Origin of the sequence: Halioglobus sp. HI00S01, assembly GCF_001635445.1 — a bacterium.
GTDB classification, from domain to species: domain Bacteria; phylum Pseudomonadota; class Gammaproteobacteria; order Pseudomonadales; family Halieaceae; genus Halioglobus; species Halioglobus japonicus.
Map to the genome: position 1 here is coordinate 1 of NZ_LWEE01000002.1, position 57,406 is coordinate 57,406.

General features: G+C 60.0%; 53 protein-coding genes. 22 read left to right on the forward strand and 31 right to left on the reverse strand.

Annotated features, from left to right (window positions below; all coding sequences use genetic code 11):
• Both A3709_RS23525 and A3709_RS22955 read left to right on the forward strand, forming a co-directional pair.
• A partial coding sequence (locus A3709_RS23525; RefSeq protein ID WP_197484022.1) for a hypothetical protein occupies positions 1-188 on the forward strand: 188 nt, incomplete at its 5' end.
• Positions 179-352, forward strand: coding sequence for a hypothetical protein (locus A3709_RS22955; protein ID WP_156507515.1), 174 nt, complete (start codon positions 179-181; stop codon positions 350-352). The genes A3709_RS23525 and A3709_RS22955, both read left to right, overlap by 10 nt.
• Here the strand turns inward: A3709_RS22955 and A3709_RS01190 are convergent.
• The 4 genes from A3709_RS01190 to A3709_RS01205 form a co-directional block, all read right to left on the reverse strand.
• Entirely contained in the window at positions 349-1,929 is a 1,581-nt protein-coding gene (locus A3709_RS01190; protein ID WP_066048859.1) for a transporter substrate-binding domain-containing protein, read from the reverse strand. The genes A3709_RS22955 and A3709_RS01190 overlap by 4 nt on opposite strands.
• A gap of 63 nt (positions 1,930-1,992) precedes the next feature.
• Complete coding sequence (locus A3709_RS01195) at positions 1,993-2,742, reverse strand: SDR family NAD(P)-dependent oxidoreductase (RefSeq protein WP_066048861.1); 750 nt, start codon at positions 2,740-2,742, stop codon at positions 1,993-1,995.
• A gap of 9 nt (positions 2,743-2,751) precedes the next feature.
• Positions 2,752-3,735 (reverse strand): NAD(P)H-quinone oxidoreductase, encoded by a 984-nt coding sequence (locus A3709_RS01200; protein ID WP_066048864.1) that lies wholly within the window; start codon positions 3,733-3,735, stop codon positions 2,752-2,754.
• A gap of 168 nt (positions 3,736-3,903) precedes the next feature.
• On the reverse strand, positions 3,904-4,899 hold the full coding sequence (locus A3709_RS01205) for a branched-chain amino acid aminotransferase (protein WP_066048866.1): 996 nt from the start codon (positions 4,897-4,899) through the stop codon (positions 3,904-3,906).
• A gap of 193 nt (positions 4,900-5,092) precedes the next feature.
• Between A3709_RS01205 and A3709_RS01210 the strand changes: the two genes are divergently transcribed.
• Both A3709_RS01210 and A3709_RS01215 read left to right on the forward strand, forming a co-directional pair.
• Positions 5,093-5,653 carry a hypothetical protein gene (locus tag A3709_RS01210; protein WP_156507516.1) on the forward strand — a complete coding sequence of 187 codons (561 nt, stop codon included), beginning with the start codon at positions 5,093-5,095 and terminating at the stop codon, positions 5,651-5,653.
• The gene (locus tag A3709_RS01215; RefSeq protein ID WP_066048871.1) at positions 5,632-6,381 is read left to right on the forward strand and encodes a hypothetical protein; all 750 of its coding nucleotides are present in this window, start codon (positions 5,632-5,634) and stop codon (positions 6,379-6,381) included. Before A3709_RS01210 ends, A3709_RS01215 begins: the two co-directional genes overlap by 22 nt.
• Here the strand turns inward: A3709_RS01215 and A3709_RS01220 are convergent, their stop codons facing one another.
• The 4 genes from A3709_RS01220 to A3709_RS01235 all read right to left on the reverse strand — a co-directional run bounded on the left by A3709_RS01220 (position 6,382) and on the right by A3709_RS01235 (position 9,928).
• A complete protein-coding gene (locus tag A3709_RS01220; RefSeq protein ID WP_066048874.1) occupies positions 6,382-7,578 on the reverse strand; it encodes a cytochrome P450 in 1,197 nt (398 codons plus the stop codon).
• 13 nt (positions 7,579-7,591) lie between these two features.
• Positions 7,592-8,038: a 2,4'-dihydroxyacetophenone dioxygenase family protein gene (locus A3709_RS01225; protein WP_066048877.1), complete on the reverse strand. Its 447-nt coding sequence runs from the start codon at positions 8,036-8,038 to the stop codon at positions 7,592-7,594.
• A 13-nt stretch (positions 8,039-8,051) separates the two neighbouring features.
• Positions 8,052-9,206, reverse strand: coding sequence for a CaiB/BaiF CoA-transferase family protein (locus A3709_RS01230; RefSeq protein WP_066048879.1), 1,155 nt, complete (start codon positions 9,204-9,206; stop codon positions 8,052-8,054).
• A gap of 68 nt (positions 9,207-9,274) precedes the next feature.
• Positions 9,275-9,928 carry a TetR/AcrR family transcriptional regulator gene (locus A3709_RS01235; RefSeq protein WP_169843850.1) on the reverse strand — a complete coding sequence of 218 codons (654 nt, stop codon included), beginning with the start codon at positions 9,926-9,928 and terminating at the stop codon, positions 9,275-9,277.
• 97 nt (positions 9,929-10,025) lie between these two features.
• Between A3709_RS01235 and A3709_RS01240 the strand changes: the two genes are divergently transcribed.
• From A3709_RS01240 to A3709_RS01270, 7 genes are all read left to right on the forward strand, one after another.
• The gene (locus tag A3709_RS01240) at positions 10,026-11,240 is read left to right on the forward strand and encodes an amidohydrolase family protein (RefSeq protein ID WP_066048886.1); all 1,215 of its coding nucleotides are present in this window, start codon (positions 10,026-10,028) and stop codon (positions 11,238-11,240) included.
• Between the two features lie 25 nt (positions 11,241-11,265).
• A complete protein-coding gene (locus tag A3709_RS01245) occupies positions 11,266-12,240 on the forward strand; it encodes a Rieske 2Fe-2S domain-containing protein (protein WP_066048889.1) in 975 nt (324 codons plus the stop codon).
• 1 nt (position 12,241) lies between these two features.
• Positions 12,242-13,120, forward strand: a complete 879-nt coding sequence (locus A3709_RS01250) for an SDR family NAD(P)-dependent oxidoreductase (protein WP_066048892.1) — start codon at positions 12,242-12,244, stop codon at positions 13,118-13,120.
• A gap of 17 nt (positions 13,121-13,137) precedes the next feature.
• Entirely contained in the window at positions 13,138-13,917 is a 780-nt protein-coding gene (locus tag A3709_RS01255) for an acetoacetate decarboxylase family protein (protein WP_066048895.1), read from the forward strand.
• Positions 13,918-13,968: 51 nt separating this feature from the next.
• Entirely contained in the window at positions 13,969-15,108 is a 1,140-nt protein-coding gene (locus A3709_RS01260; protein ID WP_066048897.1) for an MFS transporter, read from the forward strand.
• An 85-nt stretch (positions 15,109-15,193) separates the two neighbouring features.
• Entirely contained in the window at positions 15,194-16,051 is an 858-nt protein-coding gene (locus A3709_RS01265) for a sugar phosphate isomerase/epimerase (RefSeq protein WP_066048900.1), read from the forward strand.
• A gap of 73 nt (positions 16,052-16,124) precedes the next feature.
• Positions 16,125-17,330: an iron-containing alcohol dehydrogenase gene (locus tag A3709_RS01270; RefSeq protein WP_066048902.1), complete on the forward strand. Its 1,206-nt coding sequence runs from the start codon at positions 16,125-16,127 to the stop codon at positions 17,328-17,330.
• 8 nt (positions 17,331-17,338) lie between these two features.
• Here the strand turns inward: A3709_RS01270 and edd are convergent, their stop codons facing one another.
• The 4 genes from edd to A3709_RS01290 form a co-directional block, all read right to left on the reverse strand.
• Positions 17,339-19,147 carry a phosphogluconate dehydratase gene (gene edd / locus A3709_RS01275; protein WP_066048905.1) on the reverse strand — a complete coding sequence of 603 codons (1,809 nt, stop codon included), beginning with the start codon at positions 19,145-19,147 and terminating at the stop codon, positions 17,339-17,341.
• Positions 19,147-19,830 (reverse strand): 6-phosphogluconolactonase, encoded by a 684-nt coding sequence (pgl, locus tag A3709_RS01280; protein ID WP_066048907.1) that lies wholly within the window; start codon positions 19,828-19,830, stop codon positions 19,147-19,149. Before pgl ends, edd begins: the two co-directional genes overlap by 1 nt.
• A complete protein-coding gene (gene zwf, locus A3709_RS01285; RefSeq protein WP_066048910.1) occupies positions 19,823-21,277 on the reverse strand; it encodes a glucose-6-phosphate dehydrogenase in 1,455 nt (484 codons plus the stop codon). Before zwf ends, pgl begins: the two co-directional genes overlap by 8 nt.
• 171 nt (positions 21,278-21,448) lie before the next feature.
• Entirely contained in the window at positions 21,449-22,474 is a 1,026-nt protein-coding gene (locus tag A3709_RS01290) for an AraC family transcriptional regulator (RefSeq protein WP_066048913.1), read from the reverse strand.
• A gap of 244 nt (positions 22,475-22,718) precedes the next feature.
• Here A3709_RS01290 and A3709_RS01295 point away from each other — a divergent pair, with 244 nt between their 5' ends.
• The gene (locus A3709_RS01295) at positions 22,719-23,750 is read left to right on the forward strand and encodes a hypothetical protein (protein ID WP_156507518.1); all 1,032 of its coding nucleotides are present in this window, start codon (positions 22,719-22,721) and stop codon (positions 23,748-23,750) included.
• Positions 23,751-23,995: 245 nt separating this feature from the next.
• Entirely contained in the window at positions 23,996-25,459 is a 1,464-nt protein-coding gene (locus tag A3709_RS01300) for an NAD(P)/FAD-dependent oxidoreductase (protein ID WP_066048919.1), read from the forward strand.
• A 32-nt stretch (positions 25,460-25,491) separates the two neighbouring features.
• On the opposite strand, the gene A3709_RS01305 is transcribed toward A3709_RS01300, so the two are convergent.
• Positions 25,492-26,577, reverse strand: coding sequence for an MBL fold metallo-hydrolase (locus A3709_RS01305; protein WP_066048922.1), 1,086 nt, complete (start codon positions 26,575-26,577; stop codon positions 25,492-25,494).
• The gene (locus A3709_RS01310) at positions 26,574-28,151 is read right to left on the reverse strand and encodes an AMP-binding protein (protein WP_066048928.1); all 1,578 of its coding nucleotides are present in this window, start codon (positions 28,149-28,151) and stop codon (positions 26,574-26,576) included. The genes A3709_RS01305 and A3709_RS01310 overlap by 4 nt, the downstream gene beginning before the upstream one ends.
• A 209-nt stretch (positions 28,152-28,360) precedes the next feature.
• On the opposite strand from A3709_RS01310, the gene A3709_RS01315 reads away from it, so the two are divergent.
• Together A3709_RS01315 and ggt are read left to right on the forward strand one after the other, a co-directional pair.
• Positions 28,361-29,374, forward strand: coding sequence for a TIGR03617 family F420-dependent LLM class oxidoreductase (locus A3709_RS01315; protein ID WP_082849804.1), 1,014 nt, complete (start codon positions 28,361-28,363; stop codon positions 29,372-29,374).
• 148 nt (positions 29,375-29,522) lie between these two features.
• On the forward strand, positions 29,523-31,244 hold the full coding sequence (gene ggt / locus A3709_RS01320; protein ID WP_066049020.1) for a gamma-glutamyltransferase: 1,722 nt from the start codon (positions 29,523-29,525) through the stop codon (positions 31,242-31,244).
• Positions 31,245-31,248: 4 nt separating this feature from the next.
• Here ggt and A3709_RS01325 read toward each other — a convergent pair whose 3' ends face one another.
• Together A3709_RS01325 and A3709_RS22960 are read right to left on the reverse strand one after the other, a co-directional pair.
• Entirely contained in the window at positions 31,249-32,052 is an 804-nt protein-coding gene (locus A3709_RS01325; RefSeq protein ID WP_066048933.1) for an inositol monophosphatase family protein, read from the reverse strand.
• A 107-nt stretch (positions 32,053-32,159) separates the two neighbouring features.
• Positions 32,160-32,330, reverse strand: coding sequence for a hypothetical protein (locus A3709_RS22960; protein ID WP_156507519.1), 171 nt, complete (start codon positions 32,328-32,330; stop codon positions 32,160-32,162).
• A gap of 325 nt (positions 32,331-32,655) precedes the next feature.
• On the opposite strand from A3709_RS22960, the gene A3709_RS01330 reads away from it, so the two are divergent.
• A complete protein-coding gene (locus A3709_RS01330; protein WP_066048936.1) occupies positions 32,656-33,351 on the forward strand; it encodes a response regulator in 696 nt (231 codons plus the stop codon).
• On the opposite strand, the gene A3709_RS01335 is transcribed toward A3709_RS01330, so the two are convergent.
• From A3709_RS01335 to A3709_RS01370, 8 genes are all read right to left on the reverse strand, one after another.
• Positions 33,327-33,650: a helix-turn-helix transcriptional regulator gene (locus tag A3709_RS01335; protein WP_066048939.1), complete on the reverse strand. Its 324-nt coding sequence runs from the start codon at positions 33,648-33,650 to the stop codon at positions 33,327-33,329. The two genes, A3709_RS01330 and A3709_RS01335, sit on opposite strands and share 25 nt — an antisense overlap.
• Positions 33,635-34,381, reverse strand: a complete 747-nt coding sequence (locus A3709_RS01340; protein WP_066048943.1) for a bifunctional 2-polyprenyl-6-hydroxyphenol methylase/3-demethylubiquinol 3-O-methyltransferase UbiG — start codon at positions 34,379-34,381, stop codon at positions 33,635-33,637. Before A3709_RS01340 ends, A3709_RS01335 begins: the two co-directional genes overlap by 16 nt.
• Before the next feature lie 4 nt (positions 34,382-34,385).
• Positions 34,386-35,975 (reverse strand): ABC transporter ATP-binding protein, encoded by a 1,590-nt coding sequence (locus A3709_RS01345; protein ID WP_066048945.1) that lies wholly within the window; start codon positions 35,973-35,975, stop codon positions 34,386-34,388.
• Complete coding sequence (locus A3709_RS01350) at positions 35,975-36,862, reverse strand: ABC transporter permease (RefSeq protein WP_066048948.1); 888 nt, start codon at positions 36,860-36,862, stop codon at positions 35,975-35,977. Before A3709_RS01350 ends, A3709_RS01345 begins: the two co-directional genes overlap by 1 nt.
• A 1-nt stretch (position 36,863) precedes the next feature.
• Entirely contained in the window at positions 36,864-37,796 is a 933-nt protein-coding gene (locus A3709_RS01355; RefSeq protein ID WP_066048954.1) for an ABC transporter permease, read from the reverse strand.
• A gap of 1 nt (position 37,797) precedes the next feature.
• Entirely contained in the window at positions 37,798-39,447 is a 1,650-nt protein-coding gene (locus tag A3709_RS01360; RefSeq protein ID WP_066048957.1) for an ABC transporter substrate-binding protein, read from the reverse strand.
• A 120-nt stretch (positions 39,448-39,567) separates the two neighbouring features.
• Positions 39,568-40,626, reverse strand: a complete 1,059-nt coding sequence (locus tag A3709_RS01365; RefSeq protein ID WP_066048960.1) for an MBL fold metallo-hydrolase — start codon at positions 40,624-40,626, stop codon at positions 39,568-39,570.
• 99 nt (positions 40,627-40,725) lie between these two features.
• A complete protein-coding gene (locus A3709_RS01370) occupies positions 40,726-41,286 on the reverse strand; it encodes an outer membrane beta-barrel protein (RefSeq protein ID WP_066048964.1) in 561 nt (186 codons plus the stop codon).
• A 96-nt stretch (positions 41,287-41,382) separates the two neighbouring features.
• Here A3709_RS01370 and A3709_RS01375 point away from each other — a divergent pair, with 96 nt between their 5' ends.
• Positions 41,383-43,272, forward strand: a complete 1,890-nt coding sequence (locus A3709_RS01375) for a hypothetical protein (RefSeq protein ID WP_156507520.1) — start codon at positions 41,383-41,385, stop codon at positions 43,270-43,272.
• Positions 43,273-43,275: 3 nt separating this feature from the next.
• On the opposite strand, the gene A3709_RS01380 is transcribed toward A3709_RS01375, so the two are convergent.
• Positions 43,276-43,728, reverse strand: coding sequence for an Lrp/AsnC family transcriptional regulator (locus tag A3709_RS01380; protein WP_066048967.1), 453 nt, complete (start codon positions 43,726-43,728; stop codon positions 43,276-43,278).
• A gap of 162 nt (positions 43,729-43,890) precedes the next feature.
• Here A3709_RS01380 and A3709_RS01385 point away from each other — a divergent pair, with 162 nt between their 5' ends.
• Positions 43,891-45,555, forward strand: a complete 1,665-nt coding sequence (locus A3709_RS01385; protein WP_066048971.1) for an aminotransferase class V-fold PLP-dependent enzyme — start codon at positions 43,891-43,893, stop codon at positions 45,553-45,555.
• 28 nt (positions 45,556-45,583) lie between these two features.
• Here A3709_RS01385 and A3709_RS24765 read toward each other — a convergent pair whose 3' ends face one another.
• From A3709_RS24765 to A3709_RS01405, 5 genes are all read right to left on the reverse strand, one after another.
• Entirely contained in the window at positions 45,584-45,718 is a 135-nt protein-coding gene (locus A3709_RS24765) for a hypothetical protein (RefSeq protein WP_255359706.1), read from the reverse strand.
• Between the two features lie 159 nt (positions 45,719-45,877).
• Positions 45,878-46,984, reverse strand: coding sequence for an ABC transporter permease (locus A3709_RS01390; protein WP_066048974.1), 1,107 nt, complete (start codon positions 46,982-46,984; stop codon positions 45,878-45,880).
• Positions 46,981-47,913, reverse strand: coding sequence for an ABC transporter ATP-binding protein (locus A3709_RS01395; protein ID WP_066048977.1), 933 nt, complete (start codon positions 47,911-47,913; stop codon positions 46,981-46,983). The genes A3709_RS01390 and A3709_RS01395 overlap by 4 nt, the downstream gene beginning before the upstream one ends.
• Positions 47,906-48,853 carry an HlyD family secretion protein gene (locus tag A3709_RS01400; RefSeq protein WP_066048979.1) on the reverse strand — a complete coding sequence of 316 codons (948 nt, stop codon included), beginning with the start codon at positions 48,851-48,853 and terminating at the stop codon, positions 47,906-47,908. Before A3709_RS01400 ends, A3709_RS01395 begins: the two co-directional genes overlap by 8 nt.
• Before the next feature lie 53 nt (positions 48,854-48,906).
• Positions 48,907-50,040, reverse strand: coding sequence for a citrate/2-methylcitrate synthase (locus A3709_RS01405; protein ID WP_066048982.1), 1,134 nt, complete (start codon positions 50,038-50,040; stop codon positions 48,907-48,909).
• A 94-nt stretch (positions 50,041-50,134) separates the two neighbouring features.
• Between A3709_RS01405 and A3709_RS01410 the strand changes: the two genes are divergently transcribed.
• From A3709_RS01410 to A3709_RS01425, 4 genes are all read left to right on the forward strand, one after another.
• Positions 50,135-51,022: a LysR family transcriptional regulator gene (locus A3709_RS01410; protein WP_066048987.1), complete on the forward strand. Its 888-nt coding sequence runs from the start codon at positions 50,135-50,137 to the stop codon at positions 51,020-51,022.
• Between the two features lie 29 nt (positions 51,023-51,051).
• Positions 51,052-52,662, forward strand: coding sequence for a glycerol-3-phosphate dehydrogenase/oxidase (locus tag A3709_RS01415; RefSeq protein WP_066048990.1), 1,611 nt, complete (start codon positions 51,052-51,054; stop codon positions 52,660-52,662).
• A complete protein-coding gene (locus tag A3709_RS01420) occupies positions 52,659-55,235 on the forward strand; it encodes an AsmA family protein (RefSeq protein ID WP_066048993.1) in 2,577 nt (858 codons plus the stop codon). Before A3709_RS01415 ends, A3709_RS01420 begins: the two co-directional genes overlap by 4 nt.
• A gap of 14 nt (positions 55,236-55,249) precedes the next feature.
• Positions 55,250-56,683: a M48 family metalloprotease gene (locus tag A3709_RS01425; protein WP_066048996.1), complete on the forward strand. Its 1,434-nt coding sequence runs from the start codon at positions 55,250-55,252 to the stop codon at positions 56,681-56,683.
• A gap of 12 nt (positions 56,684-56,695) precedes the next feature.
• Here A3709_RS01425 and A3709_RS01430 read toward each other — a convergent pair whose 3' ends face one another.
• On the reverse strand, positions 56,696-57,259 hold the full coding sequence (locus tag A3709_RS01430) for an NnrU family protein (RefSeq protein ID WP_066048999.1): 564 nt from the start codon (positions 57,257-57,259) through the stop codon (positions 56,696-56,698).
• Positions 57,260-57,406 lie beyond the last annotated feature (147 nt).

Here is a 57,406-nt window from a genome sequence, read left to right on the forward strand (position 1 = left end):
CCGAGCCCCGCGGTCGCGGTGACATTGCTGGCGAGCGCCTGCAGGAAGCCGTGGTCAGCGAGCGGGAAGCGCGCTATGTCGCAGCAGTGCCTGACCCAGCGGAGCCAGTGGCGGGGCAAAGTCAGATTTTGTTCGGCGATTTGCATGTGCATACCACGTTTTCCCCGGATGCCTTCATGTGGTGCTAGCTGCCGAGCCTGCCAATATTGAAGCACTTAACCAGCGCCAACAGGCCCTGGGTGTGCTGCTGGATGCCGCCGAGCACGGCCTGAATAACGACTACGAGATTTACTGGTTACAGGCGCGTATGGCGGATATCGCGGCGCGCCTGGAAAGTCCGGCGGCTAACTAGCCCTCGTTGCTGCTGCGGTAGGGGGTCATGCCCGCGCGCTGACGAGCCTTGGCGTGCCCCGCCTGCTGATCGATAGAAAAGCGGTAGGCGACGTAGTACTTGTAGATATTGGCGACATACTGCACTGGTTCGCGCCCCACCTCCCGCGCAGCAACCAACTCGACATTGTCAAACCACACATTCGGATCGTAGCCCAGTTGCTCTGCCTTGCGGCGCAGGTTGATCATGCGTGAGGGGCCGGCATTGTAGGCGGCCAGTGCAAGCAGTGATTTGTTACGAGTGTCGATGGCCGGATCGTTGAAGTAGCGATCGCGGAGAAAATCGAGGTACTTGATGCCGGCGTGGATATTGGCGTCGGCGGTACTGATGTCGTGAATGCCGACGTTTTTGTCGCTTGCGGTGGTGGGCAGCAGCTGCATGACGCCGACTGCGCCAGCGTGGCTGCGCGCACTCTGGTCCAGCCGTGATTCCTGGTAGCCCTGTGCGGCCGCGAGCAGGTAGTCCACCTCGTACTGTTCGCCATACTTCTGAAAAATATGCTGCAGCTCCAGGAAGCGCTGATAGTCACTATCATCGAGCGCATTTGCCGCCCAGTCAAAGTCACGGATATAGCGATTCTTGAGTACGTTGCCCACGAGCGTGCCCTCACGGTTCTTCTTCAGGAAATCATTGACCACCGCCGCTAGCTGCGGGCTGTCCTTGCGGAATGCCCAGGCGATCTTGCCACCTTCGCGGAACAAGATATCGTCGCGCACAGTGGTATTGGTAAACACGCCTTTCCATAATGTGGGCTTGTACGAGTCCACAATGGCCCAGGGCAGCAGGCCCTTGTCGACCATTTCAATCAAGTCGTCGTCTTCCAGGAATTCCGATACGAGCTCGGTTCTGACCGGCGCCTTACCCTCCGCCAGGAGGCGTTCGTTGAGCGTTTCGATACTCTCGCGGTAGCTGCTCGACTGGCGCACGTACAGGGTTTGTCCCGCGAGGTCGTCGATCGATGCGAGTGCGGGCGCCGTGGGTCCGGTAATCAAGATCTCAGAGACGTCGCGCGAGGCGGGAATGGAGAAATCAAACTGTTGCTGGCGCTCTGGGGTAATCGACAGGCTGGCATTGATGATATCGCCGTGACCCGCGAGGAGGGCAGGTACCAACTGGTTGCGCGCCATGGGAATGATCACCACATGTACCTTGACCGTCTTGCGCTGCAAACGTTTGTTCAAAAACGTTTCAAACATCGAGGAAATTTCTTTGACCAGGCCTTTTTCCTGGCCGTTTTCTTCCAGGTAGTAGCGCCCCGGGCTGTACACGGTCAGTACCCTGACCGTGCGATGTTCCTCCATGGTATCCAGATCACCCGTCCAGGGGTCTTTGAGGCCGTTGAGGGCATGCTGTGCCTGTTCTTCGGCGGAAGGCGCGAAGGGCAGAGGCTGTTCTTCAGTCTCGACCGGTTCCGCCGGCAGCGATGGCTCAGTCTGCACTTGTTCCGGTGGGGATTCGGCCGACTCCGGAGCGTTGTCGCCGCAGGCGGCCAGGCTAATCAGGCAGGTAAGGTACAGCAGTCGAGTGAGGTACTTCATTGACAGTCAGCTTAGTGGGTTTGTGCCAACATCTTCCCGTTTGCGGGATAGATTGGCAACTCCTTATCCCGCAGTTTGACCGCCATCGATTGGCAGTTCGATACCGTTGACGAAGCGCGCCTCGTCCGAGGCCAGATAGGCAACCGCACCCGCAATTTCTTCCGGCGTGGATGCTTCGACCAGCGGAAGCAGGCGAGAGAACAGCTCCATGTCTGCGCCCTCGGGCATCTTAAACCCCGCTGATAAAGGCGTCTGGACAAAGCCGGGGCACACGGCATTGACGCGCACTTCCTGTTTGCCGAATTCCATGGCCAGGGCCTTTGAGAACATCAGCACGCCCGCTTTGGTGGCGCAGTAGGCCGAGTTGTAGGCCTGGCCTTCGCGGCCCGCACTGGAAGACATGTTGACGATATTGCCTTTGCTGGCGAGCAGGTGGGGCATGGCGGCGCGACTCATGAAGAACACACCATTGAGATTAATGCCGACCATCAGGTCCCACTGCGCATCGCTGATGTCAGTGAGGTTCTCGGAGAAGGCAATACCGGCGATGTTGCACAGTACATCCAGCTTGTCGAAGCGCTCAATACAGGCCTCCACCGCCGCGTTACAGGCTGCAGGCTGGGTGACGTCGACTTCGGCGATCGCCGAAGCGACGCCCTCTGGCAGGGCTTTGACCGTCTCAGTCAGGCCGTCTTTGTTGATGTCTGTCAGGAAAAGAGCGGCGTCTTCATTTGCCAGGCGAATCGCTGTAGCGCGACCAATGCCGGACGCAGCGCCGGTAATCAGCGCGACCTTGCCAGTGAATCTTTGCATTGTGGTTCCTCAGGTAGAGAGAATGATCTTGCCCATGTGGGCTCCACTTTGCATGTAATCGTGAGCGCTGGCCACATCCGCCAGTTCAAATACCCGGTCGACCACCGGCTTGATGGCGCCGCTGCGCAGATGCGGATAAATATGCTGCATGATTTCCGCGGTCATGACGGTTTTCTGGGCGAAGCTCTGGGCCCGCAGGGTGGAGCCCGTCAGCGAAATCCGCTTCATTAGCAGCAGGGCGAAATTAACCTCAGCCTGGAAGCCGTTCATGAATGCGATGTTCACAATACGCCCTTCCGGCGCCGCGACATTGATGTTTTTCTGAATGTAGTCGCCGCCCACCATGTCCAGAATGACATTCATCTGGTTGTTCACCTCGGCCTCTGCCAGCGCCTGCTCGAAATCCTGCTCGCGGTAATTAATGGCTAGGGTGGCGCCGAGTTCGCGCAAGGCTGCGCACTTTTCCGGGGTGCCCGCCGTGGTATACACCTCGCCGCCCATGGCACTGACCATCTGCACGCCTAGGGTGCCAATGCCGCTGGCGCCACCGTGAATGAGCACCTTGTCACCCGCCTGCATAGCGCCGCGCTGGAAAATGTTGTGCCATACCGTGAGCAGGGCCTCGGGCAATGCCGCCGCTTCGGCCATGCTCAACCCCTCTGGCACTGGAAAGCATTGGCCGACAGGCGCAATAGCTTTGGTGGCGTAACCGCCGCCGTGAGTAAGTGCGCAGATGGTGTCGCCTTCGCGCCACTCGCTCACACCTTCACCGACGCTGATGGCCGTGCCCGCCACTTCCAGGCCCATGATCGGCGAAGCGTCCTCTGGCGGCGGATACAGCCCCGCGCGCTGCAGCAGGTCGGCCCGATTGAGCCCCGCCGCCGCAACGTCAATCAGCACTTCACCCTCGCCGGGCGCCCCGATCTCGTCAGTCGCTATGCTGAGGCTGCGGTCTTCTTCATTTATTGCGACGTAGTGTCGTTCGATGGTCATTCAAGTGTCCCCAGCAAAATGGTTGTGCCGAACAGAGGGTCGGAAGGCTGTTAAACCCTTTCGAAATCGTCGGGAGGCAGGATGCCGCGCGCCGAAACGATTACATGGATGTACTCGAAGTGGTTTCGGAAGGGTTTAACAGCCTTCCGACCCGAAACGTGCAGCAGACTAATTCTCTAAGGCAACCCGCCACCCATGCGGATCCTCAGCTGTGCCACTCTGAATCGCACACAGCTGTTCCCGCAGCTTGCTCGACCACGGGCCCATGTCGCCGTCACCGACCTGAATGGTCTCGCCGTTGTACACGAGCTCGCCAACCGGGGTGAGTACCGCTGCAGTGCCTGTCAGGGCTGCCTCGCCCAGCGGTGCCCGCTCCAGCAGTTCGGCCACATCAAAGTCGCGTTCAGTTACAGTGAGGCCTGCGGCGGCCGCCAGGGTGAGAATACTTTCGCGGGTGACGCCGGGCAGAATAGAGCCGTCCAGCGGTTTGGTGAGCAGCTCGCCGTTTTCGATGAGAACGAAGTTGGCCGCGCCCGTTTCCTGAACAATACCACCCGGGGCGAACAATACCTGGTCTGCGCCCATCTCTTCGCGGGCGCGCACCACCTGGCGCATGGCTGCCGCGTAATTGCCGCCCGTCTTTACTTCGCCGAAATTCGGGGTGGAGCGCTGGGCCTGATCGTCGACCTTGACCCGCAATGGCTTGAGCCCGCCGGTAAAGTAGTCACCCACCGGTGAGGTGAGTACGTAGTAGATCGCCTTCTGGGTGGGGCGTGCGGCGGCGCCGATATCCTCTTCGGTGCCGAACAGCGTCGGGCGCAGGTACAGCGAACCCGGGTAGGCCGGTATCTGGTCGCTAACTTCGGCAACGGCTTTGTGCAGTGAGGCGAGCAGGGTTGCTTCATCGGGCACCGGCAGCAGCAACTGGGCAGCGCTGCGCAGCAGGCGCGCCACGTGGCGATCCGGGCGGAACAGGTGAATGTCGCCGCTCTCGGTGCGGTAGGCCTTCAAACCTTCAAAGCACTCGCTCGCATAGTGCAGTACGTGGGTGGCCGGGTGCAGGTTAAAGGGCTCGACGGGCACCACTGCCAGGCCGGACCACTGTCCGTCTGCATAGTGGTTGATGACCATCTTGTCCGTAAACTCTGTGCCGAATGCCGCCATTGTCCTACTGCTCTATGTGTTTCCTGGCCCCGCTCGGGCCCGGTAAATATCGGGTGGGTGAACACACCATAATACCCCGAGAACCCAGTGTTTGGGGGTAACCCCCGAGGAAAAATCCGGAAATTTGTCACAGGGGGAGCAGCGGCTAGGCTGCGGTTTATTACTTTGGTAACCCCGGAGCCGAGCGCGGCCTATGAGAGTACTGCTACTGCTGTCGTTGTTAATGGTTTGCACCGGTGTAAGCGCGGATATTCGGCAGGAATTGCAGTCCCTGACCGAGCATCTGGTCATCGACGGCGGTGGCCAGCTGCCGAGCGGCGGACAGATATACCTGCCGGTCATAATCGAGGATTGTTACGCCCGCCAGGAGTACCAGCCCGCCTGGCGCGATAGTGATCAGGCTCAGCGCATGCTGGATTCGTTGCGCGACAGTTACGCCGAGGGCCTCAGTCCCGATGACTATTACTACGGCGAGCTAATGGCATTGTGGTCGCTGCGGGGTCAACAATGGCCTGAGCGCGACCGGGCCCGGGGCCGTTTCGATGTCATGCTTACGGATGGCGCCCTGCTCCATATACAGCATGTAGCTCGGGGTAAGGTTGACCCGCGCCAGCTTGACCCCACGTTCAACTACGTCCAGCTCGATTTTAATATGCACACCATTGCCGGCGAGCTGCAGCAGGCGATTGCTGAGGATACGATCGAAGACATTGTTGCGCGGCTGCGCCCCAGATGGCCTTTTACTACCAGATGATGGCAGCTTTGAAGCACTACCGCGCCCTGGCCGCCACAGGTGAGTTTCGCCCTCTGCCTGGCGAGACAGTGCTCAAGCCCGGCCAGGCCTATGCGGTGGTGCCCGACCTCGCGGCGCGTCTGGTGGAGCTGGGGTATCTGCCTGCGGGCGACTATGGCCGTCAGTATGGCGGTGCGATCAAGGATGCGGCCAAGGTGTTCCAGGCGGACCACGGCCTGGATGTCGACGACATTGTCGGTGCCCAGAGTTACCGCTTTCTGAATATGACGCACGCCCAGCGGGTGAAGGAACCGCTGCGCCTGGCCGAGTTGTTGCTCGACGCCCCCCAGCAGTGGTCGCTGGAGGATGTGCAGGCAGTGGTCGACAGCCGCAACCCCCAGGTCCGGGTGCCCATGGAGCGCGACGTACACGTGTTGCTGATGTACTGGACTAACAGCCCGGCACGAGACGGTCGCCTGCAGTTCCACGCGGATGTGTATGGCAAGGATCCGGGCGCGCTGGCCCTGCTGGATGCGCCACCCAGGGTGAACGAGGTGCGTTGCCTGCTACTGATCTTGCTGTTGCTGCCCCTGCTGGCGAGGGCGGAGCTGCCCACGCTGTCGTATCGCGGGCTACCCCTGGTATTTGCGCCGTTTACCCTAGTGGGCGGCATTGCCCGCTACCGGAAAACCAGTCGCCACGGCGGCTTTGTGCATTTAGACACCCGGGGTTTCCGCGCGCGCTGGTAGTCAGCGCGGCAGCAAGCGCACCGGCATCTGTTTGAACCCGTGGACCATATTGGAGCGGATGAAGGCCGGCTCACCGGTCAGCTCGATGCCGCCGAATTCGCGGAAGAACTCCTCGAGGAAGATGCGCGCTTCCAGTCGCGCCAGGTTCGCCCCCAGACACAGGTGAATACCGTGGCCAAAGGCCAGGTGGGGATTCGGGTCGCGGTGAATATTGAACTCCATGGGGTTGTCGAATACCCGCTCGTCGAAGTTGGCGGCGCTGTACAGCATTACCACCTTGTCGCCCTGGGCAATGGCCTGGCCGGAAATCTCGGCGTCGGCGGTGGCAGTGCGGCGGAAGTAGTGCAGGGGGCAGGTCCAGCGCAGCATTTCTTCCACTGCCCCGGGGATGAGGTCCGGGTTCTGCTCCAGCTGCCGATACAGCTCGGGTCGCTGGATCAGCTCATACATGCCGCTGGAGATCAGGCCCCGCGTGGTCTCATTGCCTGCCACCGCAATCTGCACAAACAGTGAGGCGAACTCTGCCTCGCTGACACTCTCGCCCTCCACTTCCTGGTTGATCAGCAGGGAGATCAGGTCGTCGGCGCCGGAATCCTTGCGTTCGCAGGCCAGCTGGAAGCCGTAGGTGCCCATTTCAATGCTGGCGTTGTTCACTTCCTTGGGGGTGCCGCCCAGATCAGGATCAGAGGCGGAGGTCTGCAGGTCTGACCAGCGGCGCATCTGCGGCCACATGTCCCGGGGGATATCCAGCAGCGAGCCGATGACGGCTGTCGGCAGGTCGCCGGCCAGGCTCTCGACAAAATTCACCTCACCGATGTTGCGGGCCGTCTCCATCATGCCGCGGGCAATCTCGCGGATCGCCGGTTCCAGCTGTTCCAGGCGGCGCGAGGTAAAACGCGTGATGACCGCCCGGCGCAGTGGGCTGTGCTTGGGCGGGTCCATGCCCAGCAGTTGGTTGCGTGCCATATCGAGAATGTCGCCGGGTAAATCGTCGACAAGTACAAAGCCCTGCTCTGCTGAGAACGTTTTGAAGTCGCGCGACACTGTAATAACGTCGGCGTGACGGCTGACGACCCAGTAGCCGCCACCTTCCGGGTGAGCGTGCCAGTGGATTGGGTCATTGTCGCGCAGCCACTTGAACTGCTCGTGGGGAATGCCTGTCGTGTAGGCGTCCGGCGAGTAAATATCGATGTTCATGGTCGTCCGGTGCCTATTCTACGAGCACATTCGGACGTGGTAGGCCCTGTTCCTCGCACATGGCGAGGTAGAACTGCAGGGTCATGTCGCCGTCGACCACCGAGGTAATGTTGCCGTCTGCGTCCAGATTGATGTTACTGCCGTACATCTGGAACCACACGCGGGTATTGTCTTCGATGCATTGCAGGGTGTGTACGGAGCCTGCAGGTTCGTACAGGAACGAGCCTGTGCGATTAACGTAGTCGTATTCCTTGTACTTCCAGGCGCCTGAGCTGGTATAGCCCCATACCGGCCCTGTGTGCTTGTGCTGCTCCACTTCATAGCCTGCCTGGAAGATATTCTCGATGATCCACAGGCCTTCGCCGCGTTTCACCTGCAGGACCTTTAGTAGGCTGCCGTCGCCGATGTCGATAAAGGGCAGTTCGTCGGCCCCGATGTGTACTGCTTCTGTCATGTCCATAGAAAAGCTCCTGTTATTCAGCCTGGACGACAGCGCCGCTGGCCAGGGAGTTGTTTATATCGTCTTCGCTAAAACCGAATTGCGCCAGAATATCCCGGCTGTGCTCGCCATTGCGCGCGGGTGGGCGGCTGATGGCTCCCGGCGTGCGGCTGAAGCGCGGTGCCGGGGTGGGCTGCCAGACATCGCCATCGTCGATGAACGTGCCCCGCTCCTGGTGGTGAGGGTGATGGCGAACTTCGGCCATCGTCAGTACCGGTGCGTAGCAGATGTCGGCGCCGTCGAAAAAGGCATCCCACTCGTCCCGGGTCTTGCGCTTGAAGATGTCGCTCAGTTTCTCTTTCAGAGCGGGCCAGGCGGCCATGTCCCACTGGTTCTCCAGGCCGGCAGCTTCATCACCGAGACGCTCGAGCAAGGCCGCATAGAACTGCGGTTCAATCGAGCCGATCGTGATGTATTTGCCGTCGCCGGTCTCGTAAACCTCGTAGAAGTGCGCGCCGGAATCGAGCACATTGGTACCGCGCTCATCGCTCCAGAAGCCCACCTGGTTGGCGGCGAAGCTTGAGCTCATGAGGTTGGCGACGCCGTCGATCATTGCCGCGTCCACGACCTGGCCCTGGCCGGAGGTTTTGGCTTCCAGCAGTGCGCAGACCAGGCCATAGGCGAGGAAGATGCCGCCACCACCGAAATCGCCCACCAGGTTGAGAGGGATGGCGGGCTTCTCGCCCGCCCGTCCCATACCGTGGAGCGCACCGGACAGGGCCACGTAGTTGAGGTCATGGCCGACCTCTTTGGCCATCGGTCCCTCCTGGCCCCAGCCAGTCATGCGGCCGTACACCAGGCGCGGATTGCGCTGCAGGCACACGTCCGGTCCCAGGCCCAGGCGTTCCATAACGCCGGGGCGGTTGCCCTCCAATAATCCGTCTGCCTGTTCAATCAGGCGCAGCACCGTGGCCACGCCCTCGGGTTGCTTGAGATCGACGCAAATACAGCGCTTGCCGCGGTTGAGCACATCCAGCTTGGGGTTGATCTGCTGGTCGGAGAACAGGCCGCCGCCGGGTCTTTCAATGCGAATAACCTCCGCGCCCATGTCGGCCAACGACATGGCGGCGAAGGGGGCAGGTCCAATTCCGGCGATCTCGATAATAGTGATTCCTGCAAGCGGTCCCATGGTGAAGCTGGCTCCTTTAGATGAAGCGTCCAGCTTGGCCCTTGGCGTGCCCGGGGACAATGGCGTGATCAGGCGCCGGGAATGTCTTTACAGATCAACTGCTCGAACATGCCGCGGGCTTCCTCGAGCTTGGCGAACACCGGGTAGCGGCTGTCCAGGCACCAGTTGATCGTGAGCATGTTGAGTGTGCCTACCACGGTTGTAGCGAGCATTTCTGGGCTGAAATCCCGTTTCACGTCGTCCAGTTCGTAGCCCGCACGAATCAATGCGCTGAAGCTGGTCATGGCGGAGGCCCCAAGTTCTCGCTGTGTCTCCTGGTCCTCGGCAAATGCGGTGGGGCCGATCAGCACCAGTTGGCGGTCGATGTCGTTCATGCCCGCAAAGGCGGATTCAATGTAGTCGATCATGGCCTGCAGGCGGCCCCGGGTCGTCGGCTGCGCGGCCATCAGTTCCGCGAGCATCGGCTCAGCGCGCGCATACAGGCGTGAGATGCCCAGGGCCCCGAGCAGGGCGTGCTTGTTGGTGAAGTGGCCGTAAAAGGTGCGCCGGGCCACATCTGCCTCCTGGCAGATCTGCTCGATGCTGGTGTCTTCGATGCCGTATTGCTGGAACAGGCGATAGGCCGCCTCTTCGATACGGGCGCGAATTTCCTGTTTGCGTTTTTCCCTGCGCCCCAGCGGGGCTTCGATAGTGTCCATGAAAATATGGTAATGCAGTTGCAATGATCTCTGCATTAAACTAATTTGTATACAAATGTGCAAGTTTGCGCGTTTGTATGTATTTTATATAGAGCAACGATAGCTTCAGGTGAAACCGACCATGTCCGACAAGTTATTGGTGGTCTCTACGGACTGCCACGCCGGCCTCCCGATCGCCGATTACAAACCCTATGTTGAGAGCAAGTATCACGACATGCTCGACATGGCGGTGCCCATTACCATCGACATGCTCGAGAAATCCGAGTCGATGTTCCTGATCAAGGAGATTAATGACGCCTGGCGGGAGCCGATCGAGCAGGAACTCACCGGCGCCTGGAAGTACGACGAGAGGGTGCGCATGCTGGCCAGTGACGGTATTGCCGCCGAGATCATTTTCCCGGATGGCATAACCGAGAAAAATACGCCGCCATTTGGTGCCGGTCTGGGGTTGTCTCCCCGGGACATGGTGCCGGAGCTGCAGTGGGCGGGGGCCATGGCCCACAACCGCTGGTTGGCGGAGCTGTGCGCAAACGACCCTGCGCGGCACATCGGCGTGGCCTCGATTCCGCTACTGTGGGATGTGGATCAGGCCGTGGAAGCCGTGCGCTGGTGTGTAGACAATGGCTTGCGTGCAGTCATGATCCCCACCATGTGGGGTGAGCATGATGCCTATCATCACGTGAAATACGACCCTTTCTGGGAGGTCTGCCAGGACCTGGGCGTGATTGTACATTTCCACTCAGGTCCGGCGCCGCATCCTGAGTACTTTGGCAAGGGTTTCCCCGCTGAAGACCAGCGCAGTGAGCTCCCTGGTGCCATGGGCATATATGTGTCAGAGGTCATGTGGTGGCTTTACCGTCCGCTCACGTTCATGATCTGGGGGGGCGTGTTTGAGCGCTTCCCGCGGCTGAAAGTGATGATTGTAGAAGGAGGCACTATGTTTATGCTGCCTTCCTGGCTGCGGCTCATGGACTTCCAGTACCACGAGGGCGAGATCTCAGCCAAGCTGGGTGATTTCAAGAGTCACCTATCCATGGCGCCCAGCGAATACTATCGACGCAACGTGGGGATTGGCGCGTCTTGCGTGCGCCGCGACGACCTCGACGAGCGCGCTGCGATTGGCCCTTCACAAATCATGTGGGGCAGCGATTTCCCTCATCCCGAGGGCACCTGGCCTAACACCCATGCCTACTACCGCGAAACATTCAGCGGTCTGCCCGAGATCGATGGGCGTAACATTCTTGGCGAAAACGCCGTGGCCTTCTACGGCCTCGACCGCGATCGCCTGCAACAGGTGGCCGACGATATCGGCCCCGACACATCCATTTTTAACTGACCCGAGCTATCAACGGGAGAGCATCATGACCATCGTAGAAGCCTGTGAATCACATACCAACACCACCCCTGAATTTCCCATGGGGTGGTTCTCCGTGTCCCGCTCCCAGGAGCTGGCCATTGGCGAAGTCAAAGCTGTAAAGGCCTTTGACCGCGAACTGGTGCTTTACCGCACCCGTTCCGGTAAGCCGGCCGTTCAGGATGCGTATTGCCCGCACCTGGGGGCGCACCTTGGGCATGAGGGGCGCGTGATTGGCGAAACCATTCGCTGCCCGTTCCACGGCTGGCAGTTCAATGCCGATGACGGCAAGTGTTCGCATATTCCTTATTGTGAGGAAATCCCCGATCGGGCCCGATTGCGCACCTGGCACACCGAGGAAAAAAATGGCGAGGTGTATATCTGGTTCCACCCTGAGAACACTGCGCCCCAGTGGGAATTGCCCGACCTGCCTGAGCTGGGCGACCCGAACTGGACCACACCGCGCTATACCGACCACCTGGTGCCGGCTCACGTGCAGGATATCTGTGAGAATTCCTGTGACCCGGTGCACTTCGCCTTCGTTCACAAGCAGGGCACGATCCCCGAATCCGAAGTCACCATCGATCCGGATGGCCGCACCATGCACCTGCACTCCAACATGGAAACCAACGATTTCCCGAGCCAGCTGCATGCGATCACTTACAGCCCGGGATTTGCGATGGTGCGTAATACCTACGGCCCTGGCGCTGAAATGATCATGTACAACAGCCCTCAGCCCATCGACAAGCACAATACCTACATGCGCTGGACGCTGATTGTGCGCAAGGAGATCGAAGATCTGGCCGGCGACGACGTCATGCAGGGCATTATCGACGGGCTCAGTGATGACTACCCGATCTGGGCCAACAAGGTCCACAAGCGGCGCCCTGTATTCTGCCGTGAAGACAAACCCCTGGTGACCTTCCGCAAGTGGGTGCGCCAATTTTACGTGACCTCACAAGACAAGAAGGAGATCGCCTGAGGTGAAAGATTTTAGCGGTAAAGTCGCTGTCGTAACTGGCGGTGCAAGCGGCGTAGGCCGTTCACTGGCATTTGCACTAGGGCGTCGCGGCGCCAAAGTGGCCGTGGGCGATGTCGATGCCAAGGCCATGGAACAGGTGGCCGCCGATCTGGCCGCAGAGAATATTGAAGCTATCGTTGAGCGCTGTGATGTGACCTCGCTGGATAGCCTGAACGCCCTGGCCGATGCCGCCACTGAGAAGCTCGGTGGCCTAGACCTGGTATTTGCCAACGCCGGTATCGGCGCGGGTGAGGGCGGTGCGATGTGGGACTACTCCGAGAAAGACTGGGAATGGTGCCTGAACGTGAATGTCTGGGGTGTGATCAATTCGATTCGCGCATTCATGCCGCGGCTGGTAGCCACGGGTCAGGAGGCGCACTTTGTGGTGACAGGCTCCGGCAACGGCGCCTATATGGTTCTGCCCGATGCCCCGATCTATACAGCCAGTAAAGCCGCTGTGCATGCGATCACCGAGAACCTGCACTATCAGTGTCAGGCGGGTCAGCTGCCGGTGAAAGTCAGCGCGCTGTTCCCCGGTCCGCATGTGGTGGACACCGGCCTGTTCAATTCAGACCGCGTGCGCCCTGAAGATCTCAAGAAGGATGGCGGAGCCCCGGATTCCGGCATTACTTCCGTGGATGACATGAAGCGCATGGCCGCTGAATTTGGCATCGAAATGCAGACCACCCACCCCGATGAAGTGGCTGCTATGGCTTTGCAGGGTCTCGAACAGGACGCGTTCTGGCTACTGGCAACCACCCCGGAAACCGACCAGAAAATTCGCGACCGCGCGGACATGATTTTGAACAGGACGCCGCCGGTACCGGCGGCGTTAGGCTAACCGAGAGAGAAATAACAATGAGCAACGAAACAGGCGCCCCTCAGGGCAACCCCGGCGATATCGTCAATTGGCCCATGCTGAAAATTGTCTACCGGACCGATCCGGAGGCTATCGCCAAGCTGCTGCCGCCCGGTATTGATCCTGGTGCCAACCCGAATGTGAACCTCACCATCTACAACTTCCCGGTACCCGATGAGCCCGAGTACGGCATCGTGACCACTGTGGACGCGGACTATAACGGTACGCCGGGTGAGTACACGCTGGGCTATGGTATCGACCAGGAGTCGGCGATTTTTGTCAGCCAGGAAACCAACGGCCAGCCCAAGTATCCCTGTACCACCGAGTACTATCGTCTCGGGCCCCAGGTTACCGCGCGTTGCACACACCAGGGCTACACCTTCGTGGAGTTCAAAGGCGTGTCTACAGGCCCGGTAGAGGGCGAGGCAGAGTGGATTCAGAATGAATGGTGGACCAAGTACTCCCGCGCCGTGAGCGTTGGTGGTCCGGCCACTGGCTTCGACTTCCCACCGCATGTGGTACATGTGATGAGCAAGTACGGCACCGCCTGGAAAGAGGAAGTGCAGGGTGAACTGATTCTGCGCGACAGTCCCTGGGACCCCCTGGCCTCGTTGCTGCCCATGCGTGAGCAGTTGTCGGCCCACCTGTGGTGGCCCATCTTCCTCGATCGCCAGATCACACTGGCCGGTGAGCTCGACGCCGAGGCGTTCCTGCCCTTTGCCGATACCATCTCCGGTTCTCGCTGGCCGGGTGAAAACGGCGGCCCCAAACGCTCCTGATCCGCTTCTGACTCAGTGAGTATTCGCAACTGGCTCCCCGCTCTGGCGGGGATGGCCTGCCTCGGCCTCGGGGCGGGCCTCATGAGTGTTTACGGCTTTTTTGTGCCCGCCCTGTCCGAAGAGTTCGGGGTGGGTGCGGCCACAGTCAACATAGGCCCGGTGGCCCTGATGTTGGTGCCTGGATTGGCCTCACCGTTTGTGGGTCGGTTTGCCGACCGGCTGCCGATTCGGCGCATTATTCTCACGGGGTGCACGCTGGCGGCCCTGGCCCTGGTACTGACCAGTATGGCGCCCAGCCTGATCCTCGCCGGACTCAGCTTCGCGCTGTTTGCCCTTGGGATGACCCTGTATGGGCCGGTGGTTATCAACAGCCTGATGGTGAAACTGTATGCCGGTAACGAGGGCAAGGCCCTGGCACTGGTCGCTGCGGGTACCAGCCTTGCATCGGCGATATTGCCGCCGCTGGTAGGCGCGGGACTGGAGGTATGGGGTTGGCGTTCCGCGCTGGCGGCACTGGGCGTTTCGCTGGCGGTGGTGTTGTGGGTTCTGGTGCTGGCGTTCATCCCGGCTTCTGGCGGCGGCACCGCTGCCGCTGCTGATACCCCCTCCAAACCAAAGGACATCTACCGGCGCCGTGAATTCTGGCTGGTCGGTGTTGCCGTGGCGCTGGTCTTTAACGTCTCGGTGCTGGCGACCATTTGCTACCCGCCGCTGTTTATCAGTCGTGGTGTGGACCCGATGCAGGTCGGCTTTATGGTCGGTACCAGCGCTATTGCCGGATTGTGCGGCAAGCTTTTTGTGGCCTTCAGCGCTGACTATCTGCATGATCGGCCGCGCATTCTGGCCCTGTGCATTCTGCTGGTTCAGGTCTCGGGCATTGCGATCTTGCTGTTGATTGATTCGGGCTGGATGTTGTGGCTGGGTCTGGCTTGCTCCGGCTTTGGGGTCGGCGCGTTCCTGCCAGTGCACCCCTGGCTGAACAGTCGCTACTTCGATAACTCGATTATCGGTCAGGTGAACGGCGCCCAGATGCCACTGATGCTGCCGCTGGGACTGGCGGGCCCGCCACTTGCCGGCCTGGCATTTGATCGGACCGGCAGCTACGACCTGGCTCTGGCAGCGATGTTTGTGCTGCTGGTGCTGGCGGGCCTGGTGTTGGCGTCTCTGCCCAAGCCCCGTGCAGCGCTCTGAGAATCGCGACATTTCCACTATTTTTGGCCGCCTCCAGGGTGGCCTTCCGCTACTCTTTGCTCATCGTTATTAGCGGGGAGCACGCGTGAAGGTCCGGATTGGCGTAGACATGCGTCTGTGGGGAGACAGTATCGGGGTGGGGCACTTGCCCCAACTGGAAATGCTGGCATTCCTCGGCTATGAAGGCGTCGCGGTTCCGCTGGCGGGACAGGGCCTGTCAGAATTAAAGCTGCTCCGCGTGGCACTGACAGACCTCGATCTGGTTCCCCTGGCCACGACGATTATCCCTGCCGAATTCAATCCGATCGATGCTTCTGAACGGGTGCGCAAGCGCGCCGTCGATTATCTGAAGCAGCGCGTGGATGAAGCTGTGGAGCTTGGCAGCGAGGTCCTGTGTGGCGGTCTGTTCCAGGCCCAGGGGCAGCTCAGTGGCGTGCCGCCCACCGATCGGGAATGGGACTGGAGTCGCCGCTGTCTGCGAGAGGTGGGTGAGCACGCCGCCGGGTATGGCGTGAAACTCGGCCTGGAATTCCAGAGCCGATTCGATGCCCATCTGGTCAATACTGCAGCGGAAGCGGCGCGGATGTGCCGGGAAATCGACCTCGATAATGTCGGGGTGCTGTACAACACATTCCACGCCCATCTGGAAGAGTTCAACCCCGCCAGGGCGCTGCCTGCAGCGGGTGAACGACTGCTGATGGTGCATCTCAGCGAGAGCCACCGCGGGGAGTTGGGCCGCGGCCAGGTGCAGTGGCACGAGACGTTTGCCACTCTGGATTTCCTCGACTACTACGGCTGGCTGGTGGTCCAGGCGCTGGGGGTTGCCGCCCCCGGCGATGCGGATTCAGCGCATATCTGGCGCGAGCGTTTCGACAGTCGCGAGCAGTTGTGTGCCGATGCTATCGGTCTGGTGCAGCAGACATTGCGATTGCAGCGCGAGTAGGGCATTCAACGCCAACCTGAGTTGCTGCTAGACTGCAGGGCAGTGCCAAAACATAACAGGACTTATCGCCGTCATGCTCGATCGACTTCGTTTCAAATTCAATCTTTTATTCCTGCGCATGCTCACGCCGTTCATGCCCGGCTCTACCCATGTGGCCTTTGTCGGTGCGGGTAGTAGTCGCCAGTTGTGCAACCACATCGCCACGCTGGGACCGCGACGGGTGCTGGTAGTCACCGACAAACCGCTGCGAGAGCTCGGTGTGTCGGAGCAGGCCGTCGCCGGCCTGGTGGATGCGGGTGTGGCCATAAGCTGGTTTGACGGTGTGCTGCCCGACCCTACCTATGAGCAGGTCGACGCGGGTCTGGCGATTCTCAAGCAAGACAACTGTGACGTGCTGCTGGCCATTGGTGGCGGCTCAGTCATGGATTGCGCCAAGGTCATGGCGGTGCGCGCGACATCCGATGAAGACCCCCACAACTGGGAAGGTCTGGGCAAGGTGAAGCACGACGGCCTGCCTGTTTACGCTATCCCGACCACCGCCGGAACCGGGTCTGAGGGTACCGCCGGGGCAGTTGTCAAAGACAGTGCGACTCTGACCAAGAGTGTGATGTCCGGTGACACCATGCTGCCCAAGGCTACCGCGCTGGACGCTTCGCTGATGCAGGGTCTGCCGCCCCACATTACTGCGGCCACCGGCATGGATGCACTCACCCACGCTATTGAGGCCTATATCGGTGTCTGGGAGCGGGGTAACCGGATCGCCGATTCCCGTGCCGCGGTGAAGCTGGTGTTTGAGCACCTGCCCAGCGCGGTAGTGCACGGCGAAGATCTCAAGGCCCGGGAGAGCATGGCCATGGCCGCCTACTATGGGGGAATGGCGATTAATCAGGTGTTCGTAGGCAGTGTTCACGCCCTGGCGCACCAGATTGGCGGCAAGTATGGCATTCCTCATGGTCTGGCGAATGCGTTGATACTGCCCCACGTGCTCGAGTTCTGCCGTGAGGAGGCTGAGCAAAGTCTGGCTGAACTGGCCATTGCGATTGGCGTGGGTGAAGAGGGCGAACCTGCTTCTCAGCTTTCACACAAGTTTATTGCAGCGGTGCGCGATCTGCGCACCACGGTAGGTATTCCCGACCAGTCTGAACTGCTGCGTCAGGAGGACTTTGATCAATTGGCGCAACAGGCCGCCGATGAATGTCTCGGCTACCCCGTACCCCGCTTGCTCGATAAGCAGGCGGCGTTGGATATTCTGCACAAGATCAGCGAGCAACCCGCCTGACCTGACCCCTAGAATACCGTTGCGCCGGATTCCGCTTCGCTGACGGCCCGGCGCATATGCGCAAATAACTCACGGCCGGTACCCTGTTCACTGGCATCACCCGTTCGCACAGCCGCCTCGCGGCTGTTCCACTCCCCGGCATCAACCAGGCATTGCAGCTCACCAGTGGTGGCGTCCAGGCGTAGCAGGTCGTCCGTTCTGACCTTGGCGATGGGGCCGCCCGACAACGCTTCCGGTGTCAGGTGAATTGCCGCCGGAACTTTGCCGGATGCGCCTGACATGCGCCCGTCGGTCACCAGTGCGACCTTGAACCCCCGGTCTTGCAGGATGCCCAGGAAAGGCGTCAGCTTGTGCAGTTCGGGCATGCCATTGGCGGCCGGGCCCTGGAAGCGAACGACCGCGATGAAATCTTTTTCCAGTTCGCCCGCATCGAAGGCTGCGGCGAGTTCGGTCTGATCGTCGAATACGACCGCCGGTGCTTCGACCACCTGGTGCTCAGGGGCGACAGCGGAGATCTTGATCACGCTGCGACCGAGGTTGCCCTCCATCAGACGCAGGCCGCCTTCGGCGGAAAACGCATCGTCCGCCGGGCGTAAAACGTCTGTATCAGCGCTGCTGCTGACGCCGTTGATATAGGTCAGGCGCCCGTTGTCGAGTTGCGGCTCCTGAGTGTAGTGACGCAGACCCTCGCCCCAGTTGGTTTTTACATCCTCGTGGAGCAGGCCGTTGTCGAGCAGCGTGCGGATCACGTAGCCCGTGCCACCGGCGGCATGGAAGTGGTTCACGTCGGCGCTGCCGTTGGGGTAGACCCGGGCCACCAGCGGGGTAATGGCCGAGAGATCGTTAAAGTCCTGCCAGTCGATCAGGATGCCCGCCGCACGGGCGATCGCAATCCAATGAATGCTGTGGTTGGTGCTGCCACCGGTGGCCAACAGGGCGACGATCGCGTTGACGATGCATTTTGCGTCGACCACGTGGCCGAAAGGCGTGTACTCGTTGCCCAGGGCGGTGATCTTGCACAGGCGCTCGGTGGCGGCCACGGTCAAGGCGTTGCGCATCTCGGTGCCCGGTGGTTCGAAGGCGGCGCCGGGGATGTGTACGCCCATGACTTCCATCAGCATCTGGTTGCTGTTGGCCGTGCCATAAAAGGTGCAGGTGCCTTCGCCGTGATAGGCAGCGGACTCCGCCTTGAGCAGCTCATCTCGGCCAACCTTGCCTTCGGCATACTGTTGGCGCACAGCGGCTTTTTCCTTGTTGGACAGCCCTGAGGTCATGGGGCCTGCCGGTGCAAAAATAATCGGCAGGTGACCAAAAGACAGCGCACCGATCAGCAGGCCAGGCACAATCTTGTCACACACGCCCAGGCACAGGGCGCCGTCGAACATGTTGTGGGAGAGGGCAATGGCAGTGCTGCCGGCGATAATGTCGCGGCTGAACAGGCTCAGTTCCATGCCAGGTGTGCCCTGGGTCACGCCGTCGCACATGGCGGGAACACCGCCCGCGACCTGGGCAGTGCAGCCCACGCCGTGCGCGGCGCGCTTCACCAGTTCCGGGTATTCGCCCAGCGGTTGGTGAGCCGACAGCATGTCGTTGTAGGCGTTGACGATGCCGATGTTAGCCGACTCGGTCAGGGTGAGCGCCTGTTTGTCCTGTTCGGAACAGGCCGCAAAACCGTGCGCGAGGTTGGAGCAGGAAAGTTGGCCGCGATGCGGTCCCTGCTCGCCCATGCCGGCAATCCGCTCCAGGTATGCGGCGCGCGAATCCGCGCTGCGCGCTTCAATGCGTTGGGTAATGGCGCTTAATCGTGAATCTGTCATCAGGGGGCCCACCAGGTGGTTACGGGGTTGTCGTGCTGTTCGGTGACAGCGGCGATGGGGTAGTGCTGATCCGCAGCAGCGTCCAACACGTCGCGTTTCTCGGTGCCGGTGATATGCAGGATGATGCTGCCCGCTGCCAGCACCGCCGGCAGTGTGAAGGTCATGCGCTGATGGGGCGCGGTGACCGGCTCACAGGTTCCCAGCAACGCCGGGTTGGCCGGGTCAATCAGTGCCTGGAGGTTGCTCGCTTTCGGAAACCAGGAGGCCGTGTGGCCATCACCGCCCATACCCAGAACCACACAGGTGAAGGGCAGGGGGAAATCACTAAAACGCGCGGTGACCTCGCCCAGGCCATCCGCCGCATTGGCGGCGTCGCCAGTCAGGCTCACGAAGGTGGCTGCGGCGGCGTGCCCTGTGAGCAGGTGCTCGCGGACAAGGCGTTCGTTGGAATCTTCGTGGTCAGGTGCCACCCAGCGTTCGTCGACGAGCGTGATACAGACGTTCTGCCAGGCGATATCACACTGCGCCAGGGCGGCAAACATACCCTTGGGGGTAGACCCTCCGGACAGCGCCAGGCTGGCGCGGCCGCGTGTGTCAATGTCTGCCTGAAGCAGGCCGGCGATGTGCGCTGCCAGAGCCTTATCCAGCGCCGGCCGATCGCCGAAGTGCTCCCAGTTATTCATGCCAGCTGCCCCCGTCTACTGCCATTAATGCGGTAGAGGCTGTCGGGCCCATCGTGCCGGCGTTGTAGGACTTGATGGGCGTGCTGTTCTCTTCCCAGGCTTCGATAATGGAGTCAATCCAGCGCCAGGCGGTCTCTACCTCGTCGCGACGCATGAACAGGGTCTGGTCGCCGTGAATGGCATCCAGCAGCAGGCGCTCATAGGCGTCATAGCTGTCGCCTTTGTTTTGCGACTCGTCGGTGAGGTGCAACTCTACCGGCTGCAGTTTCAATTTGCTGGTCAGCCCCGGCTTTTTGTTTACCGTGTGCAGGCTGATGCTTTCCTCGGGCTGGAGGTGGATGACCAGCTTGTTGGTCAGCTCCTGCGGATCATTGGCAAACAGGGAGAACGACTGGCGGCGGTATTCGATGACGATCTCCGAATAGCGGCGACTCAGCCGCTTGCCGGTGCGCAGGTAGAACGGCACACCCGCCCAGCGCCAGTTATTGATGTTCGCCTTGAGGGCCACAAAGGTCTCGGTGTCATCCGCGTCGGCAAAGGCATCTTCTTCCAGGAAACCCTTTACGGCTTCGCCGCCCACTGCGCCGGCTGCGTAGCGCCCACGCACAGTGCGCGCCTTGACGTTGGCGGAGGTAATCGGCTCCAGCGAGCGCAACACCTTCATCTTCTCGTCGCGAATATCGGTGGCTTTCAGGGTCGCGGGCGGTTCCATGGCGACCAGCGACAAGACCTGCAACAGGTGGTTCTGCACCATGTCGCGCAGTGCGCCGGTATCTGCGTAGTAGCTGCCGCGGCCCGCCACACCGATCTCCTCGGCGACGGTAATCTGGACGCTGCTGACAAAGGTGTTATTCCACATGGGGTGGAACAACTGGTTGCCAAAGCGCAGCGCCAACAGGTTTTGCACGGTTTCCTTGCCGAGGTAGTGATCGATACGGAAGGTCGCCTCTTCGGCAAAGACCTGGGCGACCTGCTCATTGATTTCCTGACAGGACTCCAGATCGTGTCCGAGAGGCTTCTCCAGTACCACGCGACTGGCATCATCGACGATACCTGCGGCGTCCAGCTGGCGGCAGATCTCGCCGTACAGGGAAGGCAGAGTGGCGAGATAGTAGAGCGCGCCGGGTGCTGAACCTGCGGCCAGTAATTCGGCCAGCCGGGTGTAGTCGCCGGCGTTGTCGGCATCTACCTTGACGTATTCCAGGCGGTCGCTGAATGCGCTCCACTGGGCGTCGTCCCAGGTGCCGTCAGGTAGAAATGTCTGCAGATTGTTGCGCGCTTCCTCAATGAAGCTCGCAGAGTCCATCTCCCCGCGACCGGTGGCAATGATCCGATCCAGGCGATCCGCCAGGTTGTGGCGTTGAAGTTGGTACAGGGCCGGCAGCAGCTTGCGGGTAGATAAATCTCCCGTGCCACCAAATATCACTAAATCGACCTTCTGACTCATACACGTGGTTCCTCAAAACTGAGTGGCAAAGTGTTTGTGTGTCATTGATTTCTGCGGGCGCAGAAATCCAAATAGCGGTGATCTAGTCCGCAGCTTTCTGGGCGCTGCTGGAGAGGTGGCAGATGATAACAGGAATCGCCCTGGCCTGCCTCTGGTAATTTTTCCCCCGCCTCAGCTGCTCGCCGCTTGGCGATAGGCGCGGGGCGAGCTGCCGTGCCAGCGTTTGAAGGCGTTGCTGAAATTGCCCGGTGCGCTATACCCCAGTAACACGGAAATTTCATCCAGCGGCAGGGTGGAGTTGGCCAGGTACTCGCGGGCCAGCTCGTAGCGCACATCGGCCAGGATATCCTGGTAGCTGCTGTCCTCCCGGGCCAGGCGCCGCCGCAGTGTGCGACTGGTGGTATTGAGTTTCTCGGCGACGAAATCAATGTCCGGGAAGTAGCCCGGCCGGGAGACGATAATCTGGCGCACCTTATCGCCGAGGCTGCCCCCGCCCCTCACCCGCGACAGCAAGAACTGACACTGCTGCTGCACCATGGAGCTGGCTTCTGCATCTCCCAGTGGCATGGGTTCGTCGAGCAGGGCCGCGTCCATGTGCACTTCAGAGACTGGGCAACCAAACGATACCGGGCAGCCGAAGTGACGTTCATAAATCTGTTGCTGCGCGGAGCCGGTATGCATCAGCTTGACCGCTAAAGGTTCCAGCGGCCGGCGCAGCGAGCCCTGGCTACCATAGATGGCGGCGGTAATATCCCGGTCGACATAAAAGGTGAACAGGTCTTCTGGCAGTGTCAGGCCTGGACGCATGCTTAAAATGCCCTTATTGCCCTCGACCCGAAAGGCAATGTCGAAGGGGCTGAAGGCCAGCGGCCCGAAATTCTGGATGACGGCCAGGGCGTGGCGCAGTGTGGACGAGCTGAGAAAGGCGTAGCCTAGCAGGCCGTAGCTCTCTACTCGATAGTCCTTGCCCAGCAACAGCCCCAGCATCGGGTTGCCGGTGAGGCTAAGCAGATTGCGGTGAAAGTGAAATTCCTGTTCCAGCGTGAAGGGCGTGTTGGCGCTGTCCCGGGCCAGGTCGGCGGGGCTGATACCGGTGCCGGCCAGGCAATCTTCCGCGGCAAAGCCCATATTGGCCATCGCCTGCAGCGCAATCGGCAGGGCCTTGATGTGGTGGCTGGTATCGCTCTTGTTCGACATAGATGTGATGCGGGCGGCCTCGTTTGGGGCTATGGGGCGCAAAATACCATGAATTGGCCGTTATTCATAAGTTTTAATCGCCAGGTGCGCGTTCTGGAGCGCGTGCTTCGGGCTGCGGCAGTGATAGTCCTGAAGTGTACTACCACCGCTGACATCCGGGTTGCTCTCCAGTAAGCTGCCCACTCAGGCCGCGATGACTCACCTGCAGTCGTCTCCAGAGATCGACTGAACAAGGATGTAATCATTGGCTGGAACTCGACTAGCGCTTCATCTGGGTACCCACAAGACGGGTACTTCGGCCATTCAAAATTGTTTGTATCGGCACCGTGAGCAATTGGCTGCGCGCTACCTTTTCCGGGGTGATAGACCCAATTCATCGCTGTGGATGTTGCAGGCCTTTGCGCATGACCTGGGCAATTCCTCGGTGTATCGGCATCGGGATCTTGCCGCTGCAGAACTAGAGCAGCTGAAGCGTCAGGCGCGCGCTGGCCTGGCGGATCGCCTGACCAGTCTCGATGGGGGCAATGCCATTCTGTCGGCCGAATCACTGTCGACGCTGATGGCGGCCGAGCTACAGGATGTGCACGATTACTTTCGAGAATACTTCGACGAAATCGAGGTGCTGATTTATTTTCGGCCCCTGAAGTCGCGGATTGAAAGTGCCTTCCAGGAGCGGTTGAAGCGGCGCATGTCGAGCCTGGAGGACCGGTTTTCACTTGGCTACGCCGGGCGCGTTGAGATGTTGGACAATGCCTTTGGGCAGGACAATATCCGGGTCTTTCGATATGCCCGTGATGAGTTTCCCGGCGGTGATGTGGTTCGTCACTTTATGCAGGCCGTCGGTGAACAACCGCCCCTGGAAGCGGCGGTGCAAGACAATAACAGCCTCTCGCTACCTGCCATACAGCTGCTCTATGCTTATCGCAGAGAATATCCAAAGCCCCAGCCAGGGGATAAGGATATCGTCGCGCAGCTTGCCCATCTTGCTGGTCCGCCGCTGCGCTTTCACAGTGATCTCTACAGCGAACTATGCGGCACACCCAAGTGGGGCGTGCGGAGATTCGAAAAGCGTGTCGGCTTTTCTATCAGTGAAGATATTGAGGCCCACGATGCCTTCGCCGTGCGCAACGAAAGCGATCTTCTCGCTATTCCCGACACGGCAATGGAATGGTTGCGTGAGCGTACCGAGCACAGCGCGTTGCCGAGAGGTGATGCGGGCAGGAACAAGTCCGTGGCCGAGCAGGTGCGATCGCTGGCGCAGCGAAGTTCCGCTTAGTGACTGCTGACACCCGGGGCGACGATTGCATGCGCCGCTGGGTTCCCTGGTAGACTTGCTCTGCCCCGCTGTGTCAGGTCATTGTAACTAATTGAAATTTAAAAATATTGTCTCTATCTGTTGCGGATAGAGAGGCGCCGGGCATACGGCGATTGACCGAATTTCATAAGTTTTTGTCCCGCATCCAGATGGGCTGTTTCCGTTCCAGCGCTACCATGTGCTGGTCGAATAGGAGAGATCAACTCATGTCAGCCAATACTTTACGCAATCCATCCGTGGCGATTATCGGCGCCGGTATGACCGGCATCCTTGCGGCGATCAAGCTGCGCGAGGCGGGTATCGACGACATCGTCGTGCTCGAGAAGGCGGACGAGCTGGGGGGCACCTGGCGTGAGAATACCTATCCGGGGGTGGCCTGTGACGTTCCGTCGCATATGTATACCTACAGCTTCCGGGGTAATCCTGAATGGAGCCATCGCTTTGCCCGGGGGGCTGAGATCCACACCTACTTCAAACAGGTGGCCCAGGAATATGGGATCGATGAACAGATTCGCTTTGGTGAAGCTCTGGAGCGTTGTCATCATGTGGACGGTCAGTGGCAGCTGCACACCAGCAAGGGTGCCGAACTGACGGTCGACTTCGTGGTGGCCGCTACCGGTATTCTGCATCATCCGGCCTATCCCGATATCGAGGGACTGGACCGCTATCAGGGCGAGATGTGGCATACCGCACGCTGGAACCACGATGTCGACCTGGCCGGCAAGCGTGTGGGAATCATCGGTACCGGCTCCACTGCCTGTCAGGTAATTGGCAATATTGCTGAGCGCTGTGGCCAGCTGACCATTTTCCAACGCACTCCGCAGTGGATTGTGGACGTGCCCGACCAGCAGTATACCGAGAAGGACAAGGCCGGGTTGCGCGGCCGCCAGGATAAGCTCAGCGCACTCAGCCGCCGCTACGCCATGGCCCTGCGCAATACCTTTAGCAAGGCAGTGACCGGCAAAAAGATTCCCCTGGCCCTGATGAGCTGGGCGGCAAAGCGCAATCTGCGCAAGAGTGTCCGTGACCCCGAGCTGCGCGCCAAGCTCACGCCCGATTACCCGGTGGGCTGTAAACGACTCATTATTAACAGCACCTTCTACGAGGCTGTGCAGCGCGACAATGTGCTGCTGGAAACGGCAGGCATCGAGCGTATAGAAGAGGGCGGTGTTGTCACTGCCGACGGTCAGCTCCACGAGGTGGATGTGCTCATTCTTGCCACGGGTTTCAGCCCGTTCAATTTCATGCGGCCCATGGATTTGCGCGGTCGCGACGGTGTCTCTATCGACCAGGTCTGGGAACGTAAGGTGCAGGCGTATCGCTCTGTGTGTCTGCCAGGCTTCCCGAATTTTTTCCTGATGCTGGGGCCAAATACGCCGATTGGTAATTACTCAGTCATTGCCATGAGCGAGGTGCAGACCAACTACGTGCTGAAGCTGATTGACCAGTGGCGCGCCGGCAAGCTGGATCAGGTGGAGGCCACTGAGGAAGCCAAGCAGCGCTTTAACGATTACCTGCGCGAGGGGATGGGGAATACGGTCTGGGTGGGTGGCTGCCAGAGCTGGTACCTGGATGCCGACGGTGATCCTGCGATGTGGCCCTACAGCTGGAAGCAGTGGGTCAAAGAGTTGGAGGAACCGGACCTCGACGACTTCCGCAAGGCGGCCTGACAGCGCTGCAAGGGCGGGTAGCCGGGGCCCGGCTACTCGTCTTCGAAATCTGCGGTTTCCGGGATTTGCTCGTACCATTCCACCCCGTGTTCGTCGCGAGTACGGGTAATACGATGGCGGCCCAGCAGGCAGTTGAGGTGGGCAATGGTTTCGCCGGTGGCGAGGGAAATATTGCCCGCGTTGATCTCCCGCCGAAACAGCGCCGGGAAGCAATCTACCGCACGCAGGGGCTTGTCGAGGAAATTAAACAGTTTCACCAGGTCGTGCTTGTGGGTCTCGATAATCTGGCTCAGGCGCACGTACAGGCCGTGGAAGGGAGCCTCGTGGGCTGGCAATACCAGCAGGTCGTCGGGCAGTATGTCGCGAATAATCGCCTGGGTCCGCAGCCATTCCTTGAGCGGATCGCCCGCGGGTTCGGTGGGGTACACGCTGACATTCGGCGAAATGCGGGGCAACACTTGATCACCCGAGATGAGTAGCTTGAGTCCGGGGCAGTACAGCGCGACGTGCTCGGGTGAATGCCCGCGTCCCACAATCACCTGCCAATAGTGGTCGCCAATGGTAATGGTCTCGCGGTCGGTCAGGCGGTGAAAGCTGTCCGGCAGGGTGTAGATGGCGCGGCCGAAGTTGCCGAACTTTTGCTTGTAGTGCTCCAGTGCCTCTTCGTCCCAGCCTGCAGCGTGGTAAAAGCGCAGCGCCACATCGGGCGCGGGGCGGCCGGTGTCGGCAGCCATGGCCCGGCACATCAGGAACTCTTCCCGGGACATCCACAGCTCGCAGCCGAAACGTTCGCACAGCCAGCCGGCCAGGCCCACGTGATCGGGGTGCATATGGGTACAGATCACGCGGGTAATCGGCTTGTTGGCAAGAAAGTCGGTGAACAGGTTTTCCCAGATTTGGCGCGAGGTGCCGATATCCAGACAGGTGTCTACAACCGTCCAGCCTTCGCCATCTTCGAGCAGCCAGATGTTGATGTGATCCAGCGACATTGGCATGGGGAAGCGCACCCAGTAGACGCCGGGTGCAACAGCGGCTGGCTCACCTGGGGTGAGCTCGGGCTTGCGGCCATAGGGGTAGCGGAGGCCGCGATAACTTTCTGCTGAGTCTGTGTCGATCATCCCACGCTGCGGTCGGTGCCTTCCCAGTATTGTGCTTTAACTGCCTTTTTATCAGGTTTGCCTACCGGTGTCAGGGGAATACCAGCGACGAAGTCGATGGACTTGGGTGATTGCACCGAGCCCTTCTTCTCTTTGACCAGTGCCTGTAGCTCGTTTTCGAGCGCGTCACCTGCCTCGGCCCCGGGCTTGAGGACGATAACGGCTTTCACGGCTTCGCCCCACTGTTCATCCGGTACGCCGACAACGACCACCTGGCCCACGGCATCGTGGGTGGCCAGCACATCCTCGACCTCGCGGGGGAACACATTGAAGCCGCCGGTGACGATCATATCCTTGGTCCGGTCGACGATGTACAGGAAGCCCTCGTCGTCGAACTTACCGACGTCGCCGGTATGCAGCCAGTTACCTTCGAAGGCTTCGGCGGTCTGCTCCGGCATATCTTTATAGCCTGCCATGACCAGAGGTCCGCGCACGCAGATTTCACCGGGTTCACCCTCGGGCACGCGATTACCGTCCTGATCGAGAAGTGCCAACTGCACCCAGGGTGTGGGCCGGCCGGCGGAGCTCAGGCGCTCGGGCTTGGCCAGATCGTGATCCTTGCGAGACATGTTGGAGATCACCATAGGGCATTCGGATTGACCAAAGCACTGGTAGAAGATCTGCCCCCATTTCTCCAGGCCTTCCTGCAGGCGCGCCGGGCTCATGGGCGAGGCGCCGTAAAAGATGGTCTCCATGCTGTCCATGGAGCCGTCGGTAGCGCGCGGCGAGTCCATGATGAAGTAGAGCATGACAGGGACGAGGAACGTACAGGTGATCTGATGCTCCTTGACCATGTTGTAGAACTCGTCGATATCGAAGCCCTGCATGACGTAGAAGGCACCGCCCTTTTGCAGGATAGGCACAAAGAATGCAGCCGCTGCGTGTGACAGGGGTGTGGCGAACAGCATGCGCACTTCTTCGGGAAACTCCCACTCGGCCAATTGAACCTGGGTCATATAGGCGCTGACCCGATGTGGGCTCATCACGCCCTTGGGTTTGCCGGTGGTGCCGCCGGTGAAGTTGACCGACGCCAGGCTCTCGGGGCCAATGTCGGGTACTTCCAGTGGCTCGGGCTCAAATTGCGCTGCCAGCGCCATGTAGTCCTCGCCCACCTCGTTGGGGCCAAAGCCCAGCAGTTTCAGGTCGGGGAAACGTGCTTTGAGGGCGCCGGCGATCTCGGAGAACACGCTGGGGTCAAAGACCAGCGCCTCAATTTCGGCGGCCTCGAGAATATAGATATGGTCGTCCAGAGCACCAAGGGGGTGGAGCGGTGTGCCAATACAGCCCGTAAGCTGCATCGCGGCAATATTGGACAGTACCTCGGGTCGATTCGCGGAGATGATAGCCACACGGCTGCCCACGCCCAGGCCCTGGGATTGCAGCGCCTGAACCATCTGGCTGGTGCTTTCGCGCACATCCTTATAGGAGGCTACGGTATCCCCCAGATACAGACAGGGTTCGTCGTTGTAACGGTTCAGGCCTTCCACCAGCAAGTGGGGCATCAGCGGGGGTTGGTAGAGTTCGCTCGGATTCATCTCAGGGGTCCTGTATTCATCGATTACCCGGTAGGGCGGTCAAGCATAGAAAATGCCACAATCGATCAACCGCCGACAATGACCCTGCCGCCCAAACAGGCCTGTCCTTTGCGCTCAGGCTGACTGCGAATGCCAACGAAAATTGTCCCCTCGCGGTGCTGTCCTAGGTGACATGAACAGGGATACTGGAGCCCACTAGGAGATCCATCGTGAAAATAGACAGTTCACTCATGTTCGATCCGGCCCGTGTCGCCGGTATGGCCCAGCAGCTGGACGATGCCGGCTTTGACGGTGCCTATACCTTTGAAGGCCAGTCGGACCCGTTTATCACCGTGGCGGCGGCTGCTATGAACAGCCAGCGCATGGAATTAATGACATCCATCGCCGTGGCGTTCTCGCGTAACCCCATGAACCTGGCCTATCTGGGTAACGATCTGCAAAACCTGTCTCGGGGCCGATTTATCCTCGGCCTGGGTGCCCAGGTGAAGGCGCATATTGAGCGCCGCTTCTCTATGCCCTGGAGCAAGCCGGCTTCGCGCATGCGGGAGATGGTGCAGGCTATTCGCACGATCTGGGATTGCTGGCAAACCGGCGAGAAGCTCCGTTTTGAAGGTGAGTTTTACCAGCACACGTTGATGTCACCGGTGTTTGCCCCCCAATCCAATGAGTATGGACCGCCGCCGATTTTTATCGCGGGTGTGGGGCCTGTGATGACTGAAGTTGCGGCGGAGGTAGGTGACGGTTATTTCCTGCACCCCTTTAATACCGCTGAATCCATGCAATCCCTGTCGCTAGCGGCCATTCAGCGCGGGCTGGACAAGGCTGGCAAATCGCGCGAGGGCTACCAGGTCTCGGCCCAGGTGATTACCGCCACGGGCCTGGATGAAGAGAGTATGCAGGCCGCTGTCGCGGCAGCGCGCAACCAGATCGCTTTCTATGCTTCTACGCCCGCTTATCTGCCGGTGCTGGAGTGCCACGGTTGGGAGTCCTTGCAGCATGACGCCAATACCCTGATGCGCGAAGGGAAGTGGGCTGAGCTCAATGACCTGATCGATGACGACATTCTCAACACCTTTGCGGTGGTGGGCAGCCCCGCCGAAGTGGCCGCCAAGATCAAAGACCGCTTCGGTGGTCAGGTCGAGCGTATTTCACCGGTGGTGTACCAACCAGATGTCGAGTTGCTGACCGCATTGCGCGGGGAGATTGCCGCCGTCTGTCAGTGATACCCTGATCTGGGCTATGATCTGCTCTCCATTGCGATATAAGCGGCGAGAGCGGATGAACACACTATGCAAATTAGCCCTGTCTGTAGTCACACCGATACTGCTGTCTGCCTGTGCCGTGCAGACAACATCCCCCCAGAGCAGCGCTGTGAGCACTGAGCTCGGAGCCGGCGGCCGGCCGGTCGGGGAAATCTGGTCGCGCAGCCCCGTGTACGGGACCCGCGGAATGGCCGCCACTGCCCATCCGCTGGCATCCCAGGTAGCGCTCGATGTGCTCAAGCAGGGCGGCAATGCCGTTGATGCGGCCATTGCGGCCAACGCGGCACTGGGTCTGATGGAACCCACCGGCAACGGTATTGGCGGTGATATTTTTGTCCTGCTGTGGGATCCCGATACCCAAAAGCTCTATGGCTACAATGGCTCGGGCCGCTCCCCGCAGGGACAGAGCCTCGAACAACTCAAGCAGCGCATTGCCGCCATGAAGGCCCGCGGCGAGCTGCCTGAAGATCATCAGGGTATTCCCTCCCACGGGCCGCTACCGGTGTCAGTGCCCGGCACGGTCGACGGTTGGTTTGCAATTCATGCGCGCTTTGGCAGCCTACCCATGAATCAGGTACTGGCACCCACGATCGACTATGCGCGCGGGGGCTTTCCCGTCACCCCGGTTATCGCCTACTACTTTGATCGCAGCTGGAATTTCTTCGAGAAAAAATATGCGGGCACCCCGCATCTGGCCAATATTCGCGATACCTGGTTCAAGGGTGGCGAGGCGCCGGCCGCAGGTAGCGTGGTGACCAACAAGGACCTGGGTGACACGCTCGAAGCGATTGCGCTGGATGGCCGTGATGCATTCTATAAGGGTCGCCTGGCGCGAGAAATGGCCGATTATTTCGAGTCCATGGAGGGTGGCCTTGCCTACGAGGATTTTGTTCAGCACGAGGGTGAGTGGGTTGAGCCGGGCAGCGTCGAATACCGGGGCTATGAACTGTATGAACTGCCGCCCAATGGCCAGGGCTTCGCCGCCTTGCAGATGCTGAGCATTCTCAAGAATGTGGACCTCACTCAGTGGGAGCGCGGCTCCGCCGAGGTTTTCCACTATATGGTGGAAGCCAAGCGCCTGGCGTTTGAGGATGTCGCTCGCTATTACGCTGACCCGGCCTTCGCCGACATTCCTCTGGAGGGCTTGCTCTCCGATGCCTACGGTCGTGAGCGCTTTGCGTTGATTGACCCAGAACAGGCGTCACCGGAGTTTGGCCCGGGTGAACCAAAGCTCGAGGGCGAGGGCGATACCACGTATCTGACCGTGGCCGATGAGAACGGCATGCTGGTGTCCCTGATCCAGTCCAACTATCGGGGCATGGGGTCGGGCATGGTGCCGGACGGGCTCGGCTTTATGTTCCAGGATCGCGGCGAACTGTTTTCGCTGGAACCCGGCCATCCCAATGTCTATGCGCCGGGTAAGCGCCCATTCCATACCATTATTCCTGCCATGCTGATGAAAGACGGACAGCCAGTCATGAGCTACGGCTTGATGGGAGGTTCCATGCAGCCCCAGGGTCATGTGCAGATACTGGTTAACATGCTCGACTTCGGCATGAACGTACAGGAGGCCGGCGATGCTGCGCGCTTCCTGCACGATGGCGGTAGCGAGACGACCGGTATCGATGGCGATCCACTGGGTACGCTGTATGTAGAGCCCGGTGTCGCCGTCGAGACGATTAAGCGCCTGGAGGCCATGGGCCATAAGGTGGAAGTTGACAGTAGCGGTGTGCGCTTTGGCGGCTATCAGGCGATTTACGTGGACCGTGAAAACGGCAGCTACGCCGGTGCCACGGAGATGCGTAAAGACGGCACGGTAGCCGCCTGGTAGTGAACTAGCGCTCGACTAATAGCCGGCGCACGGTCTGCCAGGTATCCGGATCGCTGGCACAGATCAGGCCGGTGGCATCGGATGCCGGCTGATATGGCGATCCGTCGTACCGCGCCACCACGCCGCCCATTTCTTCTACCACCAGCGCTCCTGGCGCGTGATCCCAGATAATGGTGCGATAGTAAAAGCTGAAACTGTAGTCGCCGCGGGCCATGGCGCGGTAGTCGTAGGCGGCGCAGCCACTGGCACGGGTATTGCCGAGATGGCCTGCGCCGCGCATGGCATAGGGGCGCATTTCTTCGGGCAGATATTTCGTGGAAAGTGCGCCGTGAATATCGCCGGCTACGCCCGACGGTTCCCCGAACGTCAGGCGCTCGTCGTCCAGAAAGGCGCCGGCACCGCGTTCAGCCTGCAGCAGGGTCTCTTCAACCGGGTCGTAAATCCAGCCGGCGAGCGTCTGGCCTTGCTGGACGATGCACACCATCACCGCAAACGGTGTTTCTCCTGCCGCAAAGTTTGCCGTACCGTCCACCGGATCGATGACCCACACAGGCTGTTCAGATGTCAGTCGCTGCATCAGTGTCGGGTCGTCGTGCGCGGCCTCTTCGCCGATGACCAATGAGCCGGGTAATACAGCTTCCAATGCGGGTGTGAGGAACGCTTCACTGGCTTTGTCCGCGACGGTGACGTAATCGCCGCGTTGCTTTTCTTCGATCTGGTCCTGCTGCAGGTTTTGCCACAAGGGAAGTACTTGCTCGTGGGCGGCCTGGCGGATGATGTCGCTGATGCGGGAATGATCGATATTCATGGCGGCTCGGAATCCGGTGTCAGGGTGTTCCGAAACCATAGCAGTGAATGGCGACAGTCGTAAGAGGCCGTCGCTGGCCAGGTAAAACCACTCCTACTTAAAGACGGTTATTTGACGATGGGCGCAGGGGAAACGGTGGTGGCGACTCGCTGACTATTCGATGCGAATTCAGTATGGCTGCGGTCGTGGGGCACCCAGCAGTTGACGAATTCTGCGTTGTTGCTGTCTTTCTTTGCAGATAGCGTCAGCTGAGCGCCGTCCATGGCGCTGCGCTTCATTTACGAAGGTCAGATCGCGCTGCTCGCTATAGTGTTTCTCCACATCGGCTCGGCATGTCTCCAGATACACACTGTCGCGTTCGGCACTGTGCGCGGAGCTTGCAGCGGCTACAAACAGGCATGCGCAGAGCACACACAGTGCTGTTTCAATAACCATATTTTCGCTTCTCATCCGTAGACCTTTGTATTTATCCCTTAAGAGGTAGCCGTGTGGCAGCCGCAGGTAAATCCTACGCCAGTGGCTGTGAGCGTGTGTGGAGAACTATGAAGAATTATGATTTGTCGTATACCATGATGAGTAACAGGATTTAGCACCGGGGGAGGCATGGCGCGAACGATTGCCTATGTCGAACATGACGATGTCACGCGTAATCGCTATGTCAGCGCATTGCGCCAGGAAGGTTTTGTCGTTGCTGCATATTCTAGCGTGGATGCGGCGATTGCCGGGCTGCGTCAGCAATTGCCCGACCTGGCACTGCTTGATGTCGCCCATGCCGATGATCGCGACGCCGGGTATCAGGTTTGTGCTGAGTTGCGGCGGCTTTCTAGCGACGTCCCCATCATTTTCCTCACCCATCGCACGGGCGAGATCGATCGTATCTCGGGGCTGCGGCTGGGGGCTGATGACTACATTAGCAAGGATGCTTCGATCGAGTATCTGGTTGTTCGTATCGAGGCCCTGATCAGGCGCATGGAGGCAGTGCGCAATGCCGGCCCTGTATCCAACGCACAGCCGAGCGCCGGACTGGAACTCGACGAGGTGTATGCCACGGCGTTCTGGAATGGGATGCAGGTTGACCTGCCGCTAACCCACTTCTGGATGGTGCGTGAACTGTCCAGCCATCCCGGCGAGGTGCGCAGCCACCGCGAACTGATGAAGGCCGCCAATATCGTGGTGGCGCCCAACACCATTGCCGCCCACGTGAAATCTATCCGTAAGGCCTTTGTCCGCTGCGACGCGGATTTCGGCTGTATCGTCACCGAGCGGGGCAGGGGTTATCGCTGGGTGCTGTCCCGTTGAATGGCCTCGCGAAATTCTCGCGGGGTGGTTCCTGTCCACCGTTTGAACGCGCGGGTAAACACCGTGGGGTCAGGGTAGCCCAGCTTTTCTCCAATCTGGGCGATACCGGTTGCCCCTACCGTCAACATGTCCTGAGCCTGTTGCTGGCGTAATTGATCCAGTTCCTGCTTGAGGGTTGTTCCCAGTTCAGCCAGGCGTCGAACCAGCGTGCGTTTACTGATACCGCACAAGTGCGCCACGTGACCGGCGTTTACAACGTGAAAAGCTGGCTCAAGAAGAAAGGTTAGGCGGGGCTGCACACAAAGTGGTGCTGAACGTAAGGATCTACCGGTAGTTCCAGGCTACGTTTCTCCCAGCCCGTGCCCTCCAACAATTCGTGGGCGTATTCCCGGGAGTATACGGCCCACTTGAGCGGTTGTGCCGGATCCATATCCACAAACGCCGGGATCGGTGCCGCTTTCTGCTCTTCCGTAAGGCCTGCGGTCAACTGATCGTGAACGCCCGCAATATACCCCTGGCCATTGGCCGCCACTTCATTGATGAACAAGCTGAATACCAGTACACCATCGGGTTTGATGTAGGGTCGCAGCAGTTTCAGCATGGCCGGATAGTCGTGGGGCGCCAGGTGGGTGAACACCGAGAACAGGCAGACGATGTCAAAGTGAGCGTCGGGCACATTGAGGCCAGTCAGCTCAGACAGCGGTTTGCCCTCGGTGTTGTACATTGCGTTGTGAATATCCACGTGCTGATACTCAAGGCGCGGATCGTCCACCGAGGATTGCAAGTACTCGATCAAGTCCCGGTAGACATCGATGCCAGTGTAGCTGCCGATAGCGATGTTCTCGCGCAGAATGGTCTGGGTAAACTTGTTACCACAGCCCATGTCCAGCACTGCGGCACCGGCCAGGTTTTCCCGGCCGGAGAGCTGCGCAACACGATCCAGTAGCCACAGGCTGGAAGCCAGGTTGTCATCGCTGTGACCGACCCGGCCCCCGCGCTGGAGTTCTGTGGGTACGTCCAGACTGCTCATGTTCTCAGTCCAGTAGTGACCGGCCGGGAATGGAGCTGAGCAGCTGGCGGGTGTAGTCCTGCTGGGGGCGTTCGAACAGGTCGTCGCCGGTGCCTTGTTCCACCAGCTCACCCTTGTACAGCACCAGGATACGGTCCGCCAGGTGGCGTACCACCGCCAGGTCGTGCGACACAAACAGCATGGTCAGGCCGTACTCCTTGCCCAGGTCCTGCATCAGGTCGAGGATTTGCGCCTGAATGGTCACGTCCAGGGCTGATACCGGCTCGTCTGCCACGATAAACTCCGGGCGTGTCGCCAGGGCGCGACCGATGGCGATTCGCTGGCGCTGGCCGCCGGAGAACTCGTGAGGGTACTTGCGCACAAAGTTGCGTGCCAGGCCCACGTCGTCCATCAGTTTCAGTACACCGCTGGTGACTGATTTCTTGGTCTCGATGCCATGCAGCAGCAGGGGCTCGGCCAGGGTATCAAACACCGTCATGCGTGGGTTCAGCGAGGCAAACGGATCCTGAAAGATCATCTGCATGCGGCGACGGAAGTTTTTGAGCTCGTTGCCCTCGAGGCCGCTCACTTCGGTGCCGTCAAAGTTCACGCTGCCGCCGGTGACGGGCACCAGGCGCAGGATGGAGCGGCCGATGGTGGATTTGCCGGAACCGGATTCGCCCACCAGGCCCAGCACTTCACCGCGCTTGATATCGAAGCTAACGTCGTTGACGGCTTTGACCGGCTCCTTGTCCTTGCCCTGGTCAAACCAGGTGCGCAGGTTTTTTACCTCGATCAGGGTTTCCGGCTCCGCTTCCATGGGCGCCTTGCTGCCGTGAGGAATCGCTTCCAGCAACTTGCGGGTATACGGGTGCTCGGCATTATTGAAGATGTGGTTGGAGTCACCACCTTCCACAATCTTGCCCTGCTGCATCACCACGATCTGGTCGGCGATGTCGGCGACTACCGCCAGGTCGTGTGAGATGAAGATCACGCCGATATCGCGCTTTTGCTGCAGCTCGGCAATCAACTTCAGAATCTGCGCCTGGATGGTGACATCCAGTGCGGTGGTCGGTTCGTCGGCGATCAGCAGCTTGGGCTCATTGATCAGCGCCATGGCAATCATAACTCGCTGACGCATGCCGCCTGAGAACTGGTGCGGGAAGTTGTCGAAGGTGGTTTCCGGGTCGCGGATGCCCACTTCCTCCAGCAGTTCCAGGGCGCGCTTGCGGGCCTCTTCCTTGCTGACGTCCTTGTGGTACAGCAGTGGCTCCATCAACTGCTTGCCCACGGTCATGAACGGGTTCAGGCAGGTCATAGGGTCCTGGAAAATCATGGCGATGTCGCGGCCGCGAATTTCGCGCAGCTCGGCCTCACTCATTCTGAGCAGGTCCTGGCCTTCGAACAGCGCTTCACCGCTGTCGATACGGCCAGGGGGCATAGGCACCAGGCCCAGCATGGAGTAGCAGGACACGGATTTACCGGACCCTGACTCGCCGATGATGGCGGTGATCTTGCCGGTGTCGACGCTGAAGGAAATACCATCCACCGCCTTGTTGGTGCCCATGCGGGTGACAAAGCTGACACCCAGGTTTTTAACTTCTAAGAGGCTCATCAGTCTTTGCTCCTCCGCACGTCCAGGGCGTCCCGCAGGCCGTCACCGAGGAAATTGAGTGAAAACAGGGTAATGGTGAGGGCCAGGCCGGGGAAGATCAGCAGCCAGGGGTACTCTTCCATGGTTTCGGCGCCGTAGGAGATCAACAGGCCCCAGGAGGTCTGGGGCGGCTGGATACCCAGGCCGAGGAAGGACAGGAAGGCTTCCAGCAGCATGACCGAGGGAATGGTCAGCGTGGTGTACACGATAATCGGGCCCAGGGCATTGGGAATCATGTGGCGGCGGATAATCGTACCGGGGCTGAGCCCCAGGGAGATGGCCGCCTCCACGAATTCCTGTTGGCGTAACTGCTGCACCTGACCGCGCATGATCCGGGCCATGGTCAGCCATTCCACCGCGCCAATGGCGAGGAACAGCAGCAGGATGTTGCGGCCGAAGACCACCATAAGCAGAACGATGAAGATCATGAAGGGCAGGGCGTACATGATGTCTACCAGGCGCATCATAACGGCGTCTGTGCGGCCGCCCACGTAGCCGGCGATAGCTCCCCAGGTGACGCCGATCAGCAGCGCCACGGAGGTGGCGACAAAGCCCACCGCCAGGGAGATGCGGCCGCCGTACATAATCTGGGTGAGTAGGTCACGGCCGAAGATGTCGGTGCCCAGCCAGTGTTGGGCCGAGGGCGGGCTCGCGCCGAGGTCCAGGTTCTGGGCATCGTAGGCGTAGGGCGCTATCCACGGCGTGAGCAGCGCAATAATGACGAACAGCAGCAGAATGGCGCCGCCGGCGACGGCGAGGCGGNTCTTGCGCAGGCGCAGCCAGGCGTCGTGCCACAGGCTGGAACCCTGCTCTGCGTCGGTGATGTCGTTGATGATATCAGTGCTCATATCAGTTCTCCCCGAATTGTGCGCGCAGACGCGGGTTCATCCAGGCGGCCAGCACATCTGACAGCAGGTTGAACAGCACGATCAGGGTGGACAGGAACACAGTGGTGCCGAGGATCATGGTGTAGTCGCGGTTAAACGCGGCCTGTACGTAGAAGCGGCCCAGGCCAGGGATCTGGAAGATGGTTTCCACCACGAAGGAGCCCGCCAGCAGACCGGCGAAAGCCGGCCCCAGGAAGGCGACCACGGGGATCAGGCCGCCCCGCAGGCCGTGTTTTACCACCACCTGCCATTCCGGCAGGCCCTTGGCCCGGGCGGTGCGGATGTAATCCTGGCTCATCACCTCGAGCATGCCCGCCCGCGACAGGCGTGCAATGTAGGCAGCGTAACCAGAGCCCAGGGTAATAGCCGGCAGAATCTTGTCGCCGGGTATATCGCCCCAGCCTGATACCGGTAGCCAGTCCAGATGGATGCCGAACACCAGTACCAATAGCGGCCCCATCAGGAAAGAGGGCACGCAGATACCAATCATGGCGGCGGTCATCGGTATGTAGTCCTGCGGCGTATTGGGCCGCAGGGCCGCAATTACGCCGGCGGTGCCACCGATTAATACCGCCACCAGCAGGGCGTAGAGACCGAGCTCTGCGGTGACCGGCAGGCCGGCCCCAATCAGCTCGTTAACGCTGCGGCCGGGGTATTTGAAGGAGGGACCAAACTCGCCCTGGGCCAGGTCACCCAAATAGGCGGTGTACTGGGTAAACAGGGGTTGGTCGAGACGGTACTGGGCTTCCAGCGCCGCTTTCACCTCGGGCAGTACGGCCTTCTCTGCAGAGAAGGGGCCACCCGGTGCCACGCGCACCAGGAAGAAGGTCACGGTGATCACAGCGAGGATCACCGGAATTGCTTGAAGCAGGCGAATGCCAATAAAGCGCCACATATTATTCGGTCTCCTCGTTTGCCGCGTTCCAGTTTTCATCCAGCCACACGTACTTGAGGTTCAGGTGATCCATCAGGTTGGCAGGCATATCGCGGACGCTGGGGTGCAGCAGGTGCTTGCTGGAGTAGGTGTAGATGGGCAGGATCGGCATCTGCTCCATCAGCATGGTTTCAGCCTCGTAGAAAATCTTGTAGCGCTCTTCCTGGGTTTTGGCCCGGGGTGCGAGGCGCGCGATCATTTCGTCGTAGGCCGGCTCGGCAAAGCCGGTGTTGTTGTTGCCGCCGCCGGTAAGATACATATCGAGGAAGTTATTGGCATCGACGTAGTCGCCAATCCAGCCGCGGCGGGCGATGGCGTAGTTCATGGTGTCGATGGAATCCAGGTACACCTTCCACTCCTGGTTGGAGATGGTGATGTTGATATTGAGCTCGTCTTTCCACATCTGCTGCAGCGCCACGGCAATCTTGCGGTGGTTCTCGCTGGTGTTGTAAATCACTTCCACACCGGGCCAGCCCTCACCGTTTGGATAGCCTGCTTCGGCCAGCAACTGGCGGGCCTGTTCCGGGTCATAGTCAAACAGCTTGGGTGGGTTGTAACCCATAGTGCCTGGAGGGGTAATACTGTAGGACGGCGTATAAATACCGTGCAGCACTGTGCGGATCAGCTTGTCGCGGTCGATGGACATGGCCAGGGCCTTGCGTACCCGCACATCGTCCACCGGGGCCTGTTCGGTGTTGAACAGGTAGAAGTAGCTGCCCAGGTAGGGTGACAGGCGCAGCGGCGAGTTTTCCTTGGCCTTGTATACCGGCAACTTGTCCAGGGGCACTTCCTGGGTGTAGTGCAGCTGGTCTACGCGGAACATGCGCTCCTCGGAGACGATGTTCTCCGTGGGGTAGAAGATGACGCCGTTCAATTTGACCGTATCGCGGTCCCAGTAGGTCTCACTCTTCTTCACGCTGACGCGGCGGTTGAGCAGCCACTCATCGAGTACAAACGCGCCGTTGCCCACCATGTTCTCGGGGCGGGTCCACTTGGTGTAGCGGTCGTACATTTCACCGTGCTTGAGAATGGTTTCGGGGTGAACGGGGTAGGTGGAGTAGTGGTCGAGGAGCTGTAGGAAGTAGGGCGTGGAGGCGATGAGGGTGACTTCCAGGGTGTGGTCGTCGATGGCCTTTACACCCACATCGTTGAAGTCCTCGGTCTCGCGCTTGGCGTAGGCCTCGGCGCCTTCCACGGGGAACAGCATGTAGGAATACTGGTTACCCATTTTCGGGTGCAGGGCGCGGTTCCAGGACCAGACAAAATCGCTGGCCGTGATGACCTCACCGTTGGACCACTTCGCCTCGGGGTTGAGGTGGAAGGTATAGACCTTGCCGTCCTCCGAGATGTCCCAGGACATGGCCACACCGGGCTCAGGTTCCAGGTTCCAGGGGTTCTTGGTGGTCAGCCCCTCGAACAGTGAGCTGACAATATGGTTCTCGGGGACGCCGGTCACTACCTGTGGGTCCAGACCCTGGGGTTCGGAGCCGTTGCCGTAGTGGAGGATGCCCTCGCGATTACCTTTCGAAACATTGGATTCACCGCCGGTACAGGCAGTAAGCAGAGTGGCCGACAGCAGGGTAGCTATCAGCCCGCGGATGAAATTGGTCATTTTGTGATCAGGTCCGTTTTTGACGGGCGTATTATAGTGGCATTTTGTGCCGTTGTGGTGAGACGAATGGGGTGTCCAATCCCTCACCGGGAGACGTAACTTTATGGGGCAATCAGGGGTTTAGTCTAGCGCCGTGCTCGGCAGGCTCAGGCGCTGCCACTGAATCATGCCGCCGGCCAGGTTGGCGCAGTGGTCGATTCCTCCCTGGCGGAGGATCTGGGTGGCCATGGCGGAGCGCCGGCCCGACTGGCAAATCGCTATCACAGGCTTCTCCTGTGGCACCTCCGACAGGCGGTTGCGCAGCTCGTCCAGGGGGATGAGCTGGGCGCCGCAAATGTGGCCCAGCTCGCCGCTGTACTCACCCTCGCTGCGCACATCCAGAAGGTGTAGCTCGTCGCGATGGCGGGCGACCCAGTCCGGTCGAATTTCCGGGACACCGGCAAAGGTCTGGATAATTGGTCCCCAGCTTTCGTTCACCAGGGGTTGGTCCGGTTTGCCACCTTTGAGATTGGCGGGCACGGCAATATCGATGAGCCGCGGATGGGGCAGCGCGAGGTTGTTCATATAGCCGACGAAGTCCTCTTCTTTCGCTTCGCCGCCTATGCGCGGATTGTAGGCCTTTTCCTCAGCCACCGTAGAGACGGTGCGGCCATCGTAGTCGTGACCGGGGTAGAGCAGGCAGTGATCGGGCAGGGTGAAAATCTGCTCGCGAATGCTCTGCCACATACGGTGGGCGCTGCCGCCCTGGAAATCTGTGCGACCGGCGCCGCGAATCAATAAAGTGTCGCCGGTGAATGCCATGCTGAGGTCGCGTGTTACATAGGTCAGGCAACCACTGGTGTGCCCGGGCGTGGTCCGGGCTGTAATGGACTCATTGCCGAAAGCGAACACGTCACCGTTGGCTATGCGAATATCGGTCTCATCGACATTGGCGGCATCGGCAATGCCAGACTGGGCCCCGGTTTGTTCACGCCACAGCCAGGCGCCTGTGACATGGTCGGCATGCACATGTGTGTCCAGCACGTAGCGCACTTTCAGGTCGAGTTCGCGCACCAGCGCAGCATCCCGGTCGTATTGTTCGAAGACGGTGTCGATGATCATGGCCTCGCGTGTCTCAGCACAGGCGAGCAGGTAGGTATACGTGGAGGAGGCGGCGTCGAACAGCTGACGAAAAATCATGGGGTTATCCAGGCTGGGCTAGGCCGCGAGTCTAGCACAGCGATTGGCCACTGTTCGAAGGGGGCAAAGCTGGCGCGCCACCGGGACGCGCCGAAGGGCTTAGAACGTCCAGCGCAGTCCCAGGTTAGCCGTGTCGATCGCTTCGTCGGCATCAAAACGCACGTACTCGAGGTACACATCCAGGCTGCCGAGAATATTGATAGCACCACCGGCACCGTAGTACATGTCGGTACCATCTTCTTCGATATAGCGAGAGTCGACATCCCACATGGCGGCGCCGGCGCGGCCATAGACGTCGATAATCCACAGCGGTACAGAGACTATCCCACCCACGGTCCAGATGGAGCTGTCAAAGCCGATGCGCTGGCCGTTTTCCAGGCGGTCGGAATCGAATTCGCCCAAGTCCCAATAGGCCGCGTCGACCGCCAGCCACTTGTTGAAGCGGTAGCCCGCGCCGATGTTATAGCCCACTGCGTTGTCATCGAAGATGGCTTCAATGGGGCCGTCAAAGTCGATGACGTCCTCAATATCGGCATCCAACTGGCCCCAGTTGGCGCCACCGGCAATAAAGAAGCCGGTGCCATCAGCGTGAGCGAGGTTGGCGCTGAGCGCACTGCCCAGCACAGTCAGAAATAGTGCGGTGATAAATGAATTGCGCATGTTGAGCCCTCCCTGGACCAGTGGTGTGCTAGTTTGTTGGGTATGGTACTGGACAAAAACGACGCCAAAATGAACTTTTGGTGGCAAAAATATCCATTGTTTCGGGTTTTAAAATGGCTGGTGGGCCTGGAATTGGCCTACCTGCTGGTGGTGAATAGCCTGCTCTGGCTGCCGCTGACGCAGGATGTGGTCAATATGATCCGGCCAGAGAAATTCCATATTCGCTGGGAGCGTGCCTGGACCTTTTACCCCTTTCGCGCCCATGTGCGCGGCGTTTCCGCCAATGGCCAGAGCCGCAGCCAGCAGTGGCAGGTGGAGATTGGTGGCGGATCAGCCAGTGTGTCGATACTGCCGTTGATCGCCAAACGCATGTATGTGCGCAATGTAGATGCCTTTGATGTCGACTATCGCCAGCGGCCGAGGCTGAAGCCGGATACGGATTACAGCGAACGGCTCGCCTATTTCCCCGAGATCGAGGGCCGCGATGTGCAGGGAGTAGGGACCGCGCCACGTAAAAAGAAGCGCCCATGGAAGGTGTTTGTCAGCAATGCCCGCCTTGAGGGTGAGCACACGTTCTGGATTTTCAATCTGACCGGCGGTGGTCGCGGCGGCGCTGCGGGCGACTTCCAGATTGAATCCCCAGGCGGCCCCATGCAGTTGGCGTTGCATGATCTCGACCTGGATCTGGCGCCAGGTTATCTCAATGGCGATGCCGAGGTGTTTCATGGTGGCACTGTGCGCGGCACACTTGGCTTTGACCCGTTTGTACCCCGTGAGAACAAGGGCCTGGCGATGTTGCCGTTCTTGCGGCTCGATGCAGACCTCGACCTGGACGTGCAGAGTCTGGCCTTCATCAACCTGTTCACGGGTGGCCTCCAGGACCTGAAAATTGGTGGCGCCGGGCAGGTGAAGGGCCGGGTGCATCTGGCTGAAAACTCGATGCGCAATGGGACTGACCTGTGGGCCAGCGCCACTACGTTGAGTGTCCACGTGCAGAAAATGAATGTGGTCGGGGAGGGGCAGGTACACATTCACACGCCCGCCGACCAGGGCCGCTCCCTGGGTCTGGAAATCGACTACAGCGACCTGACGGTCACCCGCGACGGCGACACCGAACCCTTCCTCGCCGGTGATAGCCTGCAACTGGACTTTTCCGATCCCAACCTGGTGGCTCCTGGCGGGGAGCTCAGCTTCGAGGCCATCGTGGCGGAGGAGAAGGCCCGTGATAGCGGCGAGCGCCGTAACCTGAGTTTCAGTATCGACGACGCGACCTTGTTGAACATGGCCATTGTTAACGACTACCTGCCACCCAATCTGCCGCTGACGCTTACGGGTGGCACGGCCAGCCTCAATGGCGCGGTGGAATCACAGCTGGAAACGGTTAAGGGGCGTCTGGAGTTGCGCTCCAAAGCCGTGGCAATGGACCTGGATGGGCAGGACTTGCGCGGTGACCTCGGTGTTGACCTGGTCATCACCGGTGGCGACCCCGCAAATATGCAGTTTGATCTGAGCACCTCGGATGTGCTGCTGGAAAATGTCAGTGTCGCCGGTGCGCGCGAAGCCTTTCACGAGGATTACTGGTGGGCAAAGTTCCGCCTGACCCGGGCTAATGTCGTTGCCCAGAACCCCCTGGTGTTTGACGCTGACAGTATTTTGACGGTGAGCGATACCCGGCCGCTGGTCGCCATGTTCAGCAACCAGCTGGATGCGCCTCGCTGGGTGGGAAATATGCTCGAAATGGAGGACATCGAAGGCGAGGCAACACTGGCACTGGCGGAGAATCGCCTGTGTATCCCTCATTCGGTGCTCATCAGCGACAAGGCGGAGGTGGCAGCCAAGGCCATGTTTTCAGCGGATGGCCGTGAGGGCATGATCTATGCCCGTTACAAGAAGCTTCAGGCCACCATGGAAATGCTTGGTGATGAAACCAAGGTGAAGTTGCGCAAAGCGCGGGAGCGATTCGACGAATACACGCTCGCGCAATAAGCGTTAGCTGCGCAGCGGCAAGGCGGTGGTCTGCTTGAGTTCCTCCATGACGAAGCTGGCGCTGACGTCGTAGAGGTCGGCCTTGATCAGTTCCTGGTACAGGGCATCGTAGCCGGGCATGCCTTTGACAACCGCCTTGACCAGATAATCCACATCGCCGCCCATGCGATAGACCTCCATCACCCCCGGAATACTCTCGGTCACGGCATTGAATTGCTGCGCCCAGCGTTCGTTGTGCTGGTTGGTTTTGATCGCGATAAAAACGGTGAGTGACAAGTCCAGTGCCCCGGGATTGAGCAGGGTCACCCGACCGCGGATGACACCCTGCTCTTCGAGTTTCTGAATGCGTCGCCAGCAGGCTGACTTGGAGATGCTGACAATCTCTGCCAGGTCGCCAACGGACAGCGTGGCGTCTTCCTGCATGGCGGCGAGAATGCCCAGATCGGTTCTGTCCATGGAGTTTTTGTGTTGAATAATTGATCAATGTGGAACAAATATATCATTGAAGTGATATTTTAAAAACAAGCGTTCTTAGTTATTGCTGTATCGCGCTGCAAATAGGCACAATGTTTCCCCCTTCTTCGACTAAGCTTAGGGCATGAATTTCGGGGAAACAGCATGAATACATTAATCCAGAAAATCCGCGCAGGCGTCATCGGCGCCCGGGCACCTGTCGAGACCCCCTTTGGTGTGCGGCCGCTGGTATATGCGGACTACACCGCGTCCGGCCGTGGCCTCGACTTCGTTGAGGACTATATTCGCCACCAGGTCCTGCCCTGGTATGCCAATACCCACACCGAAACGTCATTCACCGGTGCCCAGACCACTGCATTGCGTGAGCAGGCCCGCCAGCAGATCCGCCGTGCGGTAAATGGACATGAGGAAGACCAGGTCATTTTCTGTGGCCCGGGGGCGACGGCTGCCATCAACAAGATCATCGACATGCTCAATATGCGCCTGCCCGCTGACCTTAATGAGCGCTATGCGCTGGAGCAGCAGATTCCGGCGGAGGATCGCCCGGTGGTATTTATTGGCCCCTATGAGCATCACTCCAATGAACTGCCCTGGCGTGAGTCGATTGCCGATGTGGTCTCCATTCCACTCACCGAGTGCGGTCAGTTGGATCTGGCTGTTCTGGAAGAGGAACTGTGTGCCTATGCCAGCCGCTCCCTGAAAATTGGCAGCTTCTCGGCAGGCTCGAACGTGACCGGCATCAAGAGCGATGTGGCGGCGGTAACCGCGCTGCTGAAGCAACACGATGCACTGTCATTCTGGGACTACGCCGCCGCAGCGCCCTACGTGGGCATTGATATGCAGGCCGCTACCCCGATCGATGCCGTGTTTATTTCACCTCACAAGTTTGTGGGTGGACCCGGCACCCCCGGTGTCTTGGTGGTCAAGAAGTCAGTGCTGACAAACTCTGTACCCGCCGTCGTTGGTGGCGGCACCGTTATGTATGTGACACCGGAAGACCATCTGTTTATTGAGGATCACGAACGTCGTGAAGAAGGCGGTACCCCGGCTATTGTCGAATCCATTCGCGCCGGCCTGGTGTTCAAGTTGCAGCAGGAAGTGGGGGTGGACGAGATCGAGCGTCGCGAGCACGATTTCGTACAGCGCGCGCTTGAGCGCTTCGCGGCCCGACCAGAAATCGAAGTGTTGGGAAGTCCGTCTGCACCCCGGCTCTCCATCATGTCGCTGCGCTTCAAGTATGGCGAGCAGGATCTGCACTACGGATTTGTGGTCTCGTTGCTGAACGACCTGTTCGGTATCCAGGTCCGCGGCGGCTGCTCCTGTGCAGGGCCCTACGGACACAGCCTGCTGGGTATGGATATGGATTACAGCCGCGCCATCGAGCATGAAATTCAGAACGGTGCCATGGTGTTGCGCCCGGGTTGGGTGCGGCTGAACTTCAACTACTTCATAGGCGAAGAAGAATTTGAATATCTGGTGCGGGCCATCGAGTTGGTGGCAGAGCACGGCTGGCGTCTGCTCCCGTACTATCAGTTTGATGCCACCGCCGGTGTGTGGCGTTATCAGGGCATGCCAATGTCATTGGCTGCGAGCCTTGAAGACTGGTCTTTCGCGGATATCAATGCGGCTGACGGCTCCAGTGCTGCGGATGCACCCTCCCTGGCAGACTGCCTGGCGTTGGGTGAGGCTGAGCTGCAGCGCGCAGAGCGCAGCGGCGTACGCTATGCAATGGAGCTCAGCGAGGCCGCCGAGCGGTTGCGCTGGTTTGTCCTTCCCCAGGATATCGCCTTCGATTCAGTGGCCGCATGATGGCCGCTGGGGTCACCGACGCTTGGGCTTACTCTTCAGGTGTCGGCGCCGTGGTCGGATCCCAGCTGCCACCGAGTGCCTTGTAGAGATCACCAAGCACAAACAGCTGTGACCCGCGGGCACCGCTCACCGCCAGTTGTGTGCCGAATAGGCGCCGCTGCACTTCGAGCACGTCCAGGTAGGCTAGTCACCATTGCGATAACGCTTGGTGGCTAGGGGCAGGTGTTCGCTGCAGGAGTTTCTCCGGCGATAACTGCACCTGCAGTGAGGCCGGCGCGCCGGGCGTCCGCGTTGAACAACGGCTGTAATGCAGCAATATCAATCAGTCCAGCGTTTTGTTAAAGCGTTTGGTGGCGATAGCCAGAACAACCACGGTGAAACCTAACAGCCATAGTATGTCCGGCAACAGTTGGTGGAACTCTGCGCCTCGCAGGTATACACCGCGAATCAGACGCATGAAGTGGGTTGCCGGTAGCACTTCGGCAATCCATTGAGCGACCTCGGGCATAGCTTCATAGGGAAACATAAAGCCGCTAAGGAGAATGGAAGGGAGCAGAATGAACACCGTCATCTGCATAGCCTGCATCTGTGTGGTGGCAATTGTTGAAATCAATAGGCCCAGGGTCAGGCAGGCGGCAATAAATGCCACGGTAATAATGGCCAGGTCCAGCAACTCGCCCTGGAACACCACGTTGAAAACTACCTGGCCCAGCCCGAGGATAATGGCGATCTGGATAAGTCCGACAAAGACATAGGGCACCAGTTTGCCAATCATGAGCTCCAGCGGTCGTACCGGTGTGGTAATCAGCAGTTCCATATTCCCCCGCTCGGTTTCCCGTACCAGGGCGGCAGAGGTGAATAGAATCATGGTCATGGTCAGGATGATGGCGGTCAGTCCGGGCACAACATTCACTTCGGAGCGCCTTTCCGGGTTAAAGAACAAGGCAACCTCAAAGCTCGGTTTCCCAGCTGTATAGGCACCTGGGGGCGTCCCCGCCTGGAGCTGTAGAGGCATGTTGCGCAGCGCCAGCATGGCCGAGCCCACCACGGTGTCAGAGCCGTCAACCATCCATTGCCCGGCGGTCTGCCCGGCGGCCAGGCGCTGGGTGAGATCAACCGGCAAGACCAGGGCAGCGCGAATGGTGCCTGCGACAATGGCGGCCTCGGCCTCTGCCGGCGTATCGTAACTGGTGACCACGTCCACCACCTGGGTGACCCGCACCTGTTCAGCAATGGCGCGGGCGGCGGCGGAGTGGCTGAGGTCGACGACGGCAATGGGAATATCGCGCACCACTGTGTTGATGGCGTAGCCGAACAGCAGCAGCTGGATCAGGGGGATCATCACCACCATGCCGAAGGTGATCCGGTCCCGCGACAGTTGCCGAAACTCCTTGCCCGCCACGGCGCCGATACGTCGCGACCAGCTCATGCGGCCTGTTCCTGTTGGGTGGTGGACGCTACAAACACATCCTCAAGACTGGGCCGCGCGACGGCGATGCTGACGTCCTCCCGAGCGATGGCTGATGCCAGCCGCTCGGTGGGTGATCCCTTCAGGTCGGGTTGCAGTAACACTCTGAGTTGCATGCCTTGTTGGGCTGCGGAGATGACCTCGGGCAGTTGCAATAGCTGGTCTTTCAGCTGGCGCAGGCCTGGCCCGGAGACCTCCACAACCCGTTGCTCAAGTGCAGCGAGCAGTTCGTTCGGCGTGCCGGCGGTGCGCAGTTCCCCGGTTTCCAGCACCGCCAGTTGGTGACAGCGCTCCGCTTCGTCCATGTAATGCGTGGAGACGAGCACGGTTTTTCCCTCGTCTGCCAGGTCAAACAGTTTTTCCCAGAAATCGCGCCGATTTTCCGGATCTACCGCAGACGTCGGTTCATCCAGGAATAGCAGGTCGGGCGAGTGTAGCGTCGCCACTGCCAGGGCCAGGCGCTGCCGCTGCCCGCCACTCATGGCGCTGGCTCGACGGTCGCGCATGGAGTTCAGGTTGTAGCGGTCGAGCAGTTGCTTGATGCGCTCGTTGCCATCGCTGCGCGACATGCCGAAGATGCGCGCCATAAAGGCCATATTTTCCGTCACGCTCAGGTCGTCGTAGAGAGAAAACTTCTGGGTCATATAGCCAATCCGCTGGCGCAGTGCGTCAGATTGTTCCGGGACTTTCATCCCCAGTACCTCCACTTCGCCGCTGGTAGGTGTCAGCAGCCCGCAAAGCATGCGTATGGCGGTGGTTTTGCCGCTGCCATTGGGCCCCAGAAAACCATAAATGGCGCCTTGCGGCACATCAAGGTCGATATTGTTCACGGCCACCAATTCGCCGAAATGACGGGTCAGGCCGCGAGTGCGGATGGCGGTGTCAGTCATTCTCGAGCAATACCTGTACCGGTACGCCAATGGGCAGTTCATTGCCCTCATCGAGATCGAACTCGGCCATGTAAACCAGCCGCGCCCGGTCGCTGGCGTTGAGCGCGTAGTAGGGGGTGAACGCGGGATCGGTGGCGATCCACCGCAGCGTGCCGGTATAGGCGGTGTCTATGCCATCGATATGGATTGCGCGGCGGTCGCCTACTTTTAGCCGTGCCCGCCAGGGTTCGGGCACGTACACCCGGGCATAGGGTGTGTTGTCTGCCAGCATGGCCACCAGGGTGGCGCCGCGCGATACACGTTCGCCCACATTGTAGGGCAGGCTGTCCAGGTAGGCGTCGCGGGTCGCCCGAACGCTCAGTTCCTCGAGCAGGTGTCGCTCCAGGGCCAGTTGCGCTTGGGCGGCGGCCAGGGCCGCGGCACCGGCGTCCAGTTGCTCCTGGCGTGTGCCGTTGGTCAGCCGCAGCAAGTTCTCTTCGGCGGCTTCCAGATTGGCCTCGGCTTCATCGCGGCCAGCCAGGGCCCGATCGAGTTGGGCCTGGGCGGCCAGCTTTTGCTCGACCAGTGATACGGCGCGCTCGTAGTTGGCGCTGGCCTCTATGAGGGCGGCTTTGGCGGCGGCCACCTGTGCGCTGGCTGCTGCGATGTCTTCAACCCGGGCACCGTTGCGCAGTTCCTCGAGTTGCGCGGCTGCTCGCCCCACCTCGGCGGTGGCCCTGGCGACCTTGGCTGTCTGGCGGCGGTCATCCAATTGCACCAGCAGTGTGCCTGCGGTGACAGCAGAACCCTCGGCGACGGGTTGGGCGGTAATGATTTCGTCGTCCGTGGCCTTGAGCAGGATACGGTCGCGCTCCAGTGTTCCCAGAGCTTCGTTTCGATCTGCTCCCTCACAGGCGGACAGGAGCAGAACGGTAAAGGCAGCGTAGATGAATTGGCGCAAGAGATTCCCCCGACAGGCTTCGGGGGAAAGTGTAGGTCATCCTGCGGCGGTCGTCAGGCGGCGCTTTTGTCGCTCTGGGGTGGGGTGCCGTTGTAGAGGGCCCTGGGCCGGATCAGCTTGTTCTGCGGGCGGAACTCCAGGAAGTGCGCGATATAGCCGTATACACGCGCCTGGGCGAACATGGCGGTGAAGTAATGGGTAGGAATGCCTAGGCTGTGGAATACCGCGCCTTTGTAGAATTCGACGTTGGCCCAGATTTCCTTTCCCTTGGCACCGAATTCTCGCTGACAGGCTTCCTCGACCGCGACCAGTGTCGCCAGCAGGTTTTTGCTCTCTTCGTCCTGGCACAGCTCTCCGGCCATGGGTTTCAGAATTTTTGCGCGGGGGTCGACGGTGCGGTACTCGCGATGCCCCATGCCCATGATCTTGACCTTGTTTGCCAGGCAGTCCTTCACGTAGGCGTCGGCCTTGTCGGGGCTGCCAATGGCCATGGCCATTTCCAGTGCCGCCTGGTCGGCGCCACCGTGCAGTTGGCCGAACAGGGTGCCGATGGAGGCGGAAATCGATGATTGAATCGGTGCCAGGGTGCTGGCACAGACCCGGCCGGCAAACGTGCCCGCATTGAAGCTGTGCTCCATTTGCAGAATCTGCGCCGCGTCCAGCATACGCACCTGCTCGCGGCTCGGTGCCCGGCCGTGGAACATGGTGAGGAAGTTCTCGTGACGCAGTTTGCCGGGGGTGGGCTCCAGGATGGATTTGTTCTGGCCCAGGCGATAGTGAGCCGCAATCAGGCTGGAAATCTTAGCGGCAATACACAGGCCCTGCTCGGCGTCGAGCCCGCGGCCCAGGGTGGCTTCCGTTGGCAGTTCCAGCAGCGGCACCATGCCCTGCAGCATCAGCATGGGGTGGAGTTCGCGATTCACCTGCTTGAGCAGGTCTTGCTCGCGGTCGGTCAGGGTGGCGTGGCGGCACATGAAACTCTTGATGGCACTTTGCTCGCGTCCTGTCGGCCATTCACCAAAGACCACCAGCCAGGCCACGTGCAGGAAAGAGGCGTCGACCAGGTCATTGATATCGATACCCCGGTAGCTGAGCACGCCCGCCTCGCCCTGAACATCGGAAATGGCGGTTTCACCGACCACGACCCCGGCGAGATCGGAGGAATAGACAGATTCGGTGTTAGACATGTGCGGCTCCTGGTTTTGGTATTTTTTGGCAGTATACTCATAGGTTTTGATCAGGTGGGTTAATCTTACTTATAGAAGTATTAGGCGAGCTTATATGCGTTTGGAAAACAGTGAGTTACGTGCGTTTCGTGCTGTGATCGAAGAGGGCGGCTTTCGGCGGGCGGCCGAAGCTTTGCATATCAGTCAGTCGGCGGTGAGCCAGGCGGTGGCCGGACTTGAGGGCAAGTTGGGTGTGCCGCTAATCCAGCGCGGCAAAGAGTTGCGTCTCACCGATGCCGGTCGGCGCCTTTTCGACCATGCATTTGAGGTGCTGACCGGTGAGCAGCAAACCCTGGAGGACATTGCCCAGTTGCGCTCGGGCCAGGCTGAAACCCTCAATCTGGCATTGAGTGCCTCAGTGAATCGCTTCCATGCCCCCGGGCTGATGAGCAGCTTTCACCGCGAAAACTCCCGGGTCCGATTGCAGGTGGCGGAGATGCCGGCGCGCAATATCATCTACGCGGTATTGGCGGGTAACGTCGAACTGGGCTTTGGCCCTTTTCAGAAAGATATGCAGGCTTTTGCAACACTGCCTTTGTACTCGGACTCGCGGCACCTGGTCGTCAGCCCTGGTCATCCCCGTTTCGAAGCCATGGTGGAGGGCAACGCCGAGGCCATTCGCCAGACACCCCTGATTACCTCCGCACTGGACAGTCCCGATCTGCGCCCATCTATTGCCCGCCTGCGCGACCAGTTCAGCACCGTGTGGGAGGTGAGCAGCCTGATGCTCCGGGTGCATATGGTGCGCCAGGGTATGGGAGTGGCCTTTGTGGACCGCCAGCTACTCTCCGAGCACCCGGATTGCGCCGACTTCCATATCATCGACGATGTGTCTTTCGGCACCATCGATAAACAGGTAGGGCTTTACTACCGGGCGGGCAAACAGCTAACGGATGCTGCGCGACAGTTTATTGCGCTTTGCCAGCGCCGCTGGAGCTTGTAGAGTGTTCGCTCTCTATCCGGAGTGATTCCATGTCGTCCACGCTGCGCAATACCAATCTGGAAAAACTGACTGAGCAGGTCTACGACGTGCTCATTATCGGCGGTGGGNTTAACGGCGCGGTGGCAGCGGCGGCCCTGGCAGGGCGCGGGGTGAGAGTCGCCCTGATTGAGCGCGAAGATTTTGCCAGTGGTGTCAGCTCCAATTCTTCGAATCTCGCCTGGGGGGGTATTAAATACCTCGAGAGCCACGAATACCTGCTGGTTAACAAACTGTGCAAGTCGCGCAACGAGTTGATGCGCGCCTACCCTTCCACTGTCAAGGAAATCCGGTTCTTTACCACCATCGCCCGGGGCTTCCGGTTCTGGTCGTTCTTTGTGTATCTCGGCGCCTTGCTGTACTGGTTGATGGGGCGTTGCAAGACCGCGCCGCCGCGCTATTTCACCGCGCGCCAACTAGAGGCGCGAGAGCCTGTGGTTAACACAGAAAACGCGGCTGGCGGGCTGGAGTATTCCGATTGCTACCTGTACGACAACGATGCCCGGTTTGTATTCAACTTCGTGCGTACAGCATTGAACTACGGCTGTATTGCGGCGAACTATGTGGAGTCCCTCGGCAACCGCAAGGGCGGAGACCTGTGGTTTACCAGCGCCCGGGATACGATGACCGGCAAGGAATTCCAGATCCGCTCCCGGGTACTGATTAACGCCTGTGGTCCTTATGTGGATGATCACAACCGGATGACCGGCGAGCAGACCCGCCATCACCATTTGTTCTCCAAGGGAATTCACCTGATCGTCGACCGGGTGACCGACAACAAGCGCGTGCTGACGTTTTTCGCCAGTGATGGCCGCCTTTTCTTTCTCATTCCAATGGGCCCTAAAACCTGCATTGGTACCACCGACACACAGGTTGCCGACCCTGAGGTCGGGGTTACCGATGAGGATCGACAGTTCGTGCTGGACAATGTGAATGCCCTGCTCGATCAGGAGCTGTCGCTTGATGATGTCGTGGCCGAGCGCGTCGGTGTGCGCCCCCTGGCGATTGAGGGCGAGGACGGCGTCGCAGACTGGGTGAAGCTGTCGCGCAAACACGTCATCGAAACCAATACCCAGTCACGTCACTTAAGTATTTTTGGGGGCAAGCTCACGGACTGCCTCAATGTGGGTGACGAAGTCGTCGAGCAGGTTCAGGCGCTGGGAGTGCGAATCCCCAATCCCGAGCATTGCTGGTACGGCGAACCGTCGGCCAGTCAGCGAGCGGAATTCATGTTGCAGGCCCGGCTGATGCAGCTGGATGCATTGACCGATCCAAGTTCACCTGAGCCCCTGTCAGAACGCTTCTGGCGTCGCTACGGTACGGCGGCCTTTGGGCTGCTTGAACGGATTCGCGAGGACGAGTCCTGCGCGCGGTTGCTGATTGAAAACGCCGAATATACCCGCTGCGAAATTGAACTGGCCGCACGGCGCGAGATGATTACGCGGCTCAGTGATTTCATGCGCCGTCGCTCCAAGATCGAGCTGGTGGTGCGCTGGCATGAGATCGAATCAGCGCCGGGGCTGCGTGAAGCCTGTGAGTTGCTGTTCGGCGATCAGGCCGAACAGCGTTTGCAGGAGTACTTGCGCGAAGGGCCCGGCCAATGAGTAGTAACCTGGGCAAGTGGCTGGCGGGGCTGGCACTGCTGGTGCTGGGGTTACTGGCCCTGTTGGCAGGGGCGGTTCACCACTACCTGAACGACACGCGTAAATTGGAGGCGCTGGCGGCCGAGCAACTGGGGCGAGCGGTACGTATCGGCGAAATCACCGGCCTCCATCTCGGGCGCGACACCCGGGTGGAGTTGCGCGAGCTGAGTATTGCCAACCCCGCCTGGGCCGAGGAGCAGTATCTGCTGCAATTACATAGCCTGCGTGTCCATCTCGATCTGGCATCGCTGTGGTCTGATGGCCCCGTTGTGATCAGCGATCTTGAAGTCAGCGGTTTGCGGGCGAATTTGCTGGCGCCTGAAGGCGAGTCGTCCAGCTGGGCGTTGGATTTAGGGTCTGATGAGCCGGCGGAGCCTGCGCAGGGGCCGGTGCAGTTGCCGTTATATCTTGCCCAGGCGCACATCCGCGACAGTCAGGTGATTTACCGCGACCCGGAGCGCGATGTCCTAGCGAAGCTCGAAGGGCAGTTGGAGGGCGAGGGCGGTATTCGAGTGCACCTTTCCGGTGTTGCGCAGGGGCAGTCGATCGATTTCAGCGGTCATCTTGATCGAGAGGGGACTGCGGCAATCCTCTCTGCAAGTGGTGACCTCGCCGGCTGGCAGGTGGATGCTACGGCCCGGCTTGCCGAACCGCTGGCCTTTAGCGGCCTGGACGCGAGTGTCGATGTCAGTGGTCAGTGGCAGGCACAGCCGGACGACAGTGATGCCGGCCTGCCCGTCCACCTGCAGGTGAAATTGACCGGCAATGGCGACAACCTCCATCTGCGGCAGGGCAGCATCAAAGCAGGGCAGACAGTTATTGAGGCCGAGGGTGCGCTCGGTAATCTCAATACCCTGCAGGGCATGGCGCTGTCACTGTCAGCCAACAGCCCCGATCTCCGTGAACTGTCCCCGGCACCCGAGTTGGACGCGCCAGTAACCTTGACCCTGAAGACGCGGTTGACCTCAAGCGGTGATCGCCTGCGCTTCCAGGATATCGCCGGCAACAGCGGTGAAGGTCGAATACGTGGCAGTGCGGAGTGGGTGCTGGCCGATGATTTTTCCGGCTCCCAGGCTCAACTGAATGCCAGTGGTGAGCGCCTCGGCCAGCTGTTGCAGCCCTGGCTGCCAGCTGTGCCGGTAGATACCCACTACGATATCGACGCCAGAGCTGAGTGGCAGGCGCCGGTGCTCACCCTGGATCAAGTCGATATGGAGTTCGGTGAGAATCAATTGCGGGCAGACTTCAATGTCGATCTCGGCGGCGAAAAACCGGCGTTGTCCGGAAAGGTCAAAGCGACGGGGAAAAGAGCCCACCGCGTGCTTGAGTCGCTGGGTTTGGATTCTCCGGTCCCGGACGAAAGCTACCTGCTCAGTGCGAGCCTGGCGCTGGCGGATTCGGGCGAGATCCAGCTGAGCGACCTCGACATTCAGCTGGGCAGCAGTGAGTTGCGCGGTGAGGCGTTTTATGCGCCGGGCCAGCCTGCCCAGGTCAGGGCCAAGCTGGTGGCGCCTCGTCTTGATTTTCGCTTTCTGGCAGGGCCCGTCGCAGACAATGACGCTGCTCCCGAGCACAATTACAGTAACTCTGAGGCCCTGACCGACAAACAGCTGGCGGACCGGATGATCCCCGATACCCCGTTGAATTTCAATTGGCTCAGCGCTTATGAAGGTCAGCTGGAATTGCGCATTGAGGAGATACGCTACGCTGATAACATTCGCAGTTCCGGCGAGCTCAAGCTGGTCATGAAGGAGGGAGCGCTCACCAGTGAGAAGTTTGAATGGCGCGGTGAATTTTCCGCGGGCAAGGCACAGTTAGCGTTACGTGAGACGGCAAAGGGCGCTGCCGTTGAATTGAGCCTGGATAGTCGCAGGCTGCCCCTGATGTGGTTGCTGACCGGTAACGACAGCCCCAACAACAGCATTCACTACCACACCCAGCTGAGTTCGGAAGGCGGCTCGTTGGCGCAGCTGGCATCAGCGCTGGATGGTCAGCTTGCGCTTAAGGGCACTGGCGGGCGATTTAGCAATGCCGGCATGAATCTGATTCTGGGGGATTTGTTTGGCGAAATTGTCAGCCGCATCGATCCGACCTCGCACCAGGAGCCCTACATCAACGTGGAGTGCCAGGCGGGCAGCATGACCATAGCAGAGGGTGTGATTAATCTTGCTCCCGGGATCGCCTTGCGAACACACAAACTGGATGTCGGCCTCGGTGGCACGATTAATCTGGGTACTGAAGCGCTCAATCTGGTCTTTAATACCCGCGCCCGTAAGGGTGTCGGTATTTCCGCCAGCAAGGCCGTCACCCCCTATGTGAAACTGGGCGGCAACTTCTCCCACCCGCGGGTAGGCGTGAACGCCAAGGGGGTGGTTATCTCCGGTGGGCTGGCCATGGCGACCGGTGGCATGTCGATCGTGGCTGAGGGAATGTGGGATCGCTGGGTGGCCACTGCTGCCAATCCCTGTGAGGCATTGTCCAGCCAGGCTAGCAAAGGCTCTAAAGAATTGCGCAAGCTATTCGGGCGCCCCTGAACGCAAGGAACTCCATGCGAAAATTACTGCTCTCTATCACCGCGTTTGCGGCGTTGGTTGCTCTCCCCGCACAGTCTCAGGACGGCCTGCCCGACTTCGGCGAGGGCAACGCGGTGTCCCTCAACCAGGAATATATGCTGGGCCGGGCCTGGCTGATGCAGTTTCGGCGCCAGGCGCCGTTGCTCGCAGACCCGCTGTTGCAGGACTATATCGAAGAGCTGATTTTTCGCCTGGCCCAGACCAGCCAGTTGCGTGAGCGCCGCCTGGAAGTGGTGATGGTCGACAACGCCACCATTAACGCCTTTGCCGTGCCGGGAGGCGTGATCGGCGTGCACGGTGGCTTGTTGCTTGCGGCCGAGAACGAGGCGCAGGTAGCGAGCGTGCTCGGACACGAATTGGCGCACCTAAGTCAGCGGCACTTTTCGCGCAGCCGCGAGAACGCGGCGGTGACACAAAAGAAAGCCCTGCTCGGTATGTTGGGAGGCCTGGTGGCCGCCGCAGCCGGGGGCGGAAGTGATCTCGGCGTTGCTGCGGTGGCCGGCTCGCAGGCAGCAGCCCAGGGCGAGTCATTGCGCTACAGCCGCCAGCACGAGCAGGAGGCGGACCGGGTCGGCATGCAAAACCTGGTGGCGGCGGGCTACGATCCCAACGCCACGGCCGGAATGTTCGAGGTGATGCAGGCGGAGTCGCGCAAATACGGCAGTCGCCCGCCAGAGTTTCTGCTCACTCACCCGCTGACCGAGCGGCGCATTGCCGATGCGCGCAACCGCGCCGGCCAGTACCCCCGACGCATGTATCAGGACAACCCCGACTTTCACCTGATGCGGGCGCGAGTGGCGCTGACTCAGCTTGAGGACCCCGCCGAGGCGGTGGCCCACTTCCGCAAGCAACGCAAAGAGAGCCACGGTGCCGAAGCGGTAGCGGCCCAGTATGGGTTGGTGTTGGCGCTGACCCGCAATGGTGAGACAGCCGAAGCACGGACCCTCCTTAAGCCCATGCGTGAATTCAAGCCCAGCAGCATTCCCTATGGTCTGGCGGGCGCTGATATCGCGCTGCAAGAAGAGCGTTTTGAAGATGCCGTGGCCACGTTGCAGCGCGGGCTGGAATTGGTGCCGGGTAATCATCCGATTACCATCCAGCTGGCGAAAACTTACTTCAAGGCGGGGCGTTACACCGAGGCGGATGAGCTGCTGACGGCACACGCCGAGGTGAAGCCCACAAACGCAACCCTGTGGTATTGGCTGGCCGAAGTGCAGGGCCTGGCGGGAAATGTCTACGGCGTGCACCAGTCCCGGGCCCAGTACTACTTCCTCAACGGCGCCATGCCACCGGCCCTGGAGCAGATTGACCTGGCGCTAAAGCTGGCGCCCAACGATGTAGAATTGGAGCGACTGAGCCAGCGCCGAAATTTCTTCATTCAGGTGGGGCACGCTCTGGGGCAGTTCTAAGCCGCTTGGCGCTCAGAGCACCGCAACGCCGGCCAGCCATGGGTGGGCAAAGGCGAAGATGGCGTAGGCAACGCAGCCGATTAACACCACCACAATCTCCTTGCCCCAGGATGGCGCCTCCGGCTTAACCCACTCGCCTTCGCGCCGATTGATCAGTAGGATTTCCAGGGCGCCCCACACCGCCATGCCGCTGAACAGCAGCACCGAGCGGTTGTCGCCATTCATCATCAGGTGTGCCAGTGCCCAGACAATCAGTCCAGTCAGCTGTGGGTGGCGGATAATGCGGCGGATCCGGGTGGGTGGCTTGGAGGCCATGAACAGAATCATGGCCACGAGTATCAGGGCTATCCCAACATCGCGAGTCCAGAGCGGTAGCGTGTAATAGTGTGTGGGTTGCTCCACCGAGCGCCAGCCGAACACCATAAGCACCAGTGCTGCCACCAGCGCCAGGCTGAACAGGCCCATATAACCGACCTCGCCGAGCCGGTTTTTCAGGCTGGTTTTCAGGTCGGGGGCCAGGGAAGGAATGAAGTGCACCGCTGCCCAGAGCAGCAGACCAACGAGTATCAGCGTCATAGCGAATCGTCCTTTTTATTATTGGTCTAGAGTGTAACCCAGGACAGGGCCTATGGAGGCTCTGGTTCGGGTGGGCTTATGGGTGTGCCGAGCGTGTGATTTTTCACCACGGATTGTGGTAGCTAACGCCGATCAATCTCCATAAAA

What these genes read in the sequence shown, in the direction of transcription:
- A3709_RS01190 (WP_066048859.1), bottom strand. Translation starts at nt 1,929, where the DNA reads ATGAAGTACCTCACTCGACTGCTGTACCTTACCTGCCTGATTAGCCTG.
- A3709_RS01195 (WP_066048861.1), bottom strand. Translation starts at nt 2,742, where the DNA reads ATGCAAAGATTCACTGGCAAGGTCGCGCTGATTACCGGCGCTGCGTCC.
- A3709_RS01200 (WP_066048864.1), bottom strand. Translation starts at nt 3,735, where the DNA reads ATGACCATCGAACGACACTACGTCGCAATAAATGAAGAAGACCGCAGC.
- A3709_RS01205 (WP_066048866.1), bottom strand. Translation starts at nt 4,899, where the DNA reads ATGGCGGCATTCGGCACAGAGTTTACGGACAAGATGGTCATCAACCAC.
- A3709_RS01210 (WP_156507516.1), top strand. Translation starts at nt 5,093, where the DNA reads ATGAGAGTACTGCTACTGCTGTCGTTGTTAATGGTTTGCACCGGTGTA.
- A3709_RS01215 (WP_066048871.1), top strand. Translation starts at nt 5,632, where the DNA reads ATGGCCTTTTACTACCAGATGATGGCAGCTTTGAAGCACTACCGCGCC.
- A3709_RS01220 (WP_066048874.1), bottom strand. Translation starts at nt 7,578, where the DNA reads ATGAACATCGATATTTACTCGCCGGACGCCTACACGACAGGCATTCCC.
- A3709_RS01225 (WP_066048877.1), bottom strand. Translation starts at nt 8,038, where the DNA reads ATGGACATGACAGAAGCAGTACACATCGGGGCCGACGAACTGCCCTTT.
- A3709_RS01230 (WP_066048879.1), bottom strand. Translation starts at nt 9,206, where the DNA reads ATGGGACCGCTTGCAGGAATCACTATTATCGAGATCGCCGGAATTGGA.
- A3709_RS01240 (WP_066048886.1), top strand. Translation starts at nt 10,026, where the DNA reads ATGTCCGACAAGTTATTGGTGGTCTCTACGGACTGCCACGCCGGCCTC.
- A3709_RS01245 (WP_066048889.1), top strand. Translation starts at nt 11,266, where the DNA reads ATGACCATCGTAGAAGCCTGTGAATCACATACCAACACCACCCCTGAA.
- A3709_RS01255 (WP_066048895.1), top strand. Translation starts at nt 13,138, where the DNA reads ATGAGCAACGAAACAGGCGCCCCTCAGGGCAACCCCGGCGATATCGTC.
- A3709_RS01260 (WP_066048897.1), top strand. Translation starts at nt 13,969, where the DNA reads ATGGCCTGCCTCGGCCTCGGGGCGGGCCTCATGAGTGTTTACGGCTTT.
- A3709_RS01270 (WP_066048902.1), top strand. Translation starts at nt 16,125, where the DNA reads ATGCTCGATCGACTTCGTTTCAAATTCAATCTTTTATTCCTGCGCATG.
- edd (WP_066048905.1), bottom strand. Translation starts at nt 19,147, where the DNA reads ATGACAGATTCACGATTAAGCGCCATTACCCAACGCATTGAAGCGCGC.
- pgl (WP_066048907.1), bottom strand. Translation starts at nt 19,830, where the DNA reads ATGAATAACTGGGAGCACTTCGGCGATCGGCCGGCGCTGGATAAGGCT.
- zwf (WP_066048910.1), bottom strand. Translation starts at nt 21,277, where the DNA reads ATGAGTCAGAAGGTCGATTTAGTGATATTTGGTGGCACGGGAGATTTA.
- A3709_RS01290 (WP_066048913.1), bottom strand. Translation starts at nt 22,474, where the DNA reads ATGTCGAACAAGAGCGATACCAGCCACCACATCAAGGCCCTGCCGATT.
- A3709_RS01300 (WP_066048919.1), top strand. Translation starts at nt 23,996, where the DNA reads ATGTCAGCCAATACTTTACGCAATCCATCCGTGGCGATTATCGGCGCC.
- A3709_RS01305 (WP_066048922.1), bottom strand. Translation starts at nt 26,577, where the DNA reads ATGATCGACACAGACTCAGCAGAAAGTTATCGCGGCCTCCGCTACCCC.
- A3709_RS01310 (WP_066048928.1), bottom strand. Translation starts at nt 28,151, where the DNA reads ATGAATCCGAGCGAACTCTACCAACCCCCGCTGATGCCCCACTTGCTG.
- A3709_RS01325 (WP_066048933.1), bottom strand. Translation starts at nt 32,052, where the DNA reads ATGAATATCGATCATTCCCGCATCAGCGACATCATCCGCCAGGCCGCC.
- A3709_RS22960 (WP_156507519.1), bottom strand. Translation starts at nt 32,330, where the DNA reads ATGAAGCGCAGCGCCATGGACGGCGCTCAGCTGACGCTATCTGCAAAG.
- A3709_RS01330 (WP_066048936.1), top strand. Translation starts at nt 32,656, where the DNA reads ATGGCGCGAACGATTGCCTATGTCGAACATGACGATGTCACGCGTAAT.
- A3709_RS01340 (WP_066048943.1), bottom strand. Translation starts at nt 34,381, where the DNA reads ATGAGCAGTCTGGACGTACCCACAGAACTCCAGCGCGGGGGCCGGGTC.
- A3709_RS01345 (WP_066048945.1), bottom strand. Translation starts at nt 35,975, where the DNA reads ATGAGCCTCTTAGAAGTTAAAAACCTGGGTGTCAGCTTTGTCACCCGC.
- A3709_RS01355 (WP_066048954.1), bottom strand. Translation starts at nt 37,796, where the DNA reads ATGTGGCGCTTTATTGGCATTCGCCTGCTTCAAGCAATTCCGGTGATC.
- A3709_RS01360 (WP_066048957.1), bottom strand. Translation starts at nt 39,447, where the DNA reads ATGACCAATTTCATCCGCGGGCTGATAGCTACCCTGCTGTCGGCCACT.
- A3709_RS01365 (WP_066048960.1), bottom strand. Translation starts at nt 40,626, where the DNA reads ATGATTTTTCGTCAGCTGTTCGACGCCGCCTCCTCCACGTATACCTAC.
- A3709_RS01370 (WP_066048964.1), bottom strand. Translation starts at nt 41,286, where the DNA reads ATGCGCAATTCATTTATCACCGCACTATTTCTGACTGTGCTGGGCAGT.
- A3709_RS01380 (WP_066048967.1), bottom strand. Translation starts at nt 43,728, where the DNA reads ATGGACAGAACCGATCTGGGCATTCTCGCCGCCATGCAGGAAGACGCC.
- A3709_RS01385 (WP_066048971.1), top strand. Translation starts at nt 43,891, where the DNA reads ATGAATACATTAATCCAGAAAATCCGCGCAGGCGTCATCGGCGCCCGG.
- A3709_RS01390 (WP_066048974.1), bottom strand. Translation starts at nt 46,984, where the DNA reads ATGAGCTGGTCGCGACGTATCGGCGCCGTGGCGGGCAAGGAGTTTCGG.
- A3709_RS01395 (WP_066048977.1), bottom strand. Translation starts at nt 47,913, where the DNA reads ATGACTGACACCGCCATCCGCACTCGCGGCCTGACCCGTCATTTCGGC.
- A3709_RS01405 (WP_066048982.1), bottom strand. Translation starts at nt 50,040, where the DNA reads ATGTCTAACACCGAATCTGTCTATTCCTCCGATCTCGCCGGGGTCGTG.
- A3709_RS01410 (WP_066048987.1), top strand. Translation starts at nt 50,135, where the DNA reads ATGCGTTTGGAAAACAGTGAGTTACGTGCGTTTCGTGCTGTGATCGAA.
- A3709_RS01420 (WP_066048993.1), top strand. Translation starts at nt 52,659, where the DNA reads ATGAGTAGTAACCTGGGCAAGTGGCTGGCGGGGCTGGCACTGCTGGTG.
- A3709_RS01425 (WP_066048996.1), top strand. Translation starts at nt 55,250, where the DNA reads ATGCGAAAATTACTGCTCTCTATCACCGCGTTTGCGGCGTTGGTTGCT.
- A3709_RS01430 (WP_066048999.1), bottom strand. Translation starts at nt 57,259, where the DNA reads ATGACGCTGATACTCGTTGGTCTGCTGCTCTGGGCAGCGGTGCACTTC.